At 75.2% G+C, this 54,620-nt stretch carries 57 protein-coding genes and 2 pseudogenes (2 of these 59 only partly in view); 32 read left to right on the forward strand and 27 right to left on the reverse strand.

Annotated features, from left to right (window positions below; translation table 11 throughout):
• Positions 1-314 carry the 3' portion of a GNAT family N-acetyltransferase gene (locus OO48_RS06970; RefSeq protein ID WP_033213486.1) on the forward strand. The gene continues 175 nt to the left of window position 1, outside the view, so 314 of the gene's 489 nt are visible here — the last part of the coding sequence; its start codon lies off the left edge, out of view; its stop codon occupies positions 312-314.
• 7 nt (positions 315-321) lie between these two features.
• On the opposite strand, the gene OO48_RS06975 is transcribed toward OO48_RS06970, so the two are convergent.
• Positions 322-1,800 (reverse strand): MFS transporter, encoded by a 1,479-nt coding sequence (locus tag OO48_RS06975; RefSeq protein WP_033213487.1) that lies wholly within the window; start codon positions 1,798-1,800, stop codon positions 322-324.
• 64 nt (positions 1,801-1,864) lie between these two features.
• Positions 1,865-2,809, reverse strand: coding sequence for an AurF N-oxygenase family protein (locus OO48_RS06980; RefSeq protein WP_033213488.1), 945 nt, complete (start codon positions 2,807-2,809; stop codon positions 1,865-1,867).
• 155 nt (positions 2,810-2,964) lie between these two features.
• On the opposite strand from OO48_RS06980, the gene OO48_RS06985 reads away from it, so the two are divergent.
• Complete coding sequence (locus OO48_RS06985; protein ID WP_033213489.1) at positions 2,965-3,969, forward strand: PHP domain-containing protein; 1,005 nt, start codon at positions 2,965-2,967, stop codon at positions 3,967-3,969.
• Between the two features lie 40 nt (positions 3,970-4,009).
• The gene (locus tag OO48_RS06990) at positions 4,010-4,684 is read left to right on the forward strand and encodes a VOC family protein (RefSeq protein WP_033213490.1); all 675 of its coding nucleotides are present in this window, start codon (positions 4,010-4,012) and stop codon (positions 4,682-4,684) included.
• A gap of 21 nt (positions 4,685-4,705) precedes the next feature.
• Here OO48_RS06990 and OO48_RS06995 read toward each other — a convergent pair whose 3' ends face one another.
• Positions 4,706-5,506: a tyrosine-protein phosphatase gene (locus OO48_RS06995; RefSeq protein ID WP_033213491.1), complete on the reverse strand. Its 801-nt coding sequence runs from the start codon at positions 5,504-5,506 to the stop codon at positions 4,706-4,708.
• 261 nt (positions 5,507-5,767) lie between these two features.
• On the opposite strand from OO48_RS06995, the gene OO48_RS07000 reads away from it, so the two are divergent.
• Both OO48_RS07000 and OO48_RS07005 read left to right on the forward strand, forming a co-directional pair.
• Positions 5,768-6,334: a DJ-1/PfpI family protein gene (locus tag OO48_RS07000; RefSeq protein WP_033213492.1), complete on the forward strand. Its 567-nt coding sequence runs from the start codon at positions 5,768-5,770 to the stop codon at positions 6,332-6,334.
• Positions 6,335-6,392: 58 nt separating this feature from the next.
• Positions 6,393-6,995 (forward strand): TIGR03086 family metal-binding protein, encoded by a 603-nt coding sequence (locus tag OO48_RS07005; RefSeq protein WP_033213493.1) that lies wholly within the window; start codon positions 6,393-6,395, stop codon positions 6,993-6,995.
• A gap of 8 nt (positions 6,996-7,003) precedes the next feature.
• Here the strand turns inward: OO48_RS07005 and OO48_RS07010 are convergent, their stop codons facing one another.
• Entirely contained in the window at positions 7,004-7,582 is a 579-nt protein-coding gene (locus tag OO48_RS07010; RefSeq protein WP_033213494.1) for a TetR/AcrR family transcriptional regulator, read from the reverse strand.
• Positions 7,583-8,042: 460 nt separating this feature from the next.
• On the opposite strand from OO48_RS07010, the gene OO48_RS07015 reads away from it, so the two are divergent.
• The gene (locus OO48_RS07015) at positions 8,043-9,488 is read left to right on the forward strand and encodes an MFS transporter (RefSeq protein ID WP_033213495.1); all 1,446 of its coding nucleotides are present in this window, start codon (positions 8,043-8,045) and stop codon (positions 9,486-9,488) included.
• A 127-nt stretch (positions 9,489-9,615) separates the two neighbouring features.
• Here the strand turns inward: OO48_RS07015 and OO48_RS07020 are convergent, their stop codons facing one another.
• Both OO48_RS07020 and OO48_RS07025 read right to left on the reverse strand, forming a co-directional pair.
• Positions 9,616-11,190, reverse strand: coding sequence for a glycoside hydrolase family 53 protein (locus OO48_RS07020; protein WP_033213496.1), 1,575 nt, complete (start codon positions 11,188-11,190; stop codon positions 9,616-9,618).
• 192 nt (positions 11,191-11,382) lie between these two features.
• On the reverse strand, positions 11,383-11,772 hold the full coding sequence (locus tag OO48_RS07025; RefSeq protein ID WP_033213497.1) for an SCO5389 family protein: 390 nt from the start codon (positions 11,770-11,772) through the stop codon (positions 11,383-11,385).
• A 181-nt stretch (positions 11,773-11,953) separates the two neighbouring features.
• On the opposite strand from OO48_RS07025, the gene OO48_RS07030 reads away from it, so the two are divergent.
• Entirely contained in the window at positions 11,954-12,223 is a 270-nt protein-coding gene (locus OO48_RS07030; RefSeq protein WP_033213498.1) for a DUF2630 family protein, read from the forward strand.
• A gap of 33 nt (positions 12,224-12,256) precedes the next feature.
• On the opposite strand, the gene OO48_RS07035 is transcribed toward OO48_RS07030, so the two are convergent.
• Complete coding sequence (locus OO48_RS07035) at positions 12,257-12,739, reverse strand: MarR family winged helix-turn-helix transcriptional regulator (RefSeq protein WP_033213499.1); 483 nt, start codon at positions 12,737-12,739, stop codon at positions 12,257-12,259.
• Positions 12,740-12,949: 210 nt separating this feature from the next.
• On the opposite strand from OO48_RS07035, the gene OO48_RS07040 reads away from it, so the two are divergent.
• Positions 12,950-13,360, forward strand: a complete 411-nt coding sequence (locus OO48_RS07040; RefSeq protein ID WP_033213500.1) for an organic hydroperoxide resistance protein — start codon at positions 12,950-12,952, stop codon at positions 13,358-13,360.
• A gap of 113 nt (positions 13,361-13,473) precedes the next feature.
• Here OO48_RS07040 and OO48_RS07045 read toward each other — a convergent pair whose 3' ends face one another.
• Positions 13,474-14,256, reverse strand: a complete 783-nt coding sequence (locus tag OO48_RS07045; RefSeq protein WP_033213501.1) for an SGNH/GDSL hydrolase family protein — start codon at positions 14,254-14,256, stop codon at positions 13,474-13,476.
• Positions 14,257-14,399: 143 nt separating this feature from the next.
• On the opposite strand from OO48_RS07045, the gene OO48_RS38810 reads away from it, so the two are divergent.
• Positions 14,400-14,552: a DUF6126 family protein gene (locus tag OO48_RS38810; protein ID WP_167346427.1), complete on the forward strand. Its 153-nt coding sequence runs from the start codon at positions 14,400-14,402 to the stop codon at positions 14,550-14,552.
• Between the two features lie 267 nt (positions 14,553-14,819).
• Here the strand turns inward: OO48_RS38810 and OO48_RS07050 are convergent, their stop codons facing one another.
• Complete coding sequence (locus OO48_RS07050) at positions 14,820-15,182, reverse strand: UBP-type zinc finger domain-containing protein (RefSeq protein WP_033213502.1); 363 nt, start codon at positions 15,180-15,182, stop codon at positions 14,820-14,822.
• Between the two features lie 289 nt (positions 15,183-15,471).
• Here OO48_RS07050 and OO48_RS07055 point away from each other — a divergent pair, with 289 nt between their 5' ends.
• Entirely contained in the window at positions 15,472-16,047 is a 576-nt protein-coding gene (locus OO48_RS07055; RefSeq protein ID WP_033213503.1) for a TerD family protein, read from the forward strand.
• 91 nt (positions 16,048-16,138) lie between these two features.
• Positions 16,139-17,134 carry an aldo/keto reductase gene (locus OO48_RS07060; protein WP_033213504.1) on the forward strand — a complete coding sequence of 332 codons (996 nt, stop codon included), beginning with the start codon at positions 16,139-16,141 and terminating at the stop codon, positions 17,132-17,134.
• A 90-nt stretch (positions 17,135-17,224) separates the two neighbouring features.
• Here the strand turns inward: OO48_RS07060 and OO48_RS07065 are convergent, their stop codons facing one another.
• From OO48_RS07065 to OO48_RS07075, 3 genes are all read right to left on the reverse strand, one after another.
• On the reverse strand, positions 17,225-17,464 hold the full coding sequence (locus OO48_RS07065) for a DUF6296 family protein (RefSeq protein ID WP_033213505.1): 240 nt from the start codon (positions 17,462-17,464) through the stop codon (positions 17,225-17,227).
• A gap of 122 nt (positions 17,465-17,586) precedes the next feature.
• Positions 17,587-18,486 (reverse strand): NAD(+)/NADH kinase, encoded by a 900-nt coding sequence (locus tag OO48_RS07070; RefSeq protein WP_033213506.1) that lies wholly within the window; start codon positions 18,484-18,486, stop codon positions 17,587-17,589.
• Positions 18,483-19,544: an SPFH domain-containing protein gene (locus OO48_RS07075; RefSeq protein WP_033213507.1), complete on the reverse strand. Its 1,062-nt coding sequence runs from the start codon at positions 19,542-19,544 to the stop codon at positions 18,483-18,485. Before OO48_RS07075 ends, OO48_RS07070 begins: the two co-directional genes overlap by 4 nt.
• A 411-nt stretch (positions 19,545-19,955) precedes the next feature.
• On the opposite strand from OO48_RS07075, the gene OO48_RS07080 reads away from it, so the two are divergent.
• Together OO48_RS07080 and OO48_RS34300 are read left to right on the forward strand one after the other, a co-directional pair.
• The gene (locus OO48_RS07080; RefSeq protein WP_051731826.1) at positions 19,956-20,972 is read left to right on the forward strand and encodes an SMP-30/gluconolactonase/LRE family protein; all 1,017 of its coding nucleotides are present in this window, start codon (positions 19,956-19,958) and stop codon (positions 20,970-20,972) included.
• Between the two features lie 116 nt (positions 20,973-21,088).
• The gene (locus OO48_RS34300) at positions 21,089-22,045 is read left to right on the forward strand and encodes a serine hydrolase (protein ID WP_051731827.1); all 957 of its coding nucleotides are present in this window, start codon (positions 21,089-21,091) and stop codon (positions 22,043-22,045) included.
• A gap of 106 nt (positions 22,046-22,151) precedes the next feature.
• Here OO48_RS34300 and OO48_RS07090 read toward each other — a convergent pair whose 3' ends face one another.
• Positions 22,152-23,021, reverse strand: coding sequence for an NAD(P)-dependent oxidoreductase (locus OO48_RS07090; RefSeq protein ID WP_033213508.1), 870 nt, complete (start codon positions 23,019-23,021; stop codon positions 22,152-22,154).
• Positions 23,022-23,281: 260 nt separating this feature from the next.
• Between OO48_RS07090 and OO48_RS07095 the strand changes: the two genes are divergently transcribed.
• Positions 23,282-23,815, forward strand: coding sequence for a GNAT family N-acetyltransferase (locus OO48_RS07095; protein WP_033213509.1), 534 nt, complete (start codon positions 23,282-23,284; stop codon positions 23,813-23,815).
• Positions 23,816-23,897: 82 nt separating this feature from the next.
• On the opposite strand, the gene OO48_RS07100 is transcribed toward OO48_RS07095, so the two are convergent.
• Positions 23,898-24,626: a TetR/AcrR family transcriptional regulator gene (locus tag OO48_RS07100; RefSeq protein WP_033213510.1), complete on the reverse strand. Its 729-nt coding sequence runs from the start codon at positions 24,624-24,626 to the stop codon at positions 23,898-23,900.
• A gap of 89 nt (positions 24,627-24,715) precedes the next feature.
• On the opposite strand from OO48_RS07100, the gene OO48_RS07105 reads away from it, so the two are divergent.
• Positions 24,716-25,576 (forward strand): SDR family oxidoreductase, encoded by an 861-nt coding sequence (locus OO48_RS07105; RefSeq protein WP_033213511.1) that lies wholly within the window; start codon positions 24,716-24,718, stop codon positions 25,574-25,576.
• A gap of 226 nt (positions 25,577-25,802) precedes the next feature.
• On the opposite strand, the gene OO48_RS07110 is transcribed toward OO48_RS07105, so the two are convergent.
• The 4 genes and pseudogenes from OO48_RS07110 to OO48_RS07125 form a co-directional block, all read right to left on the reverse strand.
• Positions 25,803-26,696: an SGNH/GDSL hydrolase family protein gene (locus OO48_RS07110; RefSeq protein WP_051731828.1), complete on the reverse strand. Its 894-nt coding sequence runs from the start codon at positions 26,694-26,696 to the stop codon at positions 25,803-25,805.
• 106 nt (positions 26,697-26,802) lie between these two features.
• Positions 26,803-28,029, reverse strand: a complete 1,227-nt coding sequence (locus OO48_RS07115) for a glycosyltransferase (RefSeq protein ID WP_245194539.1) — start codon at positions 28,027-28,029, stop codon at positions 26,803-26,805.
• Between the two features lie 203 nt (positions 28,030-28,232).
• A pseudogene (locus OO48_RS07120) lies at positions 28,233-29,363 on the reverse strand (glycosyltransferase family 4 protein); the annotation flags it as partial.
• A 338-nt stretch (positions 29,364-29,701) separates the two neighbouring features.
• Positions 29,702-30,916 carry an amidohydrolase family protein gene (locus OO48_RS07125; RefSeq protein ID WP_033213513.1) on the reverse strand — a complete coding sequence of 405 codons (1,215 nt, stop codon included), beginning with the start codon at positions 30,914-30,916 and terminating at the stop codon, positions 29,702-29,704.
• A 102-nt stretch (positions 30,917-31,018) separates the two neighbouring features.
• Here OO48_RS07125 and OO48_RS07130 point away from each other — a divergent pair, with 102 nt between their 5' ends.
• Positions 31,019-31,489 carry a MarR family winged helix-turn-helix transcriptional regulator gene (locus tag OO48_RS07130; protein WP_033213514.1) on the forward strand — a complete coding sequence of 157 codons (471 nt, stop codon included), beginning with the start codon at positions 31,019-31,021 and terminating at the stop codon, positions 31,487-31,489.
• A 48-nt stretch (positions 31,490-31,537) separates the two neighbouring features.
• Here the strand turns inward: OO48_RS07130 and OO48_RS34305 are convergent.
• Positions 31,538-32,526, reverse strand: a pseudogene (locus OO48_RS34305) (aldo/keto reductase).
• A 120-nt stretch (positions 32,527-32,646) separates the two neighbouring features.
• A complete protein-coding gene (locus OO48_RS07140; protein WP_033213515.1) occupies positions 32,647-33,234 on the reverse strand; it encodes a flavodoxin family protein in 588 nt (195 codons plus the stop codon).
• Between the two features lie 191 nt (positions 33,235-33,425).
• Here OO48_RS07140 and OO48_RS07145 point away from each other — a divergent pair, with 191 nt between their 5' ends.
• The 3 genes from OO48_RS07145 to OO48_RS38100 all read left to right on the forward strand — a co-directional run bounded on the left by OO48_RS07145 (position 33,426) and on the right by OO48_RS38100 (position 35,569).
• Entirely contained in the window at positions 33,426-34,154 is a 729-nt protein-coding gene (locus tag OO48_RS07145; RefSeq protein WP_033213516.1) for a TetR/AcrR family transcriptional regulator, read from the forward strand.
• Between the two features lie 206 nt (positions 34,155-34,360).
• Entirely contained in the window at positions 34,361-35,191 is an 831-nt protein-coding gene (locus OO48_RS07150; RefSeq protein ID WP_033213517.1) for a pentapeptide repeat-containing protein, read from the forward strand.
• A gap of 135 nt (positions 35,192-35,326) precedes the next feature.
• Positions 35,327-35,569, forward strand: a complete 243-nt coding sequence (locus OO48_RS38100) for a hypothetical protein (RefSeq protein ID WP_157845391.1) — start codon at positions 35,327-35,329, stop codon at positions 35,567-35,569.
• 160 nt (positions 35,570-35,729) lie between these two features.
• On the opposite strand, the gene OO48_RS07155 is transcribed toward OO48_RS38100, so the two are convergent.
• The 3 genes from OO48_RS07155 to OO48_RS07165 form a co-directional block, all read right to left on the reverse strand.
• Positions 35,730-36,305, reverse strand: a complete 576-nt coding sequence (locus tag OO48_RS07155) for a rhodanese-like domain-containing protein (RefSeq protein ID WP_033213518.1) — start codon at positions 36,303-36,305, stop codon at positions 35,730-35,732.
• 232 nt (positions 36,306-36,537) lie between these two features.
• Entirely contained in the window at positions 36,538-37,590 is a 1,053-nt protein-coding gene (locus OO48_RS41135; protein ID WP_033213519.1) for a TSUP family transporter, read from the reverse strand.
• Positions 37,587-37,961: a rhodanese-like domain-containing protein gene (locus OO48_RS07165; RefSeq protein WP_033213520.1), complete on the reverse strand. Its 375-nt coding sequence runs from the start codon at positions 37,959-37,961 to the stop codon at positions 37,587-37,589. Before OO48_RS07165 ends, OO48_RS41135 begins: the two co-directional genes overlap by 4 nt.
• Before the next feature lie 299 nt (positions 37,962-38,260).
• Here OO48_RS07165 and OO48_RS07170 point away from each other — a divergent pair, with 299 nt between their 5' ends.
• Together OO48_RS07170 and OO48_RS07175 are read left to right on the forward strand one after the other, a co-directional pair.
• Positions 38,261-39,634: an MBL fold metallo-hydrolase gene (locus tag OO48_RS07170; RefSeq protein WP_033213521.1), complete on the forward strand. Its 1,374-nt coding sequence runs from the start codon at positions 38,261-38,263 to the stop codon at positions 39,632-39,634.
• A gap of 168 nt (positions 39,635-39,802) precedes the next feature.
• Positions 39,803-40,069, forward strand: coding sequence for a metal-sensitive transcriptional regulator (locus tag OO48_RS07175; protein ID WP_033213522.1), 267 nt, complete (start codon positions 39,803-39,805; stop codon positions 40,067-40,069).
• A gap of 61 nt (positions 40,070-40,130) precedes the next feature.
• On the opposite strand, the gene OO48_RS07180 is transcribed toward OO48_RS07175, so the two are convergent.
• From OO48_RS07180 to OO48_RS07190, 3 genes are all read right to left on the reverse strand, one after another.
• Positions 40,131-40,397, reverse strand: a complete 267-nt coding sequence (locus OO48_RS07180) for a metal-sensitive transcriptional regulator (protein WP_033213523.1) — start codon at positions 40,395-40,397, stop codon at positions 40,131-40,133.
• Positions 40,398-40,460: 63 nt separating this feature from the next.
• Positions 40,461-41,369 carry a lysophospholipid acyltransferase family protein gene (locus tag OO48_RS07185; protein ID WP_063830630.1) on the reverse strand — a complete coding sequence of 303 codons (909 nt, stop codon included), beginning with the start codon at positions 41,367-41,369 and terminating at the stop codon, positions 40,461-40,463.
• Positions 41,366-42,280, reverse strand: a complete 915-nt coding sequence (locus OO48_RS07190) for a GNAT family N-acetyltransferase (protein ID WP_051731829.1) — start codon at positions 42,278-42,280, stop codon at positions 41,366-41,368. The genes OO48_RS07185 and OO48_RS07190 overlap by 4 nt, the downstream gene beginning before the upstream one ends.
• A 332-nt stretch (positions 42,281-42,612) precedes the next feature.
• Here OO48_RS07190 and mptB point away from each other — a divergent pair, with 332 nt between their 5' ends.
• From mptB to OO48_RS07205, 3 genes are all read left to right on the forward strand, one after another.
• Positions 42,613-44,097 (forward strand): polyprenol phosphomannose-dependent alpha 1,6 mannosyltransferase MptB, encoded by a 1,485-nt coding sequence (mptB, locus tag OO48_RS07195; protein ID WP_051731830.1) that lies wholly within the window; start codon positions 42,613-42,615, stop codon positions 44,095-44,097.
• Positions 44,091-45,350 (forward strand): glycosyltransferase 87 family protein, encoded by a 1,260-nt coding sequence (locus OO48_RS07200; protein WP_051731831.1) that lies wholly within the window; start codon positions 44,091-44,093, stop codon positions 45,348-45,350. The genes mptB and OO48_RS07200 overlap by 7 nt, the downstream gene beginning before the upstream one ends.
• Before the next feature lie 67 nt (positions 45,351-45,417).
• Complete coding sequence (locus OO48_RS07205; protein ID WP_051731832.1) at positions 45,418-46,578, forward strand: DUF4037 domain-containing protein; 1,161 nt, start codon at positions 45,418-45,420, stop codon at positions 46,576-46,578.
• 74 nt (positions 46,579-46,652) lie between these two features.
• Here the strand turns inward: OO48_RS07205 and OO48_RS07210 are convergent, their stop codons facing one another.
• A complete protein-coding gene (locus tag OO48_RS07210) occupies positions 46,653-47,213 on the reverse strand; it encodes a MarR family winged helix-turn-helix transcriptional regulator (protein ID WP_106970266.1) in 561 nt (186 codons plus the stop codon).
• Between the two features lie 195 nt (positions 47,214-47,408).
• Here OO48_RS07210 and OO48_RS07215 point away from each other — a divergent pair, with 195 nt between their 5' ends.
• The 8 genes from OO48_RS07215 to OO48_RS07250 all read left to right on the forward strand — a co-directional run.
• Entirely contained in the window at positions 47,409-48,533 is a 1,125-nt protein-coding gene (locus OO48_RS07215) for an MFS transporter (RefSeq protein WP_425338516.1), read from the forward strand.
• Positions 48,530-50,830 carry a molybdopterin oxidoreductase family protein gene (locus tag OO48_RS07220; protein WP_033213525.1) on the forward strand — a complete coding sequence of 767 codons (2,301 nt, stop codon included), beginning with the start codon at positions 48,530-48,532 and terminating at the stop codon, positions 50,828-50,830. The genes OO48_RS07215 and OO48_RS07220 overlap by 4 nt, the downstream gene beginning before the upstream one ends.
• A 5-nt stretch (positions 50,831-50,835) precedes the next feature.
• Positions 50,836-51,453, forward strand: coding sequence for a 4Fe-4S dicluster domain-containing protein (locus OO48_RS07225; RefSeq protein WP_033213526.1), 618 nt, complete (start codon positions 50,836-50,838; stop codon positions 51,451-51,453).
• On the forward strand, positions 51,450-52,091 hold the full coding sequence (locus OO48_RS07230; RefSeq protein ID WP_033213527.1) for a QcrA and Rieske domain-containing protein: 642 nt from the start codon (positions 51,450-51,452) through the stop codon (positions 52,089-52,091). The genes OO48_RS07225 and OO48_RS07230 overlap by 4 nt, the downstream gene beginning before the upstream one ends.
• Positions 52,092-52,143: 52 nt before the next feature.
• On the forward strand, positions 52,144-52,512 hold the full coding sequence (locus OO48_RS07235; protein WP_033213528.1) for a hypothetical protein: 369 nt from the start codon (positions 52,144-52,146) through the stop codon (positions 52,510-52,512).
• Between the two features lie 191 nt (positions 52,513-52,703).
• A complete protein-coding gene (locus tag OO48_RS07240; RefSeq protein ID WP_033213529.1) occupies positions 52,704-53,576 on the forward strand; it encodes a hypothetical protein in 873 nt (290 codons plus the stop codon).
• A 241-nt stretch (positions 53,577-53,817) separates the two neighbouring features.
• A complete protein-coding gene (locus OO48_RS07245; RefSeq protein ID WP_033213530.1) occupies positions 53,818-54,222 on the forward strand; it encodes an SHOCT domain-containing protein in 405 nt (134 codons plus the stop codon).
• A 199-nt stretch (positions 54,223-54,421) separates the two neighbouring features.
• A protein-coding gene (locus tag OO48_RS07250; protein ID WP_081951964.1) for a SpoIIE family protein phosphatase crosses the window boundary here: on the forward strand, positions 54,422-54,620 show its 5' portion. Its footprint extends 1,916 nt past the window's final position; 199 of the gene's 2,115 nt are visible here — the first part of the coding sequence; it begins with the start codon at positions 54,422-54,424; its stop codon lies off the right edge, out of view.

Below are 54,620 nucleotides of genomic sequence, written 5' to 3' on the forward strand. Positions count from 1 at the left end.
ACGAACTGCTGGTCCTGGTGGACGGCGGCGGCACGGCGCTGGGCTGCCTGCAGGCGACGTACATCCCGGGGCTCGGCAACGGCGGCGAGGAGCGGGCCCTGGTCGAGGCGGTGCGCGTCCGCGCGGACCGGCGCGGGGAGGGCCTCGGCCGGAGCATGATGGAGCAGGTGATCGCCAGGGCCCGCGCCCGCGGCTGCGCGCTGGTGCAACTGACCAGCCACAAGCGGCGCGGGGACGCGCACCGCTTCTACGCCGCGCTGGGCTTCGCCCGCAGCCACGAAGGGTTCAAACTCGCGCTCCAGGACCGTTCCTAGGGCCGGGTCAGGCGCCGTCCTCGCCCGGGTGGATCGGGGGCGTGGTCGGGGCGCAGTACCAGTCGCAGTCGGGTTCGGCGACCGGGTGCGGCGGGGTGAGGGCGTCGGAGCGGACGGTGGCGAAGGCCAGGGCGGCGCCGGTGGCGAGCAGGGCGGCGCAGATCAGCATGGCGGTGCCGAAGGCGGCGTCGACCTCGGCCGGGACGCGGTAGGCGTCGCCGCTCAGGCCCGACAGCGGGGGGATCGCGGCGACCGCGAACAGGCCCGCCGCCCGGGCGGCCGCGTTGTTGACGCCCGAGGCGATGCCGGCCCGGCGGACGTCCACGGCGGCCAGCACGGTCGCGGTCAGCGGCGCGACCAGCAGCGTCATCCCGGCGCCCTGCACGGTGACGGCCGGCAGCACGTCCAGCCAGTAGCTCGCGCCGGGCCCGATCCGCAGCATCAGCAGCACCCCGGCGGCCACCAGCAGCGGCCCCACCGTCAGCGGCAGCCGGGGCCCCACCGCCCGGCTCAGCCGTCCGGCCCGGCCGGAGAACAGCAGCATCAGCACCGTGATCGGCACCAGCGCGACCCCCGACAGCAGCGGCGTGAACCCGGCCACGACCTGCAACTGCACCGTCAGCAGCAGGAACACCCCGCTGAACGCCCCGTACACGCAGAGCGTGACCAGGTTGACCGAGGTGAACAGCCGCGAACGGAACAGCGACAGCGGCAGCATCGGGTTCGCCGACCGGTGCTCGACCAGCACGAACGCCCCCGCCAGCGCCAGGCCCGCCACGGCGGCCAGCAGCGCGCCCGGGGTCAGCCCCGAGCCGGCCTCGGTCAGCGCGTAGGTGATCCCGGCCAGCGCCAGCGCCGCCAGCAGCGCGCCCAGCACGTCGAAGCGGCCGCTCGCGTCCGGGTCCCGGCTCTCCGGGACGTGCCGGGCGGTCACCGCGAGTACCACCGCCGCCAGCGGCAGGTTCAGCAGGAAGATCCACCGCCAGCCCGGGCCGTCCACCAGCCAGCCGCCCAGGAACGGCCCGACCGCCGCCGCGACCCCGCCCAGCCCCGACCAGGCGCCGACCGCGCCCGCCCGGTCCTCCTCGGCGAACACCGCCTGCAGCATCGCCAGCGAACCGGGCGTCAGCAGCGCCCCGCCCACTCCCTGCAACGCCCGTGCCAGCACCAGCAGTTCGACGTTCGGCGCGGCCGCGCACCCGGCCGAGGCGAGGGCGAACCAGCACACCCCCAGCAGGAACACCCGCCTGCGCCCGTAGCGGTCGCCGAGCGAACCGCCCAGCAGGATCAGCGCCGCCAGCGTCAGCATGTACGCGTTGACCGTCCACTGCAGCGCCGACAGGTCCGCGCCCAGGTCCGCGCCGATCCGCGGCAGCGCCACGTTCACCACCGTGCCGTCCAGCATCGCCATGCCGGAGCCCAGCGCCGTCGCCGCCACCACCCACCGGCCGCGGCCCGTGCCGAGGCGGATCCCGTTGTCGCTCACGCTCCGAGTGTCCGGCAGGAGGGCGCGCGGCCGGGCGACCGGCGCGCAGGCGGCCGACGGCCGGTCAGGGCAGCAGCGAGGCGCGCCGCCAGGCGCGGGCGGTGGCCGGGGTGAGGACGCCCAGGTCGGCGAAGAACTCCAGCGCCTTGCGGGCCCAGTCGATCCGGGCCTGCCGCCAGTACGGGTTGGCCTCGGCCGCCCGGCGGGCCTCGGCCGGGTCGAGACCGGCCAGCGCGTACACCCGGGGGTGCACGATCTCGGCCACCGCCTGCCGGGCCAGCAGCGCCAGCGCCCGCCGGAAGACCGCCCGCCGGGCCTGCGTCATCGCCGCCCAGCGCCGTTCCAGCTCCGGCTTGGCGTAGCCGATGTGCCGGGCCTCCTCGACCACGTGGATCCGGGCCACCGAGCGGGCCAGCGGCTGCAGCGACTCGTCGCGGATCATCTCGCGCTGCATCGCGTCGGTGAACTCCTCGACGAAGATCGCCCCGGCGAAGGTCATGGTGGTGTCGTTGAGCAGGAAGTGCAGCTTCCCCAGCCGGTCCGCGCGCCGGGTGGGCCGGGCTGACGGGTAGCCGGTCGCGGTGATGTAGCGGGCGAACATGGTGGAGTGCCGGCACTCGTCCGCCACCTCGGTCAGCGCGTACTGGGCGTGCCCGGTGGTCAGGTCGCCCGCGTAGACGTGCCGGATCAGGCCCTCCATCAGCACCAGCTCGAACCAGATCCCGGCGGCCGTGGTGGACGCGAACTGGTGCACGCTCAGCCGGGCCCGCCCCCGCTCGTCCAGCCGCTCCCACAGCGGGGTGCCGTACAGCGCGACGCGGTGCGCGGGCAGCGCGTAGTGGTCCGGGTCGACGGGGGCGGACCAGTCGATCTCGGTGAGCGGGTCGTACGAGTGCTTGGCGGAGGCCCGCAGCAGGCGGGCGGCGTTGAGCTCGCGGTCGGCGTTGCGCTGCCGGGCGGGGGTCTGCGGCGGGAGGGGGGTCTGCGACGGGGCGGCGGTGTCGGACACGGGCGGGCTCCGGAGGGTGGGGGGCGACGGGGGCTCCGGGACGAGTAAACCAATGAGACAGACTGTCAACAAGGGGTCCGGGCAGATCGGCGGCCGTGCGTCCGCCCGCACCGAGCCCGCGTGCGGCTCCGCCCCGCCCCGCGCAGACTGGCCGCATGGACCCGGTCACCACCCTGGAACGCATCGCCTTCCTGCTGGAGCGCGAACTCGCCTCCCCCCACCGGGCCAAGGCGTTCCGCACCGCGGCCGAAGCCGCCGCCGCCCTGCCCCCCGAACCGATCGACGCCGCCCAGGCCGAACGGCTCCCCGGCGTCGGCCCCGTCACCGCCCGGGTGATCGCCGACGCCTCGGTCGGCCGCACCCCCCAGTACCTGCTGGAGGCCGAGGCCCGCGCCGCCGCCGGACCCGCCCCCTCCGCCGCCGCGCTCCGGCTGCGCGAGAAGCTCCAGGGCGACTGCCACCTGCACTCCGACTGGTCCGACGGCGCCGCGCCCGTCGAACTGATGGCCCGCACCGCCCACGCCCTCGGCCACCACTGGGCCGTCCTCACCGACCACTCGCCCCGCCTCACCGTCGCCCACGGCCTCAGCGCGGACCGCCTGCGCGAACAGCTCGACCTGGTCGAGGACCTCAACACCAGGTCCGCCCCGTTCCGGCTGCTGACCGGCATCGAGTGCGACGTCCTCGCGGACGGCTCGCTCGACCAGGACGAGGAACTGCTCGACCGCCTCGACGTGGTGATCGCCTCCGTCCACTCCGACCTGCGGATGGGAGCCGACGCGATGACGCACCGCCTGCTCGCCGCCGTCCGCAACCCGCTGGTCGACGTCCTCGGCCATTGCACCGGGCGGCGCCTGGGGGAGAAGCCCCGCCCGCGCTCCGAGTTCGACGCCGAGGCCGTCTTCACCGCCTGCCGCGAACACGACACCGCCGTCGAGATCAACTGCCGCCCCGACCGGCAGGACCCGCCCGACGACCTCCTGGCCCTCGCCGCCGACCTCGGCTGCCTGTTCGCGATCGACACGGACGCGCACGCGCCGGGGGAGCTCGACCGGCAGATCGACGGCTGCGAGCGGGCGGTGGGGGCGGGGCTGGACGCGGAGCGGGTGATCACGGCGTGGTCGGTGGACCACCTGCTGGCGTGGGCGGGGGCGCGGTGACCCGCGGGCGGTTGTCGGGGCGGGGCGCTAGCCTGCCCGGATGACTGACGTTCAGAGTGTGGCGAGGATCAGGCCGTCGGCGTTCCACGCGGCGGGTGGTACGGAGGACTGGCGGGTGCTGGGGGAGGGGGCGTGCGCGTTCTTCCGGACGGGGTCGTTCGGGGCGGGGGCGCGGCTGGTCGGGGCGATCGGGGAGGCGCTGGCGGGTCTCGGCGAGGCGGACGTGGACCTGCGGCCGGAGGGCGTGACGGTCCGGCTGATCGAGGCGGGCGAGGAGTACTACGGGCTGACCGAGCGCCACGTCGAGCTGGCCCGGCTGGTGTCCGCCGCCGCGCGGGAGTGCGGCGCGGTCGCCGAGCCGGCGGCCGTGCAGACCGTCCAGGTCACGGTCGACGCGCTGGAGCTGCCCGCGGTGGTCGCGTTCTGGCGGGCGCTGCTCGGCTACCGGGACCGCTCCGGCAGCCCGGAGGACCTGCTCGACCCGGCCCGCCGCGGCGCGCCGTTCTACTTCCAGCAGATGGACGAGCCCCGCCCGCAGCGCAACCGGGTGCACGTGGACGTCTGGGTGCCGCACGACCTCGCCGAGCAGCGGATCGCCGCCGCGATCGCGGCCGGCGGCCGCCTGGTGACGGACGAGCACGCGCCGAACCACTGGGTGCTGGCCGACCCGGAGGGCAACGAGGCCTGTGTCGGGGCGGCGGGGGCCGCGGGCTGACGGGGCGTCGGGCGGCCCCGTTCAGGCGGTCTCGACCAGGCGTCCGCGCAGGCTGTCCAGGGTCTCGTCCTTGAGGCCGAGCCCGGCCCGGGCGTAGCTCTCGGCGTCGCCCCAGTGCTCGGCGAGGACCTCCAGCGCGGCGTCCAGGTACTCGGCGCGGACGGAGAACACCGCGTCCGCGACCTCCGGGTCGCCGCCCGCGTCGACGAAGCGTTCCACCAGCGGCGCGTGGTGCGTCCGGACCACCGAGTCCACGGACAGGTACTCGGCGCGGACGGTCTCCTCGTCCGCGCCGAGCAGCAGCAGGAGCAGGGTCGCGCCCCAGCCGGTGCGGTCCTTGCCGGCCGTGCAGTGGAACAGCACCGGGCCGCCGCCCTGGTGGGCGAGCGCGGTGAGCAGCTGCTTGTACGCCTGCCGGGCGGAGGGCGCGGTCACGAACGCCCGGTAGTCCTCGCGCAGGGCGCTCGCGGCCCGGCCGCCGCCGAGGGCCCGGTTCGCGCCGGACGGGTCGGCGAGGGCCGCCGCCAGCGCCGCCGCCGCGCCGCTGCCGGCCTCGTCCGCGAGCACGTCCGCGACCAGCAGGTGCGCCCCGCCCGGGACGCGGTCGGGGAAGGCGCCGCGCTCGGCGGCGGTGCGCAGGTCGACGACGGTGCGCACGCCGAGCGCGTCGAACATCGGGTCGCCGCCGGGTTCCAGCCGGTCCAGCTGGCCGGAGCGCAGCGCCAGCCCGGGCCGGACCCGGGCCCCGCCGGGCAGGTCGATGCCACCGAGGTCGCGCAAGTTGGCGACGGTGGCGGAGTCCACGAGGTGCGAGTGCTGCATGACGGCCTCCCTGCCGACGGACCCGGGAAACGGGCGGACCTTGCCAGCACGCTAGGCGCGTCCCGGGCGGGTCGCCCCCGGAGTACCCCCGGCCGGGCGGACGGCGGAGCGCGCGGGGGCGGCCGGGGGAGCGCGCGCTCCCCGCGGCGCGCCGTGCCGAGCGCGCCCCTTGATTGACGCGGCGTCAGCGGGCAGGGTGGGCACCGCCCGGCCCGGTCGGGGCGGGCGGTGCCTGGTGCGACGAAGGGACGGAATCCCCGGATGGCAGCGAAGATCCTGATCATCACCGGTGACGCGGCGGAGTCGCTGGAGGTGTTCTACCCGTACCAGCGGCTGCTGGAGGAGGGCTACCAGGTCGACATCGCCGCGCCGACCAAGAAGACCCTCCAGTTCGTGGTGCACGACTTCGTCCCCGGCTACGACACGTACACCGAGAAGGCCGGTTACACCTGGCCCGCCGACCTGGCGTTCGCGGACGTCGACCCTGCGCAGTACGTGGCGCTGGTGCTGCCCGGCGGCCGGGCGCCCGAGTACCTGCGCAACGACCCGGAGGTGCAGCGGATCGTCGCCGCGTTCGTCGAGGACGACAAGCCGCTGGCGCAGATCTGCCACGGCCCGCTGATCACCCTGCGGACGGGCTCGCTGGCCGGGCGCCGCACCGCCGCGTACCCGGCGCTGGAGCCGGACGTGGCGGCGGGCGGGGCGGACTTCGTGGACGGCGACGCGGTGGTGGACGGCGTGGTGGTCTCCGCCCGGGCCTGGCCGGACCACCCGTCCTGGATGCGGGCGTTCGTCAAGCTGCTGCGCGAGAAGGCCCCGGTCGAGTAACCGGCCGCCCGGGGTGTCGGCTTGCCCGTCCGGGGCCGGGCGGGCAAGCGTGTACCCCATGGCAGCACACCTCGGAGGACCGGCCCTGCTCGCGCTGCACGCCCGGGCGCTGGAGCACTTCGGCGAGCTCGTCCGCGCCGTCCCCGCCGACGGCTGGCGGGCGCCCACCCCGTGCACGGACTGGACGGTGCGGCAGCTGGTCGGCCACCTGACGTCCGAGCAGCTCTGGGTGCCCGAGCTGCTCGCCGGGGCCACCGTCGCCGAGATCGGCGACCGCTTCGACGGCGACGTCCTCGGCGCGGACCCGGTGGCGGCCTGGACGGCCGCCGCCGACGCGGCCCGGGCCGCCTTCGCCGCGCCGGGCGCGCTGGAGCGCACCGTGCACCTGTCGTACGGCGCGCGGCGGGCCGACGGGTACGCCCGGGAGATGACCGTGGACGCGATCGTGCACGGCTGGGACCTGGCCCAGGGGATCGGCGCCGACGCCGCGATCGACCCGGCCGCCGCCGAGTTCGCGCTCTCCGAACTCGCCCCGCAGGCCGACTCGTTGGCCTCCTCCGGGCTGTTCGCCGACCCGGTGCCCGTCCCGGCCGACGCGGACGCCGCGACCCGGCTGCTGGGCCTGGTCGGCCGCGACCCGGCGCACCCGCTGAAGCGCTAGACGACGCCTCAGCGGCGCGCGCGCACCCCGTCCAGGGCGATGGCCAGGACGTGGTCGCGCCGGCCCTCCTCGGGGAAGGTCACCGAGGTGATGCCGGAGACCATCCGCAGCAGGTCCTCGATGCTCATGTCGGTGCGGACCTCCCCGGCCCGCTGGGCGCGCTCCAGCAGCGGGGTGCCCCCGGCGTACATGGACATCAGGCAGGCCTGGAAGATGTCCGACTCCTCGCCGGCCAGCGCCTCGCGGATCGCCCGCTTGGTCGTCGCGTAGTCGACGAACCGGTGCAGCCAGGTGGTCAGCGCCTCCCACGGCGGCAGGTCGGCGACCTGCTCGGCGACCCGGCCGAGGTCGTCGACCTCGGCGGCGTACGCCGCCTCGAACAGGTGCCGGCGGGTGGGGAAGTTGCGGTAGAGGGTGCCGATGCCGACACCCGCCCGCCGGGCGATGTCCTCGAGGGAGGCTTCGGCACCGTGCTCGGCGAAGGCCGCGCGGGCGGCGGCGAGCAGCGCGTCGAAGTTGCGGGCGGCGTCCGCGCGGCGCGGGCGCTGGGCGGCGAGGAACTCGCTCACCACGATCTGATCCGGCACGGGGACCTCGTTCTCGACGCGTCCGGGCGGGCGGGGGCGGGGTGCGGCGGCCGGACGACCGGGGGTGTTGTTCGGGCTGCTTGTTCGGGTGCTGCGGAGGCGCGGTTCGGGGGAATCGGGAAACCGGATTGAACCGGAGGTCGGCCTCCGCTAATCTGGAGGCATGCCTCGACTTTAGCACCGGGGCCCGAACTTCGGCCCGCCGCGTACCGGCGGACCGGCCCCTTCGCCGTACCCGGCACCCGCCCGAAGACACCGGGTGACCGCACGGCCACCGCCCGCACCACGCCGCACCGCACCCACGTACCGCACCGCACCGCACCCGTCAGACCCGTGCCCGGCCGCCGCGACCCGGTGGCGCCGACGCGCGCCGTTCGAGCCGGGTTCGACCGGCGCCCGTTTCCCGCCGCGGCGCGCACCCCGTTCCCCGCGCGCCCGCCCCGAGTCCCGAGAGGGTTCGATGAACCGCCACTCCCCCCGCCTGACCTTCGGCGTGCTCGCCGTCGGCGCCGGCGTGTACGCGCTGCTCCAGTCGCTGATCACGCCCGCCCTCCCGATCGTCCAGGAGGAGATGCACACCTCGCAGTCCACCGTCACCTGGGTGATGACCGCCTACCTGCTCTCCGCCTCGGTCTTCACCCCGATCCTCGGCCGGATCGGCGACCTGGTCGGCAAGAAGCGCACCCTGGTCGCCGCCCTGGTCGCGCTGCTGGTCGGCTGCCTGGTCGCCGCCCTCGCGCCCAACATCACGGTGCTGATCCTCGCCCGGGTGATCCAGGGCATCGCCGGCGCGCTGTTCCCGCTCTCCTTCGGCATCATCCGCGACGAGTTCCCGCCCGCCCGGGTCTCCGGCGGCATCAGCAACATGTCCGCGGTGATCGCCGTCGGCAGCGGCCTCGGCATGGTCCTGGCCGGACCGATCGTCGGCGCCTTCAACTACCGCTGGCTGTTCTGGCTGCCCGTCATCGTGGTCGCCGGCACCGTCCTGCTCGCCCACCGCTACGTCCCCGAGTCGCCCAGCCGCAGCGAGGGCAGCGTCGACTGGCTCTCCTCCGCGCTGCTCTCCGGCTGGCTGGTCGCCCTGCTGCTGCCGGTCAGCCAGGCCTCCCAGTGGGGCTGGGGCTCGGCCCGGGTGCTCGGCCTGCTCGCCGTCGCCGCCGTGCTGTTCGCCGCCTGGGCGTTCAACGAGTCCCGCTCCCGCAACCCGCTGATCGACCTGCGGGTGATGCGGCTGCCCGCCGTGTGGACCACCAACACCGCGGCCCTGCTGTTCGGCGGCGGCATGTACGCGGTCTGGGCCTTCCTGCCGGGCTTCGTGCAGATGCCCTCCAGCGCCGGCTACGGCTTCGGCTCCAGCGTCACCGGCGCCGGGCTGCTGATGCTGCCGATGGTCGCCGCCATGTTCGTGGCCGGCGTGCTCGGCGGACGGCTGGCCGGGCGCTTCCCCGCCAAGGCCCAGCTGGTCGCCGGCGCCCTCCTCGGCGCGGTCGCCTGCGCGCTGCTCGCCTTCCGGCACGGCACCCCCACCGACGTGGCGATCGCCGCCGGCGTGTTCGGCCTCGGCATCGGACTCGCCTTCGCCTCGATGAGCAACCTCATCGTGCAGGCCGTCCCCGCCGCCCAGACCGGCGCCGCCACCGGCATGAACGCCAACATCCGCACCATCGGCGGCTCGATGGGCGCCGCCCTGATGACCGGCCTGGTCACCGGCCACCTGCAGGCCGGCGGGCGCCCCGCCGAGACCGGCTACACCCAGGGCTTCGCGCTGCTGGCCGCGTTCTGCCTGGCCGCCGCCCTGGCCGCGCTGCTCGTCCCGACCCGGCGCCCGGCCCTCGCGGCCGCGCCGGTGGAGGCCCCGGCGGCGCAGCGCTCGGCGCTCGCGGAGCGCGAGGCGGTCGGCGGCTGACCGCCGCCCGGCGGGGGCCGGTCCGACCGGCGCCCCGGAGCGGCCCCGGTGCCGCGCCCGGCCGACGGAGGAGCTCCGTCGGCCGGGCGGCGTTCCACCGGTGGCTCAGCGCCGGCTCACCGGCGCCTCACCGGTGCTTCAGCCAGCTCATGGCGCTGGTCGGCCGGTCGTTGTAGTCGAACAGCGCCTGGTTCTCCCAGGCGTCCCCGGACGCGGGGTCGGCCGGGTCCCAGCCGTTGCCCGCCACGGCCGTCCAGGTGGGCTCCCAGTAGAAGGCGCCCAGGCCCCGGCCGTTCGGCACGGCCTCCACCACGTTCATCACGTCGCGCAGGTTGGCCGCCTGCCCGGCCTGGGTGGCGGGGTAGCCGGCCACCAGCTGGGAGGAGGTCGCGACGTTGTTCTCCAGCGCGTCGTCGTTGGCCAGCGTGAAGGCGTACGCGGTCTCGGCGACGAACACCTGCTTCCCGTACCGGGCCGCCATGTCGTCCAGGGTGGTCTGCAGGTCGCTCAGCGGGCCGTGCCAGTAGCCGTAGTACGAGAGCCCGATCAGGTCGAACGGCACCCCGTACGAGACCGCCTTGTCGAAGAACGCCCGGGCCCCGGCGTCGTCGCCGCCCTTCGCCAGGTGCAGCGCGACCCTGGTCGAACCGCTGACCGCCTTCGCCGCGTTCGCGCCCTGGGTGAGCAGCGCCGCCAGGTTGGACCAGTTGGCGGTGGAGCCCTCGTTCCACAGGATCCCGGCGTTGATCTCGTTGCCGATCTGCACCATGTCGGCGATGGTGCCCTGGGCCTTCAGCGCGTTCAGCACGTCGTAGGTGTGGTTGTAGACCGCCGACTTCAGCTGGGCCAGCGAGTAGCCGGACCAGGCGGCGGGCTTGGTCTGCTTGCCGGGGTCGGCCCAGCTGTCGGAGTAGTGGAAGTCGATCAGGATGCCCATGCCGAGCGCCTTGGCGCGCTTGGCCATGGCCAGGACCTTGTCCTTGTTGTCGTAGCCGTCGGCGGGGTTGACCCAGACCTTGAGGCGGACGTAGTTCGCGCCGCTGGAGTGCAGGACGGCAAGCGCGTCGCCGGCGGTGCCGTCCGCCCACCGGTAGACGCCGCCCTTGTCCTCGCTCTTCTTCAGCGTGGAGACGTCCACGCCGCGCGCGGCCAGGCCGGTGCTGCCGGGGGTGAAGGACAGGTCGTCGACGTTGATCCAGTTCCCGGCGTTGGCATCGGAGTCGATGCTGACGGTGCACTGGCCGCCGGTCACGGCGATCGAGGTGACCAGCCGGATCCAGGCGCCGTTGGGGGTGGGCGGCAGGTCGGTGCGCTGCTCGGCGGAGCCGCAGTTGCGCAGGGCCAGGTACGCCGAGTTCTGCCCGCCGCTGGAGCGGACCCAGGCGGTCAGCGTGTAGCTGCCGTTGGCCAGTCCGGACAGGTACTGGTAGGTCTCGACCTTGTAGGCGGCGGCCGAGTAGTGGGTGAGCCGGTACGAGCCGCTGTGGCCGCCGGCCTCGGTGTAGGAGGCGCCGTTCTGCCCGGCGGCCGAGTAGACCGACCAGCCGGTGGGGGCGGCCGTTCCGGTGCCGTCGGCCTCGAAACCGGTGTTCGTGAGCGTGCCGGCGGCGCCGGCCTGGCCGGGGAGGCCGGTGACGGCGGTGGCGGCGAGCGGGAGTGCCGCCGCCGTGGTGATGAGCGCGCGCTTGATGCCCTGGTGCATCGTCGTCCTTGACGGGGGAGTGGGGGTGGGGTGGGGGGAGCTGTGAACGTGCACAGATACTCTCTGCGGCGTTCCGCCATAGATAACCCCATGGTTCCGCGAAGCTGCAAGCAGTCGGCGCCTTTTTCTTGTGAACGTGCACATCGCGGGACCGGTGGTCGCGGGCGGGCCCGCGACCACCGGCCGACGGGGTCAGCAGTCGCGCAGCTCGGGCGACTGGTTCAGCAGTTGGGCCCGGGGCGAGGTGAACTCCCGGTAGGTGGCGGTGTGTTCGGCGTACGGGTGGAACGCCGCCAGGCGGTGGCAGTTCTGGAAGGCCAGCTTCACCGAGAAGTGCCGCTCCAGGGCGCCGCGGATCGAGTCGCTGGCCAGTGCCCGCAGCAACTGGGCCCGTTCGGTCTCGGTCGGGGCCACCGTGTTGTCGGCGAACTCGGCGTCGGTGGCCGCCAGTTCGGCCGTCAGGTCGTTGACCAGGCGGTAGGCGTAGGGCAGCGAGGTGCGGACGGTGGCGAGGAAGTCGGCGTCGGCGACCTCGTCGCGCTCGGCCAGGAGGAGCAGGGAGGGGGAGACGTCCAGCGACATGGCGGATCGGACCTTCCGGGCTAGTGATAGTGGAAGTCGTTTTCAACAAGCGATCCTGACGCTCCCCTGACGTGCTGTCAATTGCGCTCCCCCGTTCGGTGCGGCACCCGCGCGCCGCCCGGCTCGCGGCCGCCACCCGCCCTTCCTAGAGTGGGTGGCAGACGACCGCGAGGAGACCCAGATGAGCGAGCAGAGCGGCACCGGCGGCACCGACCGCCGCATCCTGGAGCGGATCAGCGAGATGGTCGAGGCCGAGCGCGGCCTGCGGGCCGCTCTCGTCGAGGGCCGCATCGACCAGTCCACCGAGCACCGCGAGCTCAAGGAGATCGAGGAGCAGCTCGACCAGTGCTGGGACCTGCTGCGCCAGCGCCGGGCCCGGGCCGACGCGGGCGAGGACCCGGGCGGGGCGAGCGTGCGCAGCGTCGACGAGGTCGAGCGGTACGAGTCGTAGCGGGGCGCCGGCGGGGCGGCGGGGCCTGGGTCGTCAGGCTCCGGCGGCGGCGTCCAGGTTGGCCGTGACGCGGGTGAGCAGTTCGCGCAGGGCGCGCAGGTCGTCCAGCGGCAGGCCGGCGGCGGCCAGGATGCGGCGCGGGACGGCCAGCGCGCCCTCGCGCAGCTCGCGTCCGGCCGGGGTGGGAGTGACGATCACCGAGCGCTCGTCCTCCGGGCTGCGCTCGCGGACCACCAACCCGGCCGCCTCCAGCCGCTTGAGCAGCGGGGAGAGGGTGCCGGAGTCCAGTCGCAGGCGCTCGCCGAGCTGTTTGACCGGCAGCGCCCCCTCCTCCCACAGCACCAGCATCACCAGGTACTGCGGGTAGGTCAGGCCGAGGTCCTTGAGCGCGGTGCGGTAGACGCCGCCGAAGGCGCGGGAGGCGGCGTTCAGCGAGAAGCAGATCTGCTGGTCGAGCAGCAGCAGGTCCGCGTCCTCGCCGCGGGGGGAGCGGGGGTTCTCGCCGTGCCTGGTCATGGGCCCAGGGTAGCAAGCGGCCGATTTAGTTGTGCGCAATTGAATTGTGTGCTGTAGTTGTGGGCATGGCAGGGCGGCCCCGGAGCCCGGAACCGTACGGAGGCGCACCGCCGACGGGAAGCCGGGCCCGGAGCCGCCGGGCAGGCCGGAGCGGCGGCTCGAAGAAGCCGCAGCACGAAGAAGAAGCCGTAGGACGAAGGAGAACCCCCGATGAACCCGCTCTACACCGCGGTCGCCACCGCCAACGGCCGTGAGGGCCGCGCCGTCAGCTCGGACGGTCGGCTCGACCTCAAGCTCTCCCCGCCGCCCGCGCTCGGCGGCGACGGCGAGGGCACCAACCCCGAGCAGCTGTTCGCGGCCGGGTACGCGGCCTGCTTCGCCGGCGCGCTCGGCGTGGTCGCCCGGCAGCAGAAGGCGGACGTCTCGGAGGTCTCGGTGACCGCCGAGGTCACCATCGGCAAGGACGAGAGCGGCTTCGGCCTCTCCGTCGTCCTGCGGGTCGAGCTGCCCGAGTCGCTGGCCGGCGAGACCGGTGAGCTGCTGGTCAAGCAGGCCCACCAGGTCTGCCCGTACTCCAGGGCCACGGCCGGGAACATTCCGGTGCAGCTGATCGTCGAATAGGGCGAGGCAGGGGTCTCACCTGGGGTCTGCGGGCCGCGTCCACATGGGGGTGGAGCGGCCCGCAGTGGTGTGCGCGGGGGTTGTGGAGCGCCGGGGTTTCAGGGCGCCGGGTTTCAGAGCGGGAGCAGCTCCGGTCGCTTGGCCTCCACGTGGTCGCCGGAGGACTCGCCGCGCAGCCGGCGGCCCACCCAGGGCAGCAGGAAGGTGCGGGCCCACTGCAGGTTCTCCCGGCGCTGGTCGGCGGCCGTCAGGAGGGGCGCGGGCGGCCAGGCGGCCTCCGGGTCCGCGTCCACCGGCAGGCCGAGCGAGCGCGCCGCCAGCAGCGCCACCCGCTGGTGGCCCTCGGGCGACAGGTGCAGCCGGTCCTCGGACCAGGCCCGCCGGTCGTGCACCGCCCGCAGCGACCACAGGTCGGCGACCGCGAGGTCGTTGCGGTCGGCGATCGCCCGCAGGTGCGCGTTGTACGTGGCGATCTTGCCGCGCAGGTGGCGCAGCACCGGGACGTTGCGGGTGTCGAAGCCGGTGCAGATCAGGACCCGCCCGGCGTTCGCGCGCAACTCCAGGACGGCCGCCTCGAAGTGCTCGGCGATCAGGTCCGGGTCGCTGCCCGGGCGCAGGATGTCGTTGCCTCCCGCGCACAGGGTCACCAGGTCGGGCTGGAGGCGGCGGACCTTCGGGACCTGCTCGGCGACGATCTGGTCCAGCAGTCGGCCGCGGACGGCCAGGTTGGCGTACCGGAAGTCGTGCTCCGGCCTGCGCGCGGCCAGCATCCCGGCCAGGCGGTCGGCCCAGCCGGCGAACTGGCCGTCTGGGCCGGGGTCGTTGAGGCCCTCGGTGAAACTGTCACCGAGGGCCGCGTAGGAACTGGGGTCAAGGGTCTCCTGGTAGTCGGCCATGCAGGAGATGGTTCACCTTGTGAAGTGACTTACGCCACCGTAGGTGCCCCGTGGCACAGCGTGATCTCCGCCACGGGAGGCGCGGCCGGTACCCTGCAAGGGGTCCGGCGCGGAGCGGGACGGGACGGACGAGGAGGACGGCGATGGCCGGCGAGGCGGTGGCGCCCGGCGACGGGGTGCGCGAGGAGAACTCGCGCCGCAAGCAGATGCTGGTCCGGGCGCTGATCTACATCGCCGGGACGCACCTGTTCGCCGGGTTCGTGATCCTGCTGTTCGCGGTCGGCGGCCGCCACTGAACCGGCCGTCCGGGGCCTACCGCTGCTGAGACAGGACGCGGTCGGCGACCTGGGCCGGGTGCGCGTCGAACGCGGCGGGCGGGTCCGGGTGGACGCGGACCAGGGCGACCAGCGCGGTGATCACCACGCCGAACCGCCGATCCTCGCGCCGTCCCCGTCCGGGCCCCGCCCGGCCCGGCCGCGACGGTACCGGGCGGCCGGGCCGGGCGGGATGGCTTTCCGCGACCGTCCGGCGCGTGCGATGCGGTGCGGCGCGCGGGCGCGGGGTCAGCGCAGGCGCTGCTGCCAGTCGACCGGGACGCGCCCGGCCGGGCCCGGCGAGGGCTGGGTGACGGGGTGGGCGGTCGGGCCGGCCAGCGCCGGGCCCTCGTAGAACTGCTCGGTCTCGGTGTTCCAGAACCAGTCCTCGCCCGGCTCGAAGCTGGTGAGGAACGGGTGGCCGGCCGTGCGGGCGTGCGCGCTGGCGTGCTGGGACGGAGAGGAGTCGCAGCAGCCGATGTGCCCGCAGGCGGCGCACCGGCGCAGGTGGAACCACCAGCCCTCGCCCTCGCCCGCCAGGCACTCCGCGCAGCCGTCCCCGCTGGGCGGGACGTCGGGGTCGATACCGGGGATCGTCGTGTCGTCGCTCATCGTGGCACCTCCTCGGCCAGGGTATGCCCGGCGCGGCGGACGCGCGGCGGAAGCGGATCCGGCGTGGCGGCGCACCGTCGCGGGCGGTGCGCCGGGGCGGCGCGGAGAGGTGGCGGGACGCGCTCCGGGGGAAGGGGGACGGGGGTGCGGAGGTGGATTCCGTAGCGATCTACAGTGCTGTAGATTCAGCTTGGGCCCGGGCCCGACCGAGGGGGCCGGGCGACGGCCGCCGCGCGCCGAACCGGCCGAACTGCCGGGCCCGGTACGGGGAAACCACAGGAGGGCACACATGGGAGTCTCGCTCGCCAAGGGCGGAAACGTCTCGCTGACGAAGGAGGCCCCCGGGCTCACCAACGTCATCGTCGGCCTCGGCTGGGACGTCCGGGCCACCACGGGCGCCGACTTCGACCTGGACGCCAGCGCGCTGCTGTGCGGCGAGTCCGGCCGGGTGCTCAGCGACCAGCACTTCGTCTTCTACAACAACCTGCGCAGCCCCGAGGGTTCGGTCGAGCACAGCGGCGACAACCTGACCGGTGGCGGCGACGGCGACGACGAGCAGATCAAGGTCGACCTGACGGCCGTCCCGCCGCAGGTCGCCAAGGTGGTCTTCCCGGTCTCCATCTACGACGCGGAGAACCGGCACCAGAGCTTCGGCCAGGTCCGCAACGCGTTCATCCGGGTCGTCAACGAGGCCGACGGCAGCGAGGTCGCCCGCTACGACCTCTCCGAGGACGCGTCCACCGAGACCGCGATGGTCTTCGGCGAGCTGTACCGCTACGGCGCCGAGTGGAAGTTCCGCGCCATCGGCCAGGGTTACGCCTCCGGCCTGCGCGGCATCGCGCTCGACTACGGCGTCAACGTCTGACGTCCGTCGGCCGGCCCCGCGCGCCCGCGCGCGGGGCCGGCCGGGAGTGTCGGCGTTCGAACGGCGCGCGGGGCTGTGGGAGGCTCGGCGCATGGAACAGCGTGTACTTGGCAGGACCGGACGCCCGGTCTCGGTGATCGGTCTCGGAACGTGGCAGCTCGGCGCCGACTGGGGCGTGGTGCTGGAGGACGAAGCGCTCGCGGTGCTGAACGCGGCGGCGGACGCCGGGGTGACCTTCTTCGACACCGCGGACGTCTACGGCGACGGCCGCAGCGAGCAGTTGATCGGCCGCTTCCTGAAGGAGCGCCGCGGCGGCGGCTACGGCGGCGAGTTGACGGTCGCCACCAAGCTCGGCCGTCGGCTGCCGCAGCTGCCGGAGAACTACACACTCGCCAACTTCCGCGAGTGGACCGACCGTTCGCGCCGCAACCTGGGCGTCGAACGGCTCGACCTGGTGCAGCTGCACTGCCCGCCCTCCGCCGTCTACTCCGATGACGAGGTGTTCGACGCGCTCGACACCCTGGTCGCCGAGGACAGCATCGCCGCGTACGGCGTCAGCGTGGAGACCTGCGAGGAGGCGCTGACCGCGATCGCCCGGCCCGGCGTCGCCAGCGTGCAGATCATCCTCAACCCGTTCCGGCTCAAGCCGCTCGACCGGGTGCTGCCCGCCGCCGATCGGGCGGGCGTCGGCATCATCGCCCGGGTGCCGCTGGCCTCCGGCCTGCTGTCCGGCAAGTACACCCGGGAGACCGTGTTCGGGGCGGACGACCACCGCACCTACAACCGGGACGGCTCCGCGTTCGACCAGGGCGAGACCTTCTCCGGCATCGACTTCGAGACCGGCCTGGAGGCCGCCGACGAGTTCGCCCGGCTCGCCCCGCCCGGCGCCACCTCCGCGCAGACCGCGCTGCGCTGGATCGTCCAGCAGCCCGGCGTCAGCACCGTCATCCCCGGCGCCCGCACGCCCGCGCAGGCCCGGGCGAACGCGGAGACGATGGCACTGGCGCCGCTGCCCGAGCAGACCCTGCGGGCCGTCCGCGACCTGTACGACCGGCGGCTGCGGGCCCAGGTGCACCCGCGCTGGTAGGGCGGGCGCCGTGCGCACGGCGCCCGCCGCCTGCGTGCGGCGGGTGCCGCGGGGTGCCGCCCGCCGCCGGGCGGCACCCGCGGCCGGTGCTCAGGAGGTGTCGGGCAGGGGTTCGGCCCGCAGCGGCGTGCGCGGGGCCTGGTGGCCGCCGCTGGCCAGCATCCGGACTTCGCCCCGGTCGCTGATCTCGGCCTGCACGATGCCGGACGGGTCCGCGTACACCGGGTGCCCGCCCGGACCCCGGGTGCCGGTCGCCTCGACCACCACCACGTCCTGCTCGGCGTGGCCGCCGGTGTCCCCGGGGAACGCGAGTGCGAATCGTCGGGTCATGACCTGGCCTTCCTTCCCGTCGGCGTCATTCCATCGTAGGCGGGCCCGGGGCGGGCGGTCGCGACGTGGCAGGTCGGCAGGCGGGTCGGCCGGGCGCGCCGGAGCGGATGCTCCTACGGCTGTCAGACGAGCAGGTGCAGGCGCTGCGCGGCCGGGCCGATCCGGACGCTCTGGCCCCAGGTGAGCTGGAGGGCGTCGGACTCCACGCCGTCGCCGAACGCGACCAGGAGTTCCGACTCGACGGTCAGGACGAGCTGCTGCCCGGCGTCCAGCAGCCCCTCGACGCGGGAGGTGCCGGTCACCGGGGACGGCCAGGCCTCGCGGACGAACCAGGACAGTCGCGGCGCGGTCGGCGCGGGCAGCTCCAGCCGGCTGGAGCGCTCCAGCCACGCCGAGCGGCACCAGCCGGTCGCGCCGGTGCCGGTGCCGACCAGCACCCCCGAGGAGGCCTGCGCCTCGGTCGCGCCGCCCGGGGCCGCCAGCCGGTAGCGGGCGGTCTGGTGGCCCGGCTGGCCCAGGTAGACCTCGTTCAGCGCGAGCAGCCGCTGGGTGTCGTCCGCGACCGCCTCCACCATCGTGCGCGGCTCCAGGCGCCGCTCCACGCCCGGCAGGACGGCCGCCCGCAGCAGCGCCCCGGCCTGCTCGGCCCGGTGCCGGACCAGGACGCCCGGGTTGCGGCCCGGCTCGGCGTCGATGCCGATCACCGGCTGGCCCGCCAGGTACTTCGCGGCGTTCGCCACCAGGCCGTCCTGGCCGACCACCGCCACCACGTCCTCCGGGCCGAACAGGAACCGGTCCAGGTCGGAGCGCTCCACCCGGGCCTGCCGCCAGTCCAGCGGCACCGCCGCCGACACCTCGGCGAGCGCGCCGCGGGCCAGGTGGTGGCGCCGCTCGGCCTCGGCCAGCGAGCGGCCGCGCCGGGAGAGGAAGAACTCGGCCTGGCCGCGGGTGCCGTGCCGGGCGATCAACTCCTCGTACTCGGTGCGCCGGTGGACCAGCACCACGCGCGGGGCGAGGCTCACCGACCGTTCTCCGCGGCGGCGTCGGGGGCGCCGGGGGCGGCGAGGCGGGCGAGCAGGCCGGTCAGCACGTCCGGGGTGAGCGTGACGCTGTCGATCCGCGGCAGGTGCTCGGCCAGCCGGATCAGCGCCAGCGCCCGCAGCACCTCGGGGCCCGCCTGCTGGTGCGCGGTCAGCCAGGCGGCCTCGGCGGCGGCCTTCGCCTCGCCCAACGTCCTTACGCCCTCGGCCTGTTGCACGGCCAGCGTGCCCGCCGCCTCGGCCTCGGCGACGGCCATCCTGGTCCGGCGGGCCGCGTCCGCCCCGGTGCGGACCGCGTCCGCGGCGGCCTTGTGCTCCGCCTCGCGCCGCGCGTTGGTGCCCCGCTGGGTCACCAACTCCTCCTCGCGGCGGGCCAGTTCGATCTGGCTGGCGAGTTCGTTCTCGGCGATGGTGCGTTCCCGCTCGACCGCGACGGCGCGGCGCTCGTACGTCGCCCGATCGGCCTCCTGCTGGACCTGCTCGCGGGCCGGGGTGCGCAGCGCCCGCTCCATCTCGGCCTCCGGCCGGACGGCGGTGACGCGCACCGCGAGCACCGCCACCCCGATCTCGGCCAGCCGGGGTTCGGCGGCCAGACCCGCGGCGATCCGCTCGCGGACGGCCGTCACGCCGTCCACCAGGGTGTCGGCGAGCGGGGTCCGGGCGATCAGCTGGAGCGCGTGCTGCTGGGCGGTCTCGGTCAGCAGGGTGCCGAGCTGGGCGAGCGGTTCGGCGCGCCAGCTGCCGGTGTCCGGGTCGATGCCGAAGTCCAGGCGGGTGGCGGCGGTGGTCGGGTCGCTGATCCGGTAGGTGACGGTGGCCTGCACCGCGAGGTCCTGGAAGTCCGCCGTCCGGGCGTGGAACATCATCGCCAACTCGCGGTCGTCCGCCGGTACTTCGGAGATCGCGGCGGTGAGCGGTCGGAACCAGAAGGCCAGCCCGGTGCCCTCGTGGGCGAGCCGGCCGCCGCGCAGGTGGCGGATGTGGCTGGTGGGGGTGGAGCGGAGGTGGCGGAAGCCGAAGCGGCGCGTGATGTCGGCCATGGGAGTCGCGGTGTCCTCTCTTTTCGTCTAGTTGACGATAACCGGGGGCGGGGGTTGTCGTCAATACGACGAAAATGGGGTGCGGGGCGGGGGCGCGGGGCGCGGATCGTGCGGGGTGAGGGCCGCGCGGGTGTTCCCCCTTCGCCCGTCCGAGCGGCCTCGCGGGCCCCGGTGGCCGGGGTCGCCGACCGGACGCGGGCGGCGGCCTAGGGTGCTGATCGGGCAGGCCGGGCCCACCGCTCCGGCCTCCGGCCCCGTGGCGCTGCGGGCCTGCGGCGCTGCGCGCCGGTGGGCCCGTGGCTCGACCCTCTCCCGAAAGGGCTGATCGTGAAACCCTCCTGTGCCTCCACGCGTCCCGGCCGGTCCGTCGCCCCGCCGTGCGGGCGTGACCGGGCTCCGTGGCGGGCCCGGATGCGGGCCGCCGCATCGGCGGCCGGGCTCCTGGCGGCTTCCGCCCTGGCCGCGGCCGCCCCCGCCGCTTCGGGCGACACCGCTCTGTCCGTCGCCGCTTCGGGCGACACCGCTCCGTCCGTCGCCGCTCCGTCCGTCGCCGCTCCGTCCGTCGCCGCTCCGGGCGCCATCGCTCCGGCCGCCGTCGGGTGGCCCGGAGTGCCGGGTGCCGGCGGGGTGTACATCGCGGACACCTACAACGACCAGGTCGTCAGGGCGCAGGGGGCGGGCGGCGCCGGGCAGCAGGTCGTGGCCCGGAACCTGGACCTGCCGAACGGCGTGGCGGTCGGCGCCACGGGCGACGTGTACATCGCCGACAGCCGTCACGACCGCGTCCTGAAGGTGTCCGCCGACACCGGGCGGCCCACCGTCGTGCGCCCCGACGTGGAGCTGGACTCCCCCTACGGCGTCGCGGTCGACGGCACCGGAACCGTCTACGTCGCCGACACGGACAACCACCGGGTGCTGAGGATCCCCGCCGACGGCGGTTCGCCGACGGCCGTCGGCAGCGGGTTGGGCAGTCCGACGGGGGTGGCGTTGGACGCGTCGGGCAACGTGTACATCGCCGACCCCTACAACAACCGGGTGGTCAAGGTGCCGGCCGACGGCGGCCCGCAGAGCGACGTGCCGGTGCGGGTCGCGGACCCCACGAACATGGCGTTCGACGGCGCCGGCGACATGTTCATCGCGGACCCCTACAACAACCGGGTGGTGGAACTGCCGCACGACGGCGGCCCGCAGACGACGATCGGCGAGGGGCTGGACTTCCCCACCGGCGTGGCCGCGGACGCGCGGGGCAACGTGTACATCGCCGACTTCAACAACAGCCGCGTGGTCAGGATCCCGGCCGGCGGCGGGCCGCAGACCACGATCGGCGACCACCTCGACCACCCCTACTCGGTGGCCGTGCCGCCGGTCCTCGCGCGGGCGTACGCCGTACGGGCCGGCCGCGCCGCCGACTCCCGGCGCCCGTCGTAGCCCGATTCCGGTAGAGCGCGCCCCCGGCAGGGCCCGTTCTCCGTCGTAACCCGTCCCGTCATAACCCGTTCCGTCGTAGCCCGCCCGTCCCGGCAGACCCCAGGAGTCCGTACACCATGGCAACCCGCCGCCGCACCGACCCGCCGCGCCCCACGAGACTCGCCGGGGCGCTCGTGGCCGCCCTCGCGCTCGGCCTGGCCCCCGTCCAGGCGGCCTCCGCCGCACCCGTCGGCCACCCCGCGTACTGCTCCTCCGCGACCCACCCCGAGTTGGCCGACCGCCTGTCCCGCGACCTCGCCGACGCGATCCGGGGGCGGCGGTCCACGCTCGCCCTCGCCGTGCGCGATCCCGGCACCGGCCTGTCGTGCTCCCTCGACCCTTCGCGGCACTTCGACTCGGCGAGCATCGTCAAGGTCACCATCATGGGCGCGGTGCTGAGGATCGCCCAGGACGAGGACCGGCCGCTGACGCCGTTCGAGGAGGAGAACCTCCGGCCGATGATCACCCGGTCCGACAACGACGCCGCGGTCCGGCTGTGGAAGTACGTCGGCCCGGCCCGGATGCGGGCCTTCCTCGACCTGGCGGACATGCGCGACACGGTGCTGTCGGCCGACGGCTTCGGGCTCACCCAGGTCACCGCCGGCGACGAGATGAAACAGCTGGACGCCTTCACCGGCGACCTCGACGTCCTCACCCCCGAACACCGGGAGTACGGACTGCGGCTCATGGCCGAGGTCGAGGCGGACCAGCGCTGGGGCACGCCCTTCGGGGCCCCGCCCGACGTCACGACGCACGTCAAGAACGGCTGGCTGCAACGTGCCACGCACGGCTGGCGCGTGCACAGCCTCGGCATCTTCACCGGCCCCACCCGGGTCTACCGGATCGCCGTCCTCACCGACGACGACCCCACCGAGTCCTACGGCATCGGCACCATCCAGCGGATCTCCCGGCGGGTCCACCAGGATCTCGCCGACTCCGCCGACGGGGGCCGCGCCAGGATCTTCCCGGGCGCCCCCGACGTCACCGCGCCGGAGAGCGGCGACGGTTCCGCCTCCGAGGCCGGGGAGCGGTAGGCGGTCCGGAGGAGGGCTCCCTCCCGGTCCGGTCCGTCCGGTCCGGCCCGTCCGGTCCGGGAAGGGCTTGGGGAGGGCTCCCGGCATCCTCGAAGCTGACGTTCCGTCAGATTCCGGCGCGGGTGCGAGAGGTGGTGGAGATCGCCGCGAGGTCGTGCTCGCCGTGGCCGTGGGCGACGGCCTGGAGCAGCGAGTCGCGCAGCAACGAGGCCAGTGGGAGCGGGACTTCGGCGTCCGCCCCGGCCTCCAGGGCGAGGTTGACGTCCTTCAGGCCCAGCGCCAGGCGGAACCCGGCCGGCTCGAAGGACCGTTCGGTGATCATCGACCCGTAGCCGGCGTACACCGGGCCCGGGAACAGGGAGTTGGTGAGCACGTCGAGCAGCGCCGCCGGGTCGAGCCCACTGGCCTCGGCGAGCGCGGCCGCCTCCGAGAACGCCTCGATCGCCGACACCAGCAGGAAGTTGGCGCTGATCTTCGCGACGTTCGCGGCCGCCGGATCCTCCCCGAGCGGCCAGGTGCGGCGGCCCATCGCCTCGAACAGCGGTGCCAGCCGGTCGAGTTCGGCGGACGGCCCGGCGGCCAGGATGTTCAGGTTTCCGGCCGCCGCGACGTCCGTCCGGCCCAGCACCGGCGCCGCGACGTACCCGATGCCGTGCCGGGCGTGCAGTTCGGTCGCCCGGCGGGCCAGCGCGGGCGAGACGGTGGCCATGTTGACGTGCGTGGCGGCCCGCGCGCCGGACAGCAACTCCTCGTCCAGCAGCAGGCTCTCGACCACCCGGTCGTCCGCGAGCATCGAGACCACCACCTGCGCCCCGAACGCCTCGGCGAGCGGCCCGGCCGCCGAAGCCCCGTCGGCGACCAGCTCGGCCACCGGCTCCGGCGAGCGGTTCCACACCCGCACCGCGTGCCCGGCCGCCAGCAGCCGGCGGGCCATCGCCCGGCCCATGCCGCCCAGCCCGATGAAGCCGACGTCCATGCGTAGTTCCTCCCGTGCTCCCGACGGGTCGCGCCCGGCGGATCGAGACCGCCGGACCGCGCCCGGCGGATCCTGTTCCGGTGCTCCGAGGCGATGCTACGGCGCGGGCGGGCCGGTGGCGCGGGTTGTCCGGGTGGCGGCGCGGGCGGGCCGGTGGCGCGGGTTGTCCGGGTGGCGGCGCGGGCGGGGTGGCGGCGCGGGCGGTGCCGGGTGGTGTGCGGTGCTGCCGTTCGGGCCGGTGGTCTGGGACGATGCCGGGCATGGTGACGGTGCGGGCGGTGCACACGGCGGACCTCGACCCGGCGGGCCGGCGGACGGCCAGGGCGCTGCTGTTCGAGGTGTTCGGCGCGGAGATGACCGAGCAGGACTGGTCGCACTGCCTCGGCGGAATGCACGTGCTCGCCTGGGAGGGCGGCGAGTTGATCGGGCACGCGGCAGTGGTGCAGCGCCGACTGGTGAACGGCGGGCGCGTCCTGCGGGTCGGCTACCTGGAAGGCGTGGCCGTCCGGCGCGACCGCCAACGGCGCGGCACCGGCGGCCTGTTGATGGACGAAGCGGAGCGCATCGCGATGTCCGGCCACCAGCTCGGTGCGCTCGCCGCCAGCGAGGCCGGCGTCCCGTTCTACCTCGCCCGGGGCTGGCGCCGCTGGCCCGGCCCCACCTGGGCCCTCGGCCCGCACGGGCGGCAGCGCACCTCCGAGGACGACGGCGGGATCTACCTGCTGGGCGGTGAAGGGGAGTTGGACCCCGCCGCCGACCTGGTGTGCGACTGGCGCGAGGGCGACCTGTGGTGACCTGTGGTGACCTGACGGCCGGGTGGCGGGGCCGGGCGGACGGCCGCGTACCGGGGAGTGCGGTGCGGTCGGCGGCCGGGGTTCAGGCCGGGGGAGTGCCGCCGCTTCCCGCCAGGCGGGTGAGCCATTCGGCCAGGAGGTGCTGTTCGGCGTCGCTCAGCGCGCCGCTGTCGTCGGGGAGGGCGGCCCGCAGCGCGCGGGCGGCCGGGGCGGGGCCGGACTCCGCGGCGGGGACGGCCGGTTCGGCGCGGGTGACGGCCGCGACCATGGATTCGCGCAGGACGGTCAGCAGTGCCGGATCGCGGCGCTCGGCGGGGGTGGCGTGCCAGGTGGCCACCACGCCCAGGCCGGTGGCCTGGATGATCTGGGCGGCCAGCTCCTCGTCGACCCGCAGCCACCCCGCGGCCGCCAGCCGGCGCACCCGGCCGTGGAGGATCTCCAGGCCCGCGCGGTGCGCCGCGCCCGCCTCCGAACCGGTGGCCCGGCTCATCACGGCGAACAGCTCCGGGCGGGAGACCCCGAACTCCACCACCGTGTCCCAGCCGCGGCGCAGCTCCTCCACCGGGTCCTCCGGGGCGGGGTTGAGCCGGGCGCGCTTGCTCTCCAGGAACTGCGCGTAGCCGTGCTCGGCGACCGCCTCCAGCAGCCCGTCCTTGTCGCCGAAGAGGCGGTAGATGGCGGGCGGCTGCATCCCGGCCGCGGCGGCGACCGCGCGGGTGCTCATCGCGTCGGGGCCGCCGCTCTCCAGCAGTTCGACGGCCGCCTCGACGATGCGCCGCCGCGGGCTGTCGGTGGTGTCACGAGTAGGCATGTACCGATGATATCGGCATGTTGCTTCCACCGTTAGTTCCAGTGTTATCGTTCTAGTGATTCCACTGGAAACACCGATGGGAGAACCCCGTGATCATCGTGACCGGAGCCACCGGCGAACTCGGCCGCCGCATCGTCGAGCGCCTGCTGGAACGGCTCCCCGCCGACCGTGTCGGCGTCAGTGTCCGCGACCCCCGCAAGGCCCGGGGCCTCGCCGACCGGGGCGTGCGCGTCCGGCCGGGCAGCTTCGACGACCCCGACTCGCTCGTCCACGCCTTCGAGGGCGCCGAGCAGGTGCTGCTGGTCTCCCTCGACCGCACCGGCGAGGAGTGCGTCACCGGCCACCGCACCGCGATCGACGCCGCCGTGCGGGCCGGAGCCGCCCGCATCCTGTACACCAGCCAGATGGGCGCCGACCACGACTCGCACTTCCAGGCGTGCCGTGACCACGCCCGCACCGAAGACCTGCTGCGCGCCACCGGCCTGCCCTGGACGGCGCTGCGCAACGGCTTCTACACCTCCAGCGCCCTGCGGTTCCTGGAGCCCGCCCGCCACGGCGGAGACATCGCCCTGCCCGCCGACGGCCCCGTCGCCTGGACCGGCCACGACGACCTCGCCGAGGCCACCGCGGTGATCCTGGCCGACGAAGGCCGCTTCGAGGGCCCCACCCCGCCGCTCACCGCCCCGGTCGCACTCGACTTCGACGCGATCGCCCGGGAGGCGGCCCGGGCCACCGGGCGGCCCTTCACCCGCACCGTCGTCTCCGACGAGGCCTTCCGCGAGCAGGCCGTGGGGCACGGCGCCCCCGCCCCGATCGCCGACCTGATGGTGAGCATCTTCGCGGCGGCGCGCGACGGCGAGTTCGCCGCCGTCGACCCGACCCTGGCCGAACTGATCGGCCGGGAGCCCGTCGGCTTCCGCGCCCTGCTGGAGCGGGCCTGGGCTGAGTAACCCCGGCGGGCCGCCGGCCGGGCCGCGAGCAGGGGCCGCTCCACCTGCTCGAAGGTGAACGTCCGGCTCCCGCCGCGCACCTCGTCCGCCATCACGTAGTACTCGCCGGGCGCCGACCGCTCCTTCCGCTCCGTGACCCCGGGGCCGCCGGCGGGCCACGGTGCGGCCTGCCGGTGGCGCCGGGGCCGGGGCTGGGCGGGGCGCCGGCCGCTGAAGTGGGTTGCGGCTACTGGTCGTTGGCGGCCGGCTCCAGGGGGCGGGACGGCTGGGTCGTCGGTTGGGGCGTCGGCTGGGCGCGGGTGGGGACCAGCCTGGCGATGACCGCGGCGGTGGCGTCGGCCTCGGCCCGGTCGAGGTGGCGGGCCGAGCCGCGCAGCAGGTGCCGGGACTCCAGGGCGGCCAGGGCGAGCAGCCCGGGCAGCAGGTCGGTCGAGCGGGCCGCCACCCAGCGGGTGCCCTGGGTGGCCATCCACCACAGGTCCGCCCCGCGGCCGGGCGCGGGCACCGCGAACGGGACGGGCGCCGGACCGACGGGGTGCCCGGCCCCGGCGAGCAGGGCGTGGAACTCGCGGGCGATCAACTGGTGGCCCAGGGCGCTCGGGTGCAGCCGGTCCACGCTCAGCAACTCCCGCCGCCGCGTCCAGGGCAGCTCCGCCAGGTGCAGGTGCACCGCCCCGTAGTGCGCCGACAGCGCGTGCACCACCGCGTTGACGCCCCGCATCCGCCGGGCCAGCGGCCGGGCCAACGGGGCCGGCAGCCCCAGCAGTTGACCCGGGTCCGGCAGGCAGGCGGTCAGCGGGACGGCCCCGGCGGAGGTCAGCGAGGAGAGGGCGGCGGCGAATCGGCGGCCGGTCGACTCCAGGTCGAAGGACGCCCGCAGGGTGTCGTTGCCGCCGACCAGCACCGCCGCGTACCCGGGGCGCAGCGCGAGCGCGGTCGGCAGTTGGGAGACCAGCAGGTCGCGGCTGAGCGCGCCGCTGCCGGCGAGGTTGCGGAACTCGACGGGATCCGGCGAGAGGGCGGGGGCGAGCAGCGCCGCCCAACCCCGCCACCCCCCGGGCACCGGATCGCCGACACCCTCGGTGAGGGAATCGCCGAGCGCGGCGAATCGAACTGTCATCACGTCCCTCCGGCGGGGCTGGGGAAGGTGGTGGAACCGGTCGAACTCCGGTGCGGTCGGCGGTGGTCGCGGCTCCGTTCGACTGTCGGCCCGGCCGGTTTCCGGATCAGTCGGCGGCGTTCGGGGCGGCGGGCAGGAGCGGGTCGGCGGCGGGGGAAGAGCCGTCGGTGGGGGAGGGGGCGGCGGTGGCGGCCCGGTGGGCGGTGAGGAAGGCGGTGGTGGCGGCGCTCCAGCTGAACTGCTCCGCCCTGGCGCGGGCGGCGGCCCGTCGCTCCGCCTCCGGCCGTTCCAGCAACTCCCGCACCGCCAGGGCGAATCCGGCTCCGGTGTCGGCCGCCGCGAGACCGGCGGCCCCGACCACCTGGGGCAGGGCGGAGGACCGGCTGACCGCGACGGGTGTGCCGCAGGCCAGCGTCTCCAGGGCGGCCAGGCCGAAGGTCTCCACCGGCCCCGGGGCGATCACCGCGTCCGCCGTGGCCAGCAGGGATGCCAGCTGGGAGCGTTCCGCCAGATGGCCGAGGAACCTGACCGGGAGCCGGAGTTGAGCGGCCCGGCGTTCCAGTCGGCCGCGCAGCGGGCCCGCTCCCGCGACCGCCAGCACGGCCGGCACCCGGTGCCGACGGCGCAGCTCGGCCAGCGCCTCCAGCGCCCGTTCGGGCCGCTTCTCCCCGGACAGCCGGGAGCACATCACCAGCAGCACCTGCCGCGGATCGGCCAACTCCGCCCGCAGCGACGGGTCGTGGCACTCCGGACGCATCGTCTCCAGGTCCACCCCCAGCGGCGCCCGCTCGACGTTGCGGGCGCCGATCCGCCCGAACTCCTCGGCCGCCCACGCCGTCGTGCACAGCACCGTGTCGTAGTCCCGCGCGGTACGGGAGTTGAGGCGGTCGGCAAATCGCCGCGCGGTGCCGGACGGCACGCCCCGGGCGCCGAGCACGCCGGTGGCGCTCTCGTGCGAGACCATCATCGACCGCACCCCGTGCGCCCGCGCCCACCCGCCCGTCCAGCGCAGCGTGGTGCGGTCCGACACCTCCAGCCGGTCCGGCGCCAACTCCTCCAGCAGCGCGGCGAGTCGGCGCCGGTCGCGGAGCACCCGGTAGCCGCCGGTGCCGGGAACGTGCGGGCCGGGCAGCGTGATCACCCGGCCCTGCTCGGTCCACTCGTCGCTGCGAGCCGGCCCCGGCACCACCAGCACCGGCCGGTGGCCCGCCGACAGGTACCCGGCGCCGAGGTGCCGCAGCGCCGTCCGCAGGCCGCCCGAGACCGGGGTGACGAAGTTCGCCACCCGTACGATGCACAACCCGCCGTCCGTGCGGGCCGGTTCGCGGTTCACGCGGGCTGCTCCTCGACCGAGAGCGAAGCGGTGGCGGGTGTGGCGGCTTCGGCGGGCGCGGGCGCGGGCACGGGGGTCTCGGCGGGTGCGGCGGGCTCGGCCTGGCGGGGTGCCGGGACGCTGCCGAGGAGCGACGGCGCGGCGAGGGCCGGGGCGGTGGCCGGGGCGGGGGTCGGAGCGGTGGCCACGGCGCGCTGCCGGTGCTCGGCGAGCACCTCCTCGTAGTGCCGGATCAGCTGGTCGCCGACCGCCTCCCAGGTGCGGTCGGTGACGTCGGCCCGGCCCGCGGTCCCGTACCGGGCGCGCAGTTCGGGGGCGCCGGCGAGTTCGGCGACGGCCCGGGCGACGGCGTCGGGGTCGCGCGGGGCGACCAGCAGCCCGGTGCGCCGGTGGCCGACCAGGTCGAGCGGCCCGCCGACCGCCGGGGCGACCACCGGGACGCCGCTGGCCATCGCCTCCTGGATGGTCTGGCAGAAGGTCTCCAGCGGGCCGGTGTGCACGAACAGGTCCAACGAGGCGAAGTAGCGGGCGAGTTCGACACCGGTACGGCGACCGAGGAACACCGCGCCGGGCATCGCCGCCTTCAACGCGGAAGAGCTCGGACCGTCCCCGATCACCACCACCCGCACCCCCGGCAGCCGGGACGCCTCGGCCAGCAGGTCCACCCGCTTCTCCGGGGCGAGCCGTCCGACGTACCCCACCAGCACCTCGCCGCCCGGGGCCAGCGAGCGGTGCAGCGCCTCGTCGCGGTGGTCGGGGTGGAAGCGCGCCGAGTCCACGCCGCGCGCCCAGATCCGCACCCGGCGCACCCCGTGCGCCGTCAGGTCCTGCGCGGCCGGGGTGGACGGCGCGAGCGTGCGGCCGGCGGCGCGGTGCACCGAACGGATCCGGGCCCAGGCGACCGCGGAACCGACCCCCCGGCCCATCCGGTACGCCTGCGCGTACCCCGCCAGGTCGGTCTGGTAGACCGCCACGGTCGGCAGGTCCAGGCGCTCGGCGAGCCGTGCGCCGCGCGCGCCGAGGACGAACGGGCTGGCCAGGTGCACCACGTCCGGTCGGTGGGCGGTCAGCGCGGCGGCCAGTCGGCGGCCGGGCAGCGCGATGCGCACCTGCGGGTAGCGGGGCAGCGGGACGGAGGGGACGCGCACCACCGGCAGCGGTTCCCGGTCCGGGCCGAAGGACTGCGGCGGGCAGTGCGCGCCCCGGGCCGGGGCGGGGGCGATCACCAGGGGCTGGTGGCCCCGCCGGACGAGGTGCTCGGCAACCCTCAGCACGCTGTGGGCCACGCCGTTGACCTCGGGCGGGAAGGACTCGGTGACGATGGCGACTCGCATGCCAACGTTGTTGCCAACCCGGGCGTGCGGTCAGCCAAAGGGATCTTTCGCGCAGACGAACGTCTGCCGCCATTTCCGCACTGGTGTCTGAATCCCGGCTCCGGGCGGGGCGGGAGGCGCGGAGCGCGGCCGCGCCGGGCGGGAGAGTCGGCAGCAGGCAGGAAGCCCCCCGCCATCCACCCGGCCGGGCTCCACGGCAACGCCCCCACGGCCTCACCCCCGGCCGGTCGATACCCGGGACGGCGTTCGGCGAATTCCGCCCGGGTTGGGACGAACCGCCACCCCGCCCTGTGGCCGGTCCGCCGGGGCGGGAGCGGGTGGCGCCGCGCCGTGTCCGGTCATCGCGCCAGGCGGGCGCCCCGGCGCCAGACGGCGCGGGTGTTGAGGGTGTCGCCGATGTCGGTGGTCGGGTCGCCGTCGACGAGGAGGAGGTCGGCACGGAGTCCTTCGGCGATGCGGCCGCGGTCGCCGAGGCGGAAGCGGCGGGCCGTGGTCGCCGTGGCTGCTCGCAGGGCGCGGGCGGGGGTGAGGCCCGCGGCCACGAGGTACTGCAGTTCGTGGTGGAGGCTGGCCCCGTGGGCCAGTCCTCCGAAGAAGGTCTCCGGCATGGAGGCGTCGGTACCGGCCAGGATGTCCACTCCGGCGGCGTCCAGGGCGCGCACGGTGTCGTACACGTCGTCGAGCCTGCCTTGCGGGTAGCGGTCGTAGCTGGAGCGCAGGGTCCGGTCCCACCGGTCGTCGAGGCGGGCGGCGACCCGGGGGTCGTCGGCCAGTTCGCTGCCGGTGATGCCCATCATCGAGGCGTTGAGGCTGATGCAGGGGACGACGAACATGTCCCCGTCCTTGATGAGGTCGATGATCTCGGCGGTGTGCGGCCGGTCCATGAAGACGTGGACGAGGCCGTCGATGCCGGCCTCGGCGGCCGTCCTGGTGGCTTCCACGGTCAGGGCGTGCGCCACGGTGAGGGCGCCGTACTTCTTGGCCTCCGCCACACCGGCGTTCACGGTGGCCTGGTCGAGGACGGGCAGCCCCGGGTGTCCCTCCACGCTGCCGTCGTCGATCATGAACTTGATGAAGTCGGAACCCCGGGCGAGGAGTTGGGGGACGAAGGCGGCCGCCTCCTCGGGAGTCGTGGAGAAGGGCATCAGCGGCATCACCGGCGGGAGGTCCCGCTTCGGCCGGAACCCCTCGGGCATCAGCTCGCTGGGGTGGCCTCCGGGAGGCGTGATGGCGAAGCCGGCCGAGCGCACGTCGGCCACGGTGTCGTCCTCGGTGACGGCGGCCCGGTTCTCCCGGGTGTTCATCCCCTGCATCTCCAGTTCGGTCGTCACCCCGAACCGCAGGGCGAGGGCCAGGGAGCCGGGGGCGGAGTGGACGTGGGCGTCGATGAGCCCCGGCAGCAGGGTGCCGCCGCGGCCGTCGACGACCTCGCTGCCGCGCGGGACGTCCCCTCCGACCTGGGCGATCCTCCTGCCGTCGATGACCACGGTCTGCACGCCGAGGGTCTTCTCCCCGTCGAAGACCCGGGCGTTGGTGATCGCGGTGAGTGTCATGGCGGTTCGCCTCGTTCCTTTGTTCTCCACATTTACATACCTGATGCTATGTATTTGATCGAAGGTATGCAAATGTGCGGGCGCGGGCCTAGACTCGGGCGCATGAGCAGTGCGTCCTCCCCCGAGCGGTCCCCCGACGACCAGGCACTGGACCAGATCGGCCCGGCGCTGTCCCGGCTGCGGCGACGCGCACCGGCTTCGGGCCGGGACCTCTCCCGCAACCTCGTGCTCAACGTCATCGCCGACGCGCCGGGCGAGACGACCGTCGGGGGCCTCGCCGCCGAGATGGGCGTCGCCCAGCCGGTGGCCAGCCGGACCGTCGCCGCCTGCATCGAGGAGGGGCTGCTGCGCCGGGCGGCGTCGCAGTCCGACGGGCGCCGGACCGTGCTCGAACTCACCGAGCACGGCGAGGCCGAGCGCAACCGCTTCGCCACCGAGCAGCGCGCGGCGTTCGAGGAGATCACCGCCGCCTGGTCGCCGGAGGAGCAGGTCCAGTTCGCGCGCCTCCTGGCCCGCTACGGCGTCGACGCCGCCGCGTGGTCCAGGAGGCGGGCCGCCGCGGGCGGCGACTGAGCGGACCGGCCCCGCATCCGGCTCCGGGGCGGCGGTGGCGCCGCGCGCTCAGACCCAGGTCGGCACGTGCCCCTCGGGGTAGCGGGCGCCGAAGCCGCCGCGGGGCAGGATCTCGTCGACGGCCTCGAGGTCGGCACCGGTGAGGGCGAGGTCGGCGCTGCCGACGTTCTCCTCGATGCGCTGCGGACTGCGGCTGCCGGGGATCGGCACGATGTGCCCGCCCCGGGCCAGGAGCCAGGCCGGGCCAGTTGGGCGACGGTGGCGCCCTTGGCCGCCGCGAGTCGGGCGAGCCGGTCGACGGCTCCGGCGTTGCGCTCGAAGTTGCCCGGCTGCCAGCGCGGGTCGGTGTTGCGCACGTCGGCGGCTCCGTACCGGCCGGCGGGCTCGGCGGTGCCGGTGATGAACCCGCGGCCGAGCGGGGAGTAGGCGACGAAGCCGATGCCGAGCTCGTCCAGGACGGGGAGGACCTGCTCGACCTCCCGTTCGAACAGGGAGTACTCGGTCCGCAGGACGGAGACCGGCTGCACGGCGTGCGCCCTGCGGATCGTCTCGGGTCCGGCCTCGCTGAGGCCGAAGTACTTCACCTTGCCCGCTTCGATCAGCTCCTTGACGGTGCCCGCGACCTCCTCGACGGGCACGTCGGGATCGACGCGGTGCTGGTAGAGGACGTCGACGTGGTCCACGCCGAGGTGGCGCAGGCTGGTGTCGGCGGCCCTGCGGATGCTGTCGGGCCTGCTGTCAAGGGCCTTGCCGAGCCGCTCCGCGGGCACCGACACGTCGACGCCGAACCTGGTCGCCAGGACCACGTCGTCGCGAAAGCCCTTGACCGCCCTGCCGACCAGGGCCTCGTTGGATCCGGTGCCCAGGCCGTACATCTCGGCGGTGTCGAAGAGGGTGACGCCCAGTTCGTACGCGCGACGCAGGGCGGCGATGCCGGTCCCCTCGTCGGCGGACCCGTAGGCCATCGTCAGGCCCATCGCGCCGTAGCCGATCGCCGAGACCTCCAGGCTTTGGCTTCCCAGTGTCCGGTGTTGCACGGAGTACTCCTCGGGGAGGACCGGTGCCGCCCCGTCGGCGGCCGCCCGTCGAAGGGCGGCCCGGGTGCCGGCGGGGGGCACCGGAGGTGTGGTGCGGGTGGTTGCGGACGGGCCGCGGCGTCAGCGCGCCGAGGCCGCCAGGCCGGCGCGGTGGATCCGGGTGTGCTCGGCGACGCGCCGGCCGAGGTGGCGGGCGGTGCTCAGGTCCGCGTCATGGACGGCGGGCGTGTCGTTGAAGCTCTGCGCCCCGGCGCCGAGGTAGAAGCCGAGGCGGTTGTCGCCCTGGGGGTCGGAGGTGGTGGTGTTCCAGCCCGGCAGGAGGTTCAGGCTCACCCAGAGCATGCCGTGCTGGGCGGCCAGGAGCGAGAGGTACTGCAGGGTGTGCAGCTTGTCGCCGCTCATGGAGCCGGAGTTGGTGAATCCCGCCGCGAGCTTGTCGCTCCAGGCGCGGGTGCTCCAGCGCTTGCTGGTGGCCTCGGCGAAGGCGTGGAAGGCCCCCGAGGCGGTGCCCATGTAGGTGGGGGCGCCGAAGACCATGGCGTCCGCGGCGTCCATCAGCTCCCAGTCGGCGTCGCCGAGGGAGGCGACGTCCACCCGGTGGACCTGTGTCCCGGCGAGGGAGCGCGCGCCGTCGGCCACGGCCGCGGCGAGCTGTGCGGTGTGGCCGTAGCCGGAGTGCGACGCGATGACGATCGAGATGTCGGACATGGGTGTGCCTCTCCTGCCGCGACGGCGGCCTGTTCGATGGAAGTGCCGGTGGACGGCGCGCCGCCCGGACAGGGCGCGGCGCACGCCGGACCGTGCGGGCCGGTATCGGTCGCCGCCGGTTGGATCGCTGTTCCGGCCAAAACAGTAGCACCGTTAATCCAGTGATCCGCAAGATGCGATATCGTCGTTCCATGAGTGAGGGACGACGCGACGCGCGACGCCAGGTACTGCAGGTGGCCGCCGAACTCCTGGAGGAGGGCGGCAGCGGGGCGGTCTCCACCCGCGCCGTCGCCGCGGCCGCGGGCATCACGGCCCCGGCGCTGTACCGGATGTTCGAGGACAAGGACAGGCTCCTGGCCGAGCTGGCCGCCTACGGGTTCGAGACCTACCTGGCCGAGAAGCGGGAGGCGTTGGCGCTGACCCCCGACGACCCGGTCGCCGACCTCCACCGCGGCTGGGACCTGCACGTCGACTTCGGGCTGCGGCACCCCGCGTTCTACGTGCTCATGTACGGCACCGTGCAGCCCGGGCGCCGGCCCCCCGCCGCGGACGAGGCGCACGCCCTGCTGGTGGCCCTGCTGAGCCGGACGGCCGACGCGGGACGCCTGCGGATCCCGGTGGCCCGGGCGGCCCGCGTCATCCACGCGGCGACCACCGGGGCCACGCTGGCGCTGATCGGCGAAGAGCCCTCGCGACGGGACCTGGCCGTCTCCACCCGGCTGCGGGACACCGTCATCGCCTCCGTCACCACCGACGCCCCCGCTCCGTCCGGCCCGGACCTGGCCTCGCGCGCGCTCGCCCTCGACGCCGCGCTCCACGCGGCGCTGGCCGCCGGACCCTCGGCCGCGAACCCCGGAGTGCCCCTGCGGGAGGCGGAGGCGGCCCTGCTGCGCGAATGGCTCCAGCAACTGGCCGGTTAGCCGGTGCCGCGTCCGTCCGGATCGGCGGGCGGACCGGGGGGAGGCGCCCGCGAGGTGGAGTCCGGCCGACTGGGCGGGTCCGGGGCCGGGTGCTGGCGCGGGTGCGGGTGCGGGGCCGGGTCTGGACCAGGGCGTGGTTCGGGAGCGGTCGGTCGGACAGGGAGAATGAGAACCGACCGGCACCCCAGCGCAGGAGACCCCGTACCGTGACCGACCAGCAGCACCCCGTTCCCACCGGCCGTCGACTCGACCTGCTCGCCGACTGCTCCGCCTGCTTCGGGCTGTGCTGCGTCGCCCTGGCCTTCGCCAAGTCCGCCGACTTCGCGGCGGACAAGAACGCCGGCACGCCCTGCCGCAACCTCCAGGCCGACCACCGCTGCGGGATCCACACCGAACTGCGCCAACGCGGCTACCAGGGCTGCACCGTCTTCGACTGCTTCGGGGCCGGGCAGAAGGTCTCCCGGCACACCTTCGGCGGCCGCGGCTGGCGGGAGGACCGGGACACCGCCCGGCAGATGTTCGAGACGTTCCCGGTGATGCGCCAACTCCACGAGCTGCTCTGGTACTTGGCCGAGGCGATGGAGCTGCCGAAGGCCCGGCCGGTGCACGCCGAGCTGCGCCGGACGTACGACGACGTCGAGGAGCTGACCGGCCGGGACGCCGCCGCGCTGATCGCCGCCGACGTGCCCGGCATCCGGGCCGGGGCGAACGAGCTCCTGCTCCGGGCCAGCGAACTGACCCGCAAGGGGCTGCCGGGCAAGCGGCGCAACCACCGGGGCGCCGACCTGATCGGGGCCCGGCTGCGCGGCGCCGACCTGCGCGGGGCCAACCTGCGCGGCGCCTACCTGATCGCCGCCGACCTCTCCGGCGCCGACCTGCGCGAGGCCGACCTGATCGGCGCGGACCTGCGGGACGCCGACCTGCGGGGTGCCGACCTGACCGGTGCGCTGTTCCTCACCCAGCCCCAACTCGACGCCGCCAAGGGCGATTCGGCCACCCGTCTCGGCCCCGGGATGGTCCGCCCCGCGCACTGGTGAGACCGGCCGCCCGGCGCGCGAGGGGGGCGCGCGGGGGCGCGCGCAGACCCGGGAATCGGGATTAATTGCCTGCGGTCAGGGCGGAACCGGGCGTATGGTCATGAACTCCCCGACGCGAGAGGAGGATCATCCGCGATGGGCATGTTCAAGGACGCACCACCCAGCGAACACCCCGACTTCACCCAACTGCGATTCATGGCCGCCGGTACGCCCTCATGGTGGAAGCGCAACCGCCACAAGGCACTTGGCGTGGCGGGCCTGCTGGCCGGCTTCTGGCTGGCCAGCCACTACGGCGCCGCCCCCGCCGCTTCCTGCGATCCGGCCACCACCACCGGCACGTCCGCCCCCGGCCCCCAGGGCGCCGCCGTCGGCCGCTGAACACCCGTTCGGCGGCGGCGCGTTGCCCGCCGGCCCGGGGGTGGACGTGCCGGTGGCGGGCGCACGAAGGCCCCCGGTGCCCACCCGGCCGGGGTGGAGGGCGCCGGGGGCTAACCGCCCGTCGTGCGAAGGTGGTTGACGGGAAGTCAGGTACCGCGCGTCACTTGCCGCCGTCGCGCAGCGCGGTGAGCGTCGCGTCGAGCGCGGCGCCCGAGTCGCGCGGGCGGTTGTACGGGAGCTTGCCCAGCAGCGTCCCCATCGCGCAGGTGTTGCTGACGGCCGAGAACAGCAGGCCGCCGCCCACCGCGGCCGACACCCAGCGCACACCGGGGACGGCGACGTCCACGACGACGCCCGCCAGCACCAGCGAGCCGGCCACCAGCCGGACCTGCCGGTCCATCGCCCAGCGGAGCTTCTGGCCCGGCACCCGGTTCAGCGTTCCGCCGTTGGCCGTCCAGGCGGAGGTGCCGCCGTCGACGAGCAGCGCCTGCACGCCGGCCGAGGCCAGCTGCTCGCAGGCGTTCAGGGCGCGGGCGCCGGAGGCGCAGACGACGGCCAGTTCGCCGCGCTCGGCGGCGGCCCGCAGTGCGGGCAGCGCCTGCGGCAGCCGGTCGAGCGGCACGTTGTGGGCGCCGGGGATGTGGCCGCCGACGAACTCGCCGGGGGAGCGGACGTCGATGACGGTCAGCTGGTGCAGGCGGGGCTGGAGCTGGTCGACGGTCAGGGGCGTGGTCATCGGAACGGGTGAGCCCTTCGGGAGGAGACCGCCCCGGCGCGTACGGACGGGCCGGGCGGGGGGAGCGGGAAATCGGGGGAGTGCCCAAGGGCGCCTGAGCGGCACCGAGGGCCGGAAAGACCGGGCGGGCGGCATCGCCGCAGGTGAGCGGCGATGGAGTCGTGCCGGCCGGGGCGTATCAGCCGGAGTGTGTCGGCCGGGGCGTGCCGACCGGGGCGTGTCGGCCGGGGTGTCAGAGCACGGCGTCCACCAGCATCAGGGCGGCCACCGCCAGCAGCGCACTGGCGAACAGCCGTCGCAGCGTGCGGCCGGACAGCTTCGCCGCGAGCCGCTTGCCGTCCCAGGCGCCCAGGACCGCGGCGGCGGCGAACGGGCCCACCGCCGACCAGGGGATCTCGGCGGCCGCGCCCAGCCGGGGCAGCAGCGCGGCCAGCGAGTTGAGCGTGATCACCAGCAGGCTGGTGCCGATCGCCTCGGCCATCGGGAAGGCCAGGAAGGAGACCAGTGCGGGCACCGCGAGGAACCCGCCGCCGACGCCCAGCACCCCGGTCGCCGCGCCCAGCCCGGCCCCCGCCAGCGCGGCCCGCCGCACCGGGACGGACGCCCCGGCGGAAGGCTCGGCGGAGGTGGCGGCGGAGGTGGCGGCGGCCGCCGGGAGCGGGCACGGTTCGGGGTTCGTCCGTGCGGAGATCGTCTCGGTGGCGACGACCACCACCGCCCCCGCGCCGCCGAAAGCGCCGCCGGGCGCGGGGTCGGACGCGGAGCCGGGCGCCGGACCGGTGGCGGGCCCGGGCAGCAGCCGGGCGACCGCCGCCGGTCCGAGGGCGGAGGGCAGCGCCCGCGCGGGCCCCGGAGGCGGTGCGAGGACGGCGGCGTCGCCGATGCCGTCGGCGTGGCCGGCGTCACCGCCCGCCCGTCCGCCGCGCCGGTCGCCCGCCAGCATCCGCCAGGCGGCCAGCCCGGCCAGCAGCGCGAACGCGGCGGTCAGGGCGGCCCCCGGCAGGTGGCGGGAGAGCGCGCCGCCGAGCGCGGCGAACGGCAGCCCGGCCGCGCCGAACAGCAGCCCTTCGCGCCAGCGGACGCGCCCGGCCCCGGCGTGGGCGACCAGGCCGGTGAGCGAGGTCACGGCGACGATCAGCAGGCTGGCGGTGGTCGCGGTGCCGGGCGTCAGCCCGATCAGGTAGATCAGCGCGGGGACGGCCAGCATGCTGCCGCCGCCGCCGAGGCCGCCCAGCGCCAGACCGACCACCGCGCCGGCCATCAGGGCCAGCAGGACGGTGCTCATATCGCGCCGCCGCAGCGACACTCGCCGCGGTGCACGGGCAGCCCGGCCCGCAGCCAGTCGCGCATGCCGCCCGCCACGTTCACGGCCGGCACCCCGTGCGCGTTCAGCAGGTCGGTGGCCGTCTGCGAACGGCTCCCGGAGCGGCACACCGCCAGCACCGGCCGCCCGCCGCCCGCCGCGCGCACCGCGTCGAGGCCCGAGGTGCCGCCGAGGCCGCCGAGCGGTACGAGGACCGCGCCGGGCGCGTGCAGTTCGGCGTGCTCCGCGGGCTCGCGCACGTCGAGCAGCACCGCCTCGCCGGCGACGGTCAGGCGGTGCGCCTCGGCGGGGTCGATCTGCGCGGGCGCGGGTGGCTGGGGGGTCCGGGCCACGGTGTCCTCCTGGGCTGGGCGGGGGCGGTACGGGGGTGTTCCGGCGGTTCCCGGACGGCTGACCGTCCTCGGGAAGATACCGGTGGGGGTATATCGTTGGTATCGAGCATATACCCCCACCCGTATCAACGAGGCGGGCCTTTTCGTCGAGAACTGCCTGTAAGAATACCTACGGGGGTATCCGGGGCCCGCAGGCCGGTACCCGCGTCCGAGCAGGACGCTCCGGCCGGGGGCCACGCCCGCCACCCCCTCCGGCGCGCCCCGCCGCGCGCCCACCCGACGCAGAGAAGAGGACTTCCGTGTTCTTCGCCCAGTACTACCTCGACTGCCTCTCCCAGGCCTCGTACCTGATCGCGGACGAGACCACCGGCCGCGCCGTGGTGGTCGACCCGCGCCGGGACGTGGACGAGTACCTCGCCGAGGCCGAGGTCCGCGGCTTCACGGTCGAAGGCGTCATCAACACCCACTTCCACGCCGACTTCCTCTCCGGCCACCTCGAACTCGCCGACCGCACCGGCGCCTGGATCGGCTACGGCCGCCGCGCCGAGACCGAGTACCCGATCCGCGAGCTGGCCGACGGCGAGCGGATCAGCCTCGGCGACGTCGTCCTGGAGATCATGGAGACGCCCGGCCACACCCCCGAGTCGATCAGCGTCCTGGTCCGCGAGAAGGCCGACGACGCCGTCCCGTACGGGGTGCTCACCGGCGACGCGCTGTTCATCGGCGACGTCGGCCGCCCCGACCTGCTCGCCTCCGCCGGCGCCACCGCCGACCAGCTCGGCCGGATGCTGTACGACAGCGTCCAGCGCAAGCTGATGGCGCTGCCCGACGAGGTCCGGGTCTTCCCCGCGCACGGCGCCGGCTCGGCCTGCGGCAAGAACCTCTCCACCGAGCGGCAGTCCACCATCGGGCGGCAGCGCGCCACCAACTACGCCTGCGCGCCGATGACCGAGGACGAGTTCGTGGCCATCGTCACCGCCGGGCAGCCCACCGCCCCCGGCTACTTCGGCTACGACGCCGACCTCAACCGCCGCGACCGCGACCTGTTCGACGCCGCCGCCCTCGCCGTCCCGCTGGACGCCGGCGCCTTCCTCACCCGCCGCGCCGAGGCCGGCACGGTGGTGGTCGACGCCCGCGACCCGCTGGACTTCGCCGCCGGACACCTGGCCGGCGCCGTCAACGTCCCCGCCGACGGGCGCTTCGCCGAACAGGCCGGCACCGTCCTCGACCCGGCCTGGCCGCTGCTGGTGATCGCCCCCGGGGGCCGCGAGCGGGAGACCGTCACCCGGCTCGCCCGGATCGGCTTCGACCGCGTCGCCGGCTACCTCGCCGACCCCGAGACCGCCTTCCGCGCCGTCCCCGGGCAGATGCGCCAGGCCCCCCGCCGCACCGTCGCCGACCTGCGCGCCGAACTCGCCGGGGCCGAACCCCCGCTGGTCCTCGACGTGCGCGGCGAGGGCGAGCGCGCGGGCGGCCGCATCCCCGGCTCCGTCCACCTCCCGCTCGCCGAACTTCCGCACCGCCTCGCCGAGATACCGCAGGACCGCCCCGTCGTCGTGCACTGCGCCGGCGGCCACCGCTCCTCCATCGCGGCCAGCCTGCTGCGCCACCACGGCCACCCGCTGACCTCCGACCTGCTCGGCGGCTACGGCGCCTGGGAGGCCGCGGCCTGAGCCGCCCGGGAGAGCGCCGGGCCGTCCGGCGGACGGGGGAATGTGCCGTCCGCCGGGCGGGTTGATACGGGGCGGGGTATGAGTGGCGCGGCGTACGACGCGACACGAACACCGCGAACACGGGGGCGGGCAGCGACCAGCACCCGCCGAGGACGAGGAGGAGACCCGATGCAGGTGGGCGACGAGGCCGTCGGCGCGGTGCTGAACCGGTTGCGCCGGGCGCAGGGCCAACTGGCCGGCGTGATCGCGATGATCGAGGCCGGGCGCGACTGCAAGGACGTGGTGACCCAGCTCGCCGCCGTCTCCAGGGCCCTGGACCGGGCCGGGTTCAAGATCGTGGCCAGCGGCATGCGCCAGTGCCTGGCCGAGTCGGAGGAGGGCGCGCCCCCCATGAGCGAGGCCGAGCTGGAGAAGCTCTTCCTGGCCCTCGCCTGAGCCGCACCACGCCGTCCGTGCGCACCGCACTCCGGCGCGGTGCGCACCGCGGGGCCGACGGTCAGGCCAGGGTCAGGAACATCTTCTCGAGTTCCGCCTCGGTCATCGGCGCGGCGCCCTCCTCGGCCTCCGCCAGGCACTGGCGCATGCCGCTCGCCAGGATCTTGAAGCCCGCCCGGTCCAACGCGCGCGAGACGGCGGCGAGTTGGGTGACCACGTCCTTGCAGTCGCGCCCGGCCTCGATCATCGCGATCACCCCGGACAACTGGCCCTGTGCCCGGCGCAGCCGGTTCAGCACCGCGCCGACTGCCTCCTCGTCCACCTGCATCGAGCACCTCCTCGCCCTTTTCTGAACTCGCCCGATCATACGGGAGGCGCCCGACCCGCCCGCCTACCCTCCGACCTCCACCGATCCCGCGGGTTCCGGGACGCGGGCCGGGCGTTCGACGGGGTGCGCGCAGGCCGCACGGCCGGGGGCGTCGGGCCGGGTCGCGCCCGGGTCGCGCGACCGGTCGACCACCCGCTGGGCCGCCGCCGCGAGCTGCCGGCGGCCCGGGAACAGCGCGGGCGGCAACTGCGGCAGGAACTCGACCTCCGCCGTCAGACCCCGCGCCGAGACCACCCGCCACAGCGAGGCCGCCAGCCCGTCCTCCCCGACGAACGCCGGTGCGGTGCTGGGCCGCCCGTCCGCGGTGCGGTAGCGCAGCGTCACCGGCTGCACGGGCACGTCCGCCCGCACCGCCGCCTCGAACAGCGCCGGACGGAACCGCCCGCCGCCGCCCCGCCCGCACCAGGTGCTGCCCTCCGGGAAGACCACCACCCGCTCGCCCCGGCGCAGCGCCGCGGCGATCTCCTCGACCGTCCCGGGCAGCGCCCGCAGCCGGTCCCGGTCGATGAAGATCGTCCCGCCCCAGGCGGTCAGCGGACCGAGCACCGGCCAGCGGCCCACCTCGGTCTTGGCCAGCATCCGGCCCGGGCGGACGGCGGCGACCAGCAGGACGTCCAGCCAGGAGATGTGGTTCGACACCAGCAGCGAACCCCCCGCCGGCCGGCCCGGTGCCGCGCCGGCCCGCACCCGCACGCCCAGCGAGGCCAGCAGCAGCCGCGACCACCAGCGCACCAGCCGCTCCGCCGGCAGCCACGCCAGCGCGCGCACCAGCGGCGTCGCCAGCACCCCGGCGGCCAGCACCAGCAGGCAGCAGGCCAGCCGCAGCGCACGCCGCGCCGCGCCCGCCCGGGGCCCGGCGACGCTCACGCAGTCACCGGGCGTGCACGGCGCGGTCGGCAGCCAGGCACTCATGCCGCCGTCGCCGTTCCGCGCCCGGCCGCCCGCGCGGGGACCGGGGGAGCCGGAGCGCCGCCGGGAGCGTCCGAAGTGCCCCCGATGATCGCGGAGATCGGCAGGTCCGCCGCGGCCGCCAGGAAGTGCCGCAGGTAGCGCGGATCGGTGCGCTCCAGCGACAGCAGCACGTACAGGTCGGCCACGTTGAAGTCCGGGTCGTACGCGGGCTCGCCGCACACCCACGCCCCCAGCCGCAGGTAGCCGCGCAGCAGCGCCGGCACCGGCGTGCGGCCTGCCCGCGCCACGCCCTCGGCCGACCACGGGCGCAGCGGGGCGACCCGGTACCGCGGCGGGGCCAGGTGCTTGGCCGAGACGGCGTCCCACACCCCGGCGGCGGTCGTGCCGCCGTCGGACAGCGGCACCGAGCAGCAGCCCGCCAGCCAGGCGTTGCCGGTGGCGGTCATGTAGCGGGCGATGCCGCCCCACATCAGGTTGATCACCGCGCCGTTGCCGCGGTGCGCCTCGGCGATGCAGGACCGCCCGACCTCCACCAGCCCGTCCCGCAGCCCGCCCAGCCGGGCCAGGTCGAACTCGGTGTCCGAATACAGCCGGCCCGCGCGGCGCGCCTGCTCGGGGCGCAGCAGCCGGTACGTGCCGACCACCTCGCCGGAGGGCAGTTCGCGCACCAGCAGGTGGTCGCAGAACTCGTCGAACGGGTCGGCGTCCAGGCCGGGCAGCGGCGAGTCCAGCACCGCGCCCATCTCGTCCGCGAACACCCGGTGGCGCAGCCGCTGGGCGGCCTTCACGTCCTCCGCGGTCCGGGCGAACGCCAGCTGGTACGAGGGCTGTCGGGGCTCCGGCTGCCGGTCCGACGGCAGCCGGGAGGGCTGGGCGGGGACGTGTCCGGAACGGGCGGGGGCGGTGGTCATGGCGGGACTCTCCGGGATCTCGGGGCGCGGTAGGGTGGCGACGGACAGCACGGGACGACACGCGACGACACGAGCGCTCGCACCCGGTCCGCCGGTCGGGCGGCGCCGGCCACGGGCGGTCCCCGTATGTCTCCCCGACCCGACTGGCCCGGAGGTGACCGGCCGAGGGAGGGCAGATGTGCACCTGCTGAATGCCCGGTTCGGCCCCTGCGGGCGCCCCGGGCGCGGCACCCGCCGCGGCCTGCGCACAGCGGGATCCGGACGCCCCCCGGACACCCGTCGGACGCCGACTCTTCCCCCGGGGGCCACGGCACTCTGCCAGCGTTCCCGACATGCCGAACACGGGCGCGAACGCCTACCCGAGCCGGTACCGGTGGCTCGGACTCCTGGGCTCGCTCGCCCTCGCCGCCGGCGGGCTCACCGCCGGCGCCCTGCCCGCCGCCGCCACCGGCCCCGGGCTGCGCGCCTCCGGCGGCGCCGGCACCATCCTGGTCTTCGCCGGCCTGACCGTCCTCACCGCCGCCTGGCTGCTCCTGGGCACCCCAGGCCCCCGCACCGGAGGCCGACACCCCGCCGCCACCCGCTGGCTGACCACCACCCTGGCCTGGTGGGCCGCCCCGCTGCTGCTCCTGCCCCCGCTGTTCAGCCGGGACGTCTACAGCTACCTCGCCCAAGGCGCCATGCTGGCAGGCGGATTCGACGTCTACGCGGACGGGCCCGCCGCGCTCGGCGGCCCCGTCGCCCAGCAGGTCCCCCAGGTCTGGCAGCACACCCCCGCCCCGTACGGCCCCGGTTTCCTGCTGCTGGCCCGGGCCACCGCGCCACTCGCCGCCCACCCGTACGCCGGCACCCTGCTGCTGCGCCTCGGCGCCGTCCTGGCCGTCGCCGCCCTCGCCGCCCTGCTGCCGGCCCTCGCCCGCCGCTGCGGCACCGACCCGGCCGCCGCGCTGCGCCTGGGCGCGCTCAACCCGCTGGTCCTGCTGCACCTGGTCGCCGGGGCGCACAACGACGCCGTCCCGCTCGCCCTCCTCCTCGCCGCGCTCCTCGCCGCCACCCGCCACCGCCCCCTCCTCGCCGCCGCCCTGATCGCACTCGCCACCCTGATCAAGGCCCCCGCCGCCCTGGCCCTCCCCGTCGCCTGGTGGACCGCCTCCCACGGGGAGGGCGAACCCGCCCGCAGGGACGGCCGGTTCGCCACCCGGCGCCGGGCGTCCGGCGTGGCGGGCGGGCCCGGCGGGTGGCGGCGCGGGCTCCGGAACGCGGGGGCGATGGCGGCGGCCGCCGCCGTGACCACGGTCGCCGTCACGGCGGTGGCGGGCACCGGCTACGGCTGGGTCGCCGCGCTCACCACCCCGGTCACCGGGAGCAGTTGGTCGCCGACCAGCGGCCTCGGCCGGCTGTTCGCGCGGCTGGCCGGCGTCGAGCCGGCGGGGGCGGTGGCCGGGGCCCGGCTGCTGGGGATGGCGGTCGCGGCCGGGGTGCTCTGCCTGCTGGCGGCCCGGGTCGTCCGCCGGGGGAGCGAGCCGGTGGCCGCCCTGGCGCTCGGTTTCGGCGCGCTGGTCGTCCTCGGACCGGCCTTCCGCCCCTGGTACGCGCTGTGGTGCGTCGTCCCGGCGGCCTTCGCGGTGCGCGCCGCGAGCACCCTCCGGGCAGTCGAACTCGCCTGCGCCGCACTCGCGTTCACCGTCATGCCGGACGGCTTCGAGCCGGACGCCGCCGAACTGGTGCTCGCCGCGGGCGGGCTCGCCGCCGGGGCGGCCGCAATCCTCCTGACGGGCCGTCAGTTCACCCTCCGGGAAAGGCAGCCCGCGTGCTGACCCGCGGCACCACCACCGCCAGGGCCGCCGTCCTCGCCGGGTGCGTCCTCGCCACCGCCCTGGTCCTGGCCGTCATTCCGGGCCATCGCGGCTGGTTCGACATCGGCGTGTACTACGGCACCGTGCGCCACTGGGCGGCCACCGGACAGCTCTACGACTACGTCCGGCCCGGCACCGCCTACGGGTTCACCTACCCGCCGTTCGCCGCCGTCTGCCTGCTGCCGATGCGGCTGTTCGGGTGGCACCCGGCCGTCGCGGTCGGTGTCCTCCTGTCCGCCGCGGCCACCGCACTGCTGCTGTACTGGACCGTCGACCCGATCGCCCGCCGCCGGGGCTGGTGCCGCTGGTACGCGTTCGGCCTGGCGGCCTGCCTGTGCGGCCTCAGCAACCCCGTCCGGGACACCTTCAGCTTCGGCCAGGTCAACCTGCTGCTGGTCGCGCTGGTGTTCGCCGACCGGGAGCTGACGGGCAGCCGGTTCGCGCACAGCAGGTGGCGGCTGCTCGCCGGGGTGGGGACGGGGCTGGCGGCCGCGATCAAACTGACTCCGGCGCTGTTCATCGTCCACCTGCTGCTCACCCGCCGGTGGCGGGCCGCGGCGACCGCCACCGCCACCGCGCTGGGCGCCACCGGCGCGGGGTTCCTGGTCGGCCCCGGGGTCTCCCGCCAGTTCTGGACCGTCACCCTGTGGGACACCGACCGGGTCGGCGGCTTCGCCAACATGTCCAACCAGTCCCTGCAGGGGCTGATCGCCCGGCTCGGCCCCCAACTCCCCGGCCGGGCCCTGTGGGTGGCCGCCTCGCTGGCCGTGCTGGCGGTCTGGGCGTACCGGCTGCGCCGGGCCGCCGCCGCGGGCGACGGCCTCGCCGCGTACAGCCTCACCGGGATCGCCTGCTGCCTGGTCAGCCCGATCACCTGGGTGCACCACCTGGTCTGGATGCTGCCCGCCCTGGTCGTCCTCGCCGACACGGCCCTGGACCGCACCCGTCGCCGCCGGGCCCGGATCGCCCTGTGCTGGCTGCTGCAACTCGTCGTCTCCAGCGGCATGGTGTGGCTCTGGCGCCCCGACGGCCGCGACCTCGGCACCTTCCTCGGCGGCAGCGCGTACGCCCTGCTCACCCTCGGCCTGCTGCTCGCCATGCCGATCCGGCCGCGCCCCGACGAGCCGGAGCCGGACCCGCCCGGCCGGCCGGAGCGACCCGCCGCCGCCCGCCTCCCGCGCCCCACCGGCCGACGCCCGGCCCCCGTCGGCTGAGGCGCTCCCGCCGCGCCGGGCGACAAGCGGTGGACCCGCCGGGCACCGCTTTGCCACAGTGGGCCGCATGATCACACCCGGCCCCTCCGAGCCGCCGTCCGGCCGGCCGCCCGAGCCGCCGTTCCTCCCGGGGCTGGACCTCTCCCGGGCGCTGTACGAGGAGGCCGTCCGGCCGCTGCTGGCGAGCGCCCACCCGGGGCTGCGGTACGCGGCCGCGCGGATCGGCGCCGGGTCGGAGGTGCTCGGTTTCGACACCGCCCGCTCCACCGACCACGACTGGGGTCCGCGCCTGCAGCTCTTCCTCGCCCCCGCCGACGCGCGGCGGCACGGCCGGGCGGTCCACGACCTGCTCGCCGCCCGCCTGCCCGGCGAGATCCGCGGCTGGTCCACCCACTACCGCGGCACCGGGAACCCGGACGACCCGGTCAGCCACCTGGAGCCGGCGCCCGCCGACGGCCCGGTCGACCACCGGGTCACCGTCGGCGACCTGCCCGGCTGGCTTGCCGAACGCCTCGGCCCGCCCGCCGCCGCCTGGGCCGACGCCGCGCCCGGCCCCCTCGACTGGCTGGCCCTGCCGCAGCAGCGGCTCGCCGAGTTCACCGGCGGCGCGGTCTTCCACGACGGCCTCGGCACCTTCACCGCCGCCCGCGAACGCCTGCGCTGGTACCCCGACCAGGTGTGGCGCCACCTGCTGGCCTGCCAGTGGCAGCGGATCGCCCAGGAGGAGGCCTTCGCCGGCCGCTGCGCCGAAGCCGGTGACGACCTCGGCGGTGCTCTGGTCACCGCCCACCTGGTGCGCGACCTGATGCGGCTGGCCTTCCTGATGGGCCGCCGCTACGCCCCGTACGACAAGTGGTTCGGCAGCGCCTTCGCCCGTCTGGAGACCGCCCCCGCCCTGGCGCCCGCCCTGCGCGCCGCCCTGGCCGCCCCCGACCCGCGGGCCCGCGAACGGCACCTGTGCGAGGCGTACGAGGCCGCGGCCCGCGCCCACAACGCGCTCGGCCTGACCGAGCCGCTCGACCCGGCCCGCCGCCGCTACTACGGCCGCCCGTACCTGGTGCTGCACGCCGACCGCTTCGCCCGGGCCCTGCAACGGACGGTCACCGAACCGCGGTTGCGCGACCGCCCGCTGACCGGGGCCGTCGACCAGTGGGCCGACAGCACCGACCTGCTGGCCCACCCGCGCGCCGTCCGCGCCGCCGTCGACGCCGTCGGGACGGACCGCTGACCGGTCGGACCGGTCGGGGGGCGTGCGGCGACCACCCGGCGGGGCGCTCGCACGCCGACGCGTCGAGCCGCCGGTCACCGCCCGCCCTGGCCGAGGTACTGCTCCAGCTGCCGCTGGTTGGCGACCACGCGCAGGCACAGGTGCCGGAAGGCGGCCAGCTCCTCGGGGGCGAAGCCGCGGAAGACCGCCGCCATCGCCCGCTGGGTGGGGGTGCGGAAGGCCTCCAGCCAGGCGCGGCCCTCGGGGGTGATGGTGGCGCGCACCGAGCGCCGGTCGGCGGGGTCGGGGACGCGGCGGACCAGCCGCTCACCCTCCAGGGTGTCGACCAGGCCGGTCACGTTGCGTGAACTGACACCGCCGGCCCGGGCGAGTTCGCCGATGCTCAGGCCGTTCTCGCCGGCGCCGCGGAGCCGGGCGAGCACGTCCAGCGCCCCCGCGCTGAGGCCGCGCCCGCCGGCGCCGTGCGAGCGGAGCCGGTCGATCGACTGGGCGGCGGAGCGGACCGCGGCGGCGGCCTCCAGGGCGAGCGTGTCGCCGTCCTGGGCGAAGGCGCCCATGGCGGCGCGCACGCCGGGGTCGTAGAGGTGGCCGTCGGTGTCCTCGGCCGGATCGGAATTGTGTACGTCCTTCAACATGAAGACATACCCTAACTGCTGACGCGCCATCAGGCCAGCCCCCGCGCCGCCACGGGACGCGCCGCCCGCCCACCCGTTCGGCCCAGCGACGCGCCGCCGCAGGCGCAGCGGGCGGGCGCCGGACGGGGACGGTGGCTAGCGTCCGGCTGAGAGGACGTCGGATCGAGTGGCTCGTCGAGCGCTAGGAGAGTGCGCGTGGCCGGGACAGCGCCGCCCCCGCAGGGCAGACCGACCGGAGGCGGCCCGACCGGGGACGGTGCGGCGGGGGTGGTGGCCTCGGCGACCAGGTCGACGGCGGCCCGCGCCTCGCTGATCGCCGCCGCGGCCGGCGTGCTGCTGGTGGTCGCGATCGTGCTCGGCAGCCGGCTGCTGCGCGACTTCGACTCGGCGCTGGTGCCGTACGCGGTGGCCACGGTCTTCCTCACCTTCGGCGTGGTCCACCGCTACGTGGTGTGGGTCTCCGCGCCCGCCGCCCGCCGGCTGTTCACGCAGGGCTGGAAGGCCGCGCTGTCCTGGGAGAACCTCAAGCGCTCGCCCGCCGCGCTGCCGAAGATGATCGCCACCTACCTGGGCTTCCAGAAGTTCCTCGGCGCCCGCTCGCACGCCCGCTGGGCCGCGCACCAACTCATCTTCTGGGGCTGCCTGCTGGCGGCGGCGATCACCTTCCCGCTGACCTGGGGCTGGTTCACCTTCACCTCCGCCGGCGCGGCCGGCCCGGGCTACGAGATGCGCCTGTGGGGCTTCAAGCTGTTCGGCTTCGACTCCGGCAGCTTCCTCGGCTGGGCGCTCTACCACGGCCTGGACCTGGCCGCCGTGATGGTGATCGGCGGCGCCGGCTACTTCCTGTGGCGGCGGATGCGCGACCGCGCCGCCACCACCGGCCAGCGCTTCGGCTACGACTTCCTGCCGCTGCTGGCGCTGATCACCATCTCGGTCACCGGCCTGCTGCTGACCTTCTCGGAGATGTTCCTGCACGGCGGCGGCTACGAGTTCCTGGCCGTCCTGCACATGGCCTCGGTCGTCCTCACCCTGGTCTACCTGCCGTTCGGCAAGTTCTTCCACATCGTGCAGCGCCCGGCCGCGGTCGGCATGCAGCTGTTCAAGTACACGGCGCGGCGCCAGGGTCCGGACGCCGAGGAGCTGCGGTCCTGCAGGCGCTGCGGCCAGCCGATCGACACCGTCGCGGCGGTGGACAACCTGCGCGCCACCATGCGCGACCTGCGCCTGGGCTTCGACGAGTGGGCCGAGTACTGCCCCCGTTGCAAGCGGGTGCTGCGCGGCACCGCCTACCTGTCGAACGTCAAGCGGGGGTTCAAGTGAGCCACGAGTACGTCCCGTTGGACCCGAGCGTCGCCCCGCTCGGGACGCGCGACTTCCGCGACGCGGGCGGCCTGCCCGCCGCCGCCTGGCGGGCCGACCAGACCGAGCAGACCCTCGTCCCCACGCACTGCTGCTTCTGCGGCGTGCAGTGCGGCATGTACCTGCGGGTCGACGGCCACGGCAAGGTGTTCGGGGTCGAGCCGCGCAACCACGACATCAACCGGATGCGGCTGTGCCCCAAGGGGATCAACGCCTACCAGCAGGTCAACCACCCGGACCGGCTGACCGCGCCGCTGATGCGCCGCAGCCGCGACGAGGAGTTCCGGGAGGTGAGCTGGGAGGAGGCGCTGGACTTCACCGTCGCCGAGATCCACCGGATCCAGGCCGAGCACGGCCGGGACGCGTTCGGCATGCTCGGCGGGGCCAGCCTGTTCTCCGAGAAGACCTACCTGGTGGGCAAGTTCGCCCGGGTCGCGCTGAAGACCCGGCACGTGGACTACAACGGCCGGCTGTGCATGGTGAGCGCGGCGGGCGCCAACAAGCTGGCCTTCGGCATCGACCGGGCGGGCAACCCGTTCTCCGACATGCTGCAGACCGACTGCCTGCTGATCGCCGGGGCGAACGTCGGCGAGTGCTTCCCGGTGCTGACCCAGTACGTGTGGGGAGCCCGCGACCGGGGCGCCACCCTGATCGTGGTCGACCCGCGCGAGACCGCGGTCGCCCGCACCGCCGACATCCACGTCGCGCTCAAGTCCGGTACCGACTCGGCGTTCTTCAACGCCGTGCTGCACGTCATCGTCGAGGAGGGCCTCACCGACGAGGCGTTCCTGGCCGAGCACGCCACCGGCTGGGCCGAGGTCAAGGCCACCGTCAAGGAGTACCCGCCCGCCCGGGCCGCCGAGATCTGCGGCGTCCCCGAGGAGCAGATCGTCCAGGTGGCCCGGATGTTCGGGCGCGCGGAGCGGGCGATGGCCTGCCACGCGCGCGGCATCGAGCACCACACCCAGGGCGTGGAGAACTGCCTGACCGTCATCAACCTGTGCGCCGCCACCGGAAACCTGGGCCGCCCCGGCGCCGGTTACGGCACCCTCACCGGCCAGGGCAACGGCCAGGGCGGCCGCGAGCACGGCCAGAAGTCCGACCTGCTGCCCGGCGGCCGCTCCATCAACGACCCGGTGCACCGTCGCCAGATCTCCGCGATCTGGGGCATCGAGGAGTCCGAACTCCCGCAGGCCGGCACCTCCATGATGGAGATGGTCTGGCAGATGCAGCGCCACGAGATCCGCGGCCTGATCGGCGTCTGCAACAACCCCTTCGTCTCGCTGCCCAACTACGCGGTGGTGAAGGACGGTTACGACAAGCTGGAGTTCCACGCCCAGCTCGACTTCTTCCTCTCCGAGACCGCCGCCAACGCGCACGTGGTCTTCCCCGTCACCACCTGGGCCGAGGACGAGGGCGTGATGGCCAACGCCGAAGCCCGGGTGATCAAGCACAACAAGGCCCAGGAGCCGCCCGCGGGCGTGCGCACCGACACCTGGGTGATGTGCGAGCTCGCCCGACGCCTCGGCGAGGGAGGCAAGTTCGCCTTCGAGGGCTCGAAGGACGTCTTCGACGAGCTGCGCCGCGCCTCGGCCGGCACCGTGATCGACTACTACGGCATCACCTACGACCGGCTGGAGGCCACCGGCGGCATCGTCTGGCCCTGCCCCAGCCTCGAACACCCGGGCACGCCGAGGCTGTTCGAGGACGGGAGGACCTACCACCCGGACGGCAAGGTGCACCTGCAGGTGGTGGAGTGGCGCCCGCCCGCCGACCCGTACAGCGACGAGTTCCCGATGCGGCTGACCACCGGGCGCACCGTCGCGCACTTCCTGTCCGGCAACCAGACCCGGCGCCTCGGCGGCCTGGTCGAGCAGACGCCCCGGCCCTGGGTGGAGATCCACCCCTCGCACGGCTTCCGCAACGGCGAGCCGGTGCGGGTGGTGACGCGGCGCGGCAGCGAGGTGCTGCCCGCGCTGGTCACCGAGGCGATCCGCCCCGACCACGTGTTCGTGCCGTACCACTGGCCCTACCCGACGGCGGCCAACGCGCTGACCATCGACGCGCTGGACCCGCGCTCGAAGATCCCCGAGTACAAGGTGTGCGCGGTGCGGATCGAACGGGCCGAGGCGATCGACCCGGTGCCCGCGCCGCCGGTGCCGCCGGGCCGCGAGCCCTACCCGGAGGCCCAGGTCTCCCGCACCGACCCGCTGCCGCCGACCTCGCCGCAGGGCCGCGGCACCGCCGAGAGGGGCTGACCGCCGTGCTGGGACGCACCATCTTCATCGACCCGGGCCGCTGCATCGGCTGCCAGGCGTGCGTGTCGGCCTGCCGCGAGTGCGACTCGCACCGCGGCAAGTCGATGATCCACCTGGACTACCCGGACGAGGGGCGCACCGTCGCCTCGCTGCCCACCGTCTGCATGCACTGCGAGGACCCAGTCGCCCCGTGCGCCGAGGTCTGCCCGGCCGAGGCGATCCTGATCACCGCGGACGGCGTGGTGCAGGAGGCCGATCCGACCCGCTGCATCGGCTGCGCGAACTGCGTCAACGCCTGCCCGTTCGGCGTGCCCAAGATCGACCTGGAGGCCAAGCTCCAGATGAAGTGCAACCTCTGCTACGACCGCACCTCCTACGGCCTGGCCCCGATGTGCGCCACGGTCTGCCCCACCGGCGCCCTGTTCTACGGCACCGTCGAGGAGTTGCAGGCGGAGCGGCCCGGGGTGGACGTCTCCACGATGTTCGCCTTCGGCGACACCGTGGTCTCCACCGGCGTCGCCATGGTGGTGTCCGGCGAGCGGCGGGCACCCGTCCCCGGCGGAACGCTGAACCTGATCGAGGTCAACGGGCGCCCCACGCCCGGGAATGGAGCGAGGGCGTGACCAGCCCCGTCAACTCCCCCCAGCCGTACGGCCCAGAGGGCGGACCCGACGATCACCGGGCCGAGCAGGCCGCCCTGAAGGAGCGGATCAGCGCCGACTCGCTGACCACCCGGCGCGACTACCTGCGGATCGTCGCCACCGTCTCCGGCGGCCTGGTGGTCGGCTCCGCGGTGGTCTCGGCCGGCGTGCTGCACCGCCACGGGGACGGCGGCGCCGCCCCGTTGAAGGTCGCCGACCGGCTGGAGCGCGGCGAGGCGGTCAGCTTCGACTACCCGGGCGAGGACGACCGGGCGATGGCGATCCGGCTGCCCGACGGCACCCTGGTCGGCTACTCCGCGGTCTGCACCCACCTCGCCTGCGGAGTGCTCTGGCGACGCGACCACGGAGCCGACGGCGACCTCTACTGCCCGTGCCACGAAGGGCAGTTCGACTCCCGCACCGGCGAGGTCACCGGCGGCCCGCCGCCCCGCCCGCTGCCCAAGGTGGTGGTGGTCGAGGACGCCCAGGGCGCGGTGTGGGCGCTCGGCACCGCCCGCTCCGGCGAGAGCGAGGAGGCCGGCCTCTGCCGGGGCCTGCGCGAACGCGACCCGGCCCTCGCCGAGGCGGCGGGCTGCGCGACCCGCAAGAGCGGCAAATGACCCGCCCGGGAAGCGAACCGGCGATTCGTCGACCCACCCGTGGAGGTGCGTGATGAGCGTTCCCGAAGGCCACTACCCGGAGGGCTACCGCCCCGGCAGCGACGAGCCCCGGCTCAACCGGCCCGTCCACGAGCGGTACCCGCAGATCCGCGCCACCTCCGGCTACGCCGACCCGCGGGTCTCGGCGACCGGCCCCGGCCCCGGCGCGGGCACCGACCAGCAGCCCGAGCGGTCGGCGATCCTGTCCGCCCGGGTCGCCCTGGCCGTCACCATCGTGATCGGCCAGCTGTGGGCCCTGAACACCGCCACCAACGCCTGGATGAGCGGCCGGGTGGCCACCGCCTGGTGGTGCACCGGCTTCAGCGCCGCGTCCTTCCTGGTCGTCCTGCTCGCCTGGCGGATCTCCCCCAACGACCGCTGACCGCAAGGAGGTTGCGGACGGTCACGATTCGCCGCCGCCCGCGCCGACAGCGTTCCCCGAACCGGCCGCGCCCCGTACGCTGTGCCCCTGGCCGCGCGGGCGGCCGACGGAACAGACCGCGGGGCGGCCGGCCGCACGCGCCGACCCCCGCAGGGGGCGCGCGCCGCGCGGGCGCGGGAAGGGCACGACGCATGACGGAGCAGCTCGCCACCGAAGCGGTCCAGCCCAGGCCGTTCCCCGACCGGCAGGCCGTGCTCCGCGCCGCCGTCCTGGTCCCCGTCACGGTGGCCCACATGTACGACACCCACCCGCACGGGCCGCTCACCCTCGCCGCCACCGAACCCGTCGGCGCGCACACCGGCGGCCTCGACTGGGACCAGGCCCGGCAGCGGCTGGTCGCCCGGCCCGCGCCCGCCCGGGTGGTCGGCGCCCGGATCGAGATCCTCACCGTCGGCGACCACCCGCTCGGCCACGCCGTCAAGCACCCCGGCGGAGAAGTGAGCTGGCCCCAGTGGGCGCAGCTCGGCGACACCCCCGTGGCCTGGCACGGACAGCCCGAACTGCTCACCGAAGGCACCGCCCACCCCTGCCGGCTGCACCTCGGCGGCGAACAGCGCGCCCTGCTGGTCCAGGCCGAGGGCGAACACGGACTGGACTTCAACGAGGCACTGCTGCGCGTCACCCGGCCGCTCGCCGAAGCACTCGACCTGCTCCCGCCCGGCCTCGACCGCACCGGGGCGCTCGGCCGCCTGACCGCCCTGCTGATCGACCGGGGCGCCCGCTACCTCGTCCCCGCCGACCCGCACGACCTGCCCGGCTGGGAGGCGCACCTGCACCTCGCCTACCGGGCCCTGGAGGCCCAGGCCCGCGCCCACCGCGACGAGCGCCCCACCCCCGCCACCGCCGCCCACCGGCCGGTCCGCTACGACGCACTGGTGCGGACCGGGGACGACGGCGGGCCGGAGATCGTGCTGACGCCGGTGCTGCGCCGGGGCGGCCAGTGGCTGGCCGCGATGGACCCGGCCGCGCTCGACCTGCCGCACTACCGCGGCGCCGGCTGGTAGCGCTCCCGCCGGTCGTCCGGGCCCGGGCGGCCAGCGCGCCGAAACCCGCCGCGACCTGCGCCACCGTCCACCCGGTCTCCGAGGCTCCCGTGCCGCCGAACCTGACCCCCGTTCACCTCCTCGCCCGGCGTGCGGTGGCGCGCGCGGGGCGCGTGTGGGGCGTGCGGAGGGGCGGCCGCCGAGGTGCGATGTCCGGAATGTGGTGATACCACTCGAAGGACCTGTGGAAGGGAGCCAGTCGATGGACGACTACCCGGCGCTCAACCTGTTCTGGACCATGCTGTGGCTGTTCCTGTGGATCCTGTGGTTCTTCCTGATGTTCAAGGTGCTGACGGACATCTTCCGCAGCCACGACATGGGCGGGTGGGGCAAGGCGGGCTGGACGATCTTCGTGATCGTGCTGCCCTACCTCGGCGTCCTGGTGTACCTGATCGCCCGCGGCAAGGGGATGGGCCAACGCGACCGGGCCATCGCCGCCCAGACCGAGAGCGACTTCCAGAACTACATCAGGAAGGCGGCCGGAACCGAGGACCAGAACGCCGGGCCCCGGCACGTCGACGAACTCGCCCGCCTCGCCGACCTGAAGGACACCGGCGCGATCTCCCCGGAGGAGTTCGAGCGGGCCAAGCAGAAACTGCTCGCCTGACACCGGACGGATGGACGGGCGAGCCGACGGACGGACCACGGACATCGGACGGCGCACGCACGCAGCCCGGGCCGGAGCGGGAACCCCACCCGTACCGGCCCGGGCCGACGCGCGCACCCGCCGGGCGGCCCCCGCGGACCCGCCCGGCGAGCGGACGGGGCGGGCGGGGCGGACGAGCGGACAAGAGGAGGCCACCGGGGTGCCGGAACCACGACTGACACCCGAGGTGTTCGACCACGCCGTCGTCGCGATCGCGCTGACCGCCGGGCCCGAACACCGGATGGTCTACTACAACGAGGCCTTCCGCGAGCTCTTCGGCGACCGCCCGCTCGGCGCACCCGCCCGCGAGGCCTTCACCGAACCGGGCACCGAACGCCTGCTCGCCACCCTCGACGCCG

It is taken from the genome of Kitasatospora phosalacinea, from assembly GCF_000716545.1.
Classification (GTDB): Bacteria; Actinomycetota; Actinomycetes; order Streptomycetales; family Streptomycetaceae; genus Kitasatospora; species Kitasatospora phosalacinea.

Coding starts and splice junctions, on each gene's coding strand:
- OO48_RS34300 (WP_051731827.1), top strand. CDS start 21,089: ATGGCAACCCGCCGCCGCACCGACCCGCCGCGCCCCACGAGACTCGCC.
- OO48_RS07040 (WP_033213500.1), top strand. CDS start 12,950: ATGAACCCGCTCTACACCGCGGTCGCCACCGCCAACGGCCGTGAGGGC.
- OO48_RS07235 (WP_033213528.1), top strand. CDS start 52,144: ATGAGCGTTCCCGAAGGCCACTACCCGGAGGGCTACCGCCCCGGCAGC.
- OO48_RS07035 (WP_033213499.1), bottom strand. CDS start 12,739: ATGACCAGGCACGGCGAGAACCCCCGCTCCCCCCGCGGCGAGGACGCG.
- OO48_RS07155 (WP_033213518.1), bottom strand. CDS start 36,305: ATGACCACGCCCCTGACCGTCGACCAGCTCCAGCCCCGCCTGCACCAG.
- OO48_RS07075 (WP_033213507.1), bottom strand. CDS start 19,544: ATGGCCGACATCACGCGCCGCTTCGGCTTCCGCCACCTCCGCTCCACC.
- OO48_RS06985 (WP_033213489.1), top strand. CDS start 2,965: ATGGACCCGGTCACCACCCTGGAACGCATCGCCTTCCTGCTGGAGCGC.
- OO48_RS07050 (WP_033213502.1), bottom strand. CDS start 15,182: ATGAGCGACGACACGACGATCCCCGGTATCGACCCCGACGTCCCGCCC.
- OO48_RS07065 (WP_033213505.1), bottom strand. CDS start 17,464: ATGACCCGACGATTCGCACTCGCGTTCCCCGGGGACACCGGCGGCCAC.
- OO48_RS07055 (WP_033213503.1), top strand. CDS start 15,472: ATGGGAGTCTCGCTCGCCAAGGGCGGAAACGTCTCGCTGACGAAGGAG.
- OO48_RS07125 (WP_033213513.1), bottom strand. CDS start 30,916: ATGACACTCACCGCGATCACCAACGCCCGGGTCTTCGACGGGGAGAAG.
- OO48_RS07080 (WP_051731826.1), top strand. CDS start 19,956: ATGCGGGCCGCCGCATCGGCGGCCGGGCTCCTGGCGGCTTCCGCCCTG.
- OO48_RS07045 (WP_033213501.1), bottom strand. CDS start 14,256: ATGGCCGACTACCAGGAGACCCTTGACCCCAGTTCCTACGCGGCCCTC.
- OO48_RS07000 (WP_033213492.1), top strand. CDS start 5,768: ATGGCAGCGAAGATCCTGATCATCACCGGTGACGCGGCGGAGTCGCTG.
- OO48_RS38100 (WP_157845391.1), top strand. CDS start 35,327: ATGGGCATGTTCAAGGACGCACCACCCAGCGAACACCCCGACTTCACC.
- OO48_RS07015 (WP_033213495.1), top strand. CDS start 8,043: ATGAACCGCCACTCCCCCCGCCTGACCTTCGGCGTGCTCGCCGTCGGC.
- OO48_RS07245 (WP_033213530.1), top strand. CDS start 53,818: ATGGACGACTACCCGGCGCTCAACCTGTTCTGGACCATGCTGTGGCTG.
- OO48_RS07020 (WP_033213496.1), bottom strand. CDS start 11,190: ATGCACCAGGGCATCAAGCGCGCGCTCATCACCACGGCGGCGGCACTC.
- OO48_RS07130 (WP_033213514.1), top strand. CDS start 31,019: ATGAGCAGTGCGTCCTCCCCCGAGCGGTCCCCCGACGACCAGGCACTG.
- OO48_RS41135 (WP_033213519.1), bottom strand. CDS start 37,590: ATGAGCACCGTCCTGCTGGCCCTGATGGCCGGCGCGGTGGTCGGTCTG.
- OO48_RS07030 (WP_033213498.1), top strand. CDS start 11,954: ATGAGCGAGCAGAGCGGCACCGGCGGCACCGACCGCCGCATCCTGGAG.
- OO48_RS07180 (WP_033213523.1), bottom strand. CDS start 40,397: ATGCAGGTGGACGAGGAGGCAGTCGGCGCGGTGCTGAACCGGCTGCGC.
- OO48_RS07005 (WP_033213493.1), top strand. CDS start 6,393: ATGGCAGCACACCTCGGAGGACCGGCCCTGCTCGCGCTGCACGCCCGG.
- OO48_RS06995 (WP_033213491.1), bottom strand. CDS start 5,506: ATGCAGCACTCGCACCTCGTGGACTCCGCCACCGTCGCCAACTTGCGC.
- OO48_RS07185 (WP_063830630.1), bottom strand. CDS start 41,369: ATGAGTGCCTGGCTGCCGACCGCGCCGTGCACGCCCGGTGACTGCGTG.
- OO48_RS07240 (WP_033213529.1), top strand. CDS start 52,704: ATGACGGAGCAGCTCGCCACCGAAGCGGTCCAGCCCAGGCCGTTCCCC.
- OO48_RS07095 (WP_033213509.1), top strand. CDS start 23,282: ATGGTGACGGTGCGGGCGGTGCACACGGCGGACCTCGACCCGGCGGGC.
- OO48_RS07175 (WP_033213522.1), top strand. CDS start 39,803: ATGCAGGTGGGCGACGAGGCCGTCGGCGCGGTGCTGAACCGGTTGCGC.
- OO48_RS07110 (WP_051731828.1), bottom strand. CDS start 26,696: ATGACAGTTCGATTCGCCGCGCTCGGCGATTCCCTCACCGAGGGTGTC.
- OO48_RS07100 (WP_033213510.1), bottom strand. CDS start 24,626: ATGCCTACTCGTGACACCACCGACAGCCCGCGGCGGCGCATCGTCGAG.
- OO48_RS07025 (WP_033213497.1), bottom strand. CDS start 11,772: ATGTCGCTGGACGTCTCCCCCTCCCTGCTCCTCCTGGCCGAGCGCGAC.
- OO48_RS06990 (WP_033213490.1), top strand. CDS start 4,010: ATGACTGACGTTCAGAGTGTGGCGAGGATCAGGCCGTCGGCGTTCCAC.
- OO48_RS07060 (WP_033213504.1), top strand. CDS start 16,139: ATGGAACAGCGTGTACTTGGCAGGACCGGACGCCCGGTCTCGGTGATC.
- OO48_RS07205 (WP_051731832.1), top strand. CDS start 45,418: ATGATCACACCCGGCCCCTCCGAGCCGCCGTCCGGCCGGCCGCCCGAG.
- OO48_RS07210 (WP_106970266.1), bottom strand. CDS start 47,213: ATGTTGAAGGACGTACACAATTCCGATCCGGCCGAGGACACCGACGGC.
- OO48_RS07140 (WP_033213515.1), bottom strand. CDS start 33,234: ATGTCCGACATCTCGATCGTCATCGCGTCGCACTCCGGCTACGGCCAC.
- mptB (WP_051731830.1), top strand. CDS start 42,613: ATGCCGAACACGGGCGCGAACGCCTACCCGAGCCGGTACCGGTGGCTC.
- OO48_RS07190 (WP_051731829.1), bottom strand. CDS start 42,280: ATGACCACCGCCCCCGCCCGTTCCGGACACGTCCCCGCCCAGCCCTCC.
- OO48_RS07145 (WP_033213516.1), top strand. CDS start 33,426: ATGAGTGAGGGACGACGCGACGCGCGACGCCAGGTACTGCAGGTGGCC.
- OO48_RS07090 (WP_033213508.1), bottom strand. CDS start 23,021: ATGGACGTCGGCTTCATCGGGCTGGGCGGCATGGGCCGGGCGATGGCC.
- OO48_RS38810 (WP_167346427.1), top strand. CDS start 14,400: ATGGCCGGCGAGGCGGTGGCGCCCGGCGACGGGGTGCGCGAGGAGAAC.